Here is a 54,402-nt window from a genome sequence, read left to right as displayed (position 1 = left end):
CGGCTCGACGGGGCGCCGTCGCGGCAGGTCGTGCCGCTGCGCGTCGCGTGGCGGATGCCCGCCTTCGACCGCGGCCGCGCGCTCAAGTTCCGTCACCTGATCTTCGGCGACCCCCGCCATCCGGGGCCGCTGCGCGCGCGCGCCATCCTATGGCGCGACCGGCGGCGCGCGCAGATCCTCGTCGGCGAGGCCGCGACGCTCGATGCGCTGCGCGATCGCTTCTGTGCGCAGACCGGCGGCGGCGACGGCGCGAGCGCCGACAGCCCCGAATTCGCGGGCTTCGTCGCGCGGCAGGCGGCGCTCGCGCTCGACGTCGCCGAGCGCGGCATCAGGGGCAGCCGCTACAAGGTGCCGCGCTTCGTCGCCGACAGCCTGCGCACCAATCCCAAGTTCCGCGCCGCGCTCGCCGAGCTTGCGGGCCAGCTCGGCCGCCCCGTGGCCGATCTCTACCGCGAGGCGCGGCCGCTGATGAAGGAGGTGATCGCGCGGCCCTCGGCACTGTTCCTCGACCTGCGCGCCCGCCTCGACCGCATGATGTTCGGTGGCTACGAGCCCGAGATGGAGGTCGACGCGGCCGAGCTGGCGAAACTCCGCTCGGTCCTGCGCGAACATCCGACCTGCATCCTTTTCACCCACAAGACCTATATCGACGGCGCCACCCCCAGCCGCCTCACCTACGATAACGACATGCCGATGCTGCACCTGTTCGGCGGCGCGAACCTCGATTTCGCGATCATGGGCGAATTCTTCCGCCGTTCGGGGATGATCTTCATCCGCCGCAGCTTTCAGGACCAGCCGCTCTACAAGCTGGTGCTGCGCCACTATATCGCCTGGCTGCTCGCCAAGCGCTTTCCGCTGAGCTGGGCGTTCGAGGGAACGCGCTCGCGGCTCGGCAAGCTGGCGCCGCCCAAATATGGGCTGATGAAATATGTCCTCGATGCCGCGCACGCGACCGGGACCGGCGGCGTGCATTTCGTGCCCTTCGTCACCAGTTTCGACCTGATCCGGGACGTCGAGGAATATGCCGCCGAGCAGACCGGGCGGACCAAGAAGCCCGAATCGCTGAGCTGGTTCATTGGCTACATGAAGAGCCTCAAGGAGCCTTCGGGCCGTATCCGCCTGGACATCGGCGACCCGGTGGTGATCGAACAGGCGCCCGATGCCGACGACAAGCGCGCGCTCGAACGCATCGCCTTCGCGGTCGCGGTCGAAGCGAACCGGGTGACGCCGCTCACCGTCACCTCGCTGATGTGCCTGATCCTGCTCGGCCTCGCGCCGCGCGGCGCCACCGCCGCCGAACTGCTCGCCGCGATCGGCGCGGTCACCCGCTGGGCGCGCGAGCGCGACATCCGGCTCAGCCGCGAACTCGAAAGCGGCGACGACGCCGCGCTGTCGGCGACCATCGACACGCTCGTCGAAAGCGGCCTTCTGACCCGCTACGAAGCGGGGAGCGAGACCATCTATTCGATCGACCCCGCCAAGCATCCGATGGCGAGCTATTACCGCAACATCATCGCGCATCATTTCCTCGATCGTGCGATGATCGAGCTGGCGCTGTTCGAGCTTCGCGACGCCGACAAAGGCGATGTCACCGCGGCTTTCTGGGCAAAGATCGACCGCCTTCGCGATCTCTTCAAATTCGAATTCTTCTATCCGCCGCGCGACGAGCATCGCGCCGCGATCGAGGCCGAACTCGCGCGCATCGATCCCGTCTGGGACCGCCGCCTCGCGAGCGGCGACCGCGGCGTTGCGCAGCTTCTGCGTCGCTGTCAGCCCGTGGTCGGCCATGCGATATTGCTGCCCTTTGCCGAGGCCTATTCGGTCGTTGCCGACCTGCTCGCGCGTGCGAAGCCGGGGGAGCAGGTCGATGCGAAGGCGTTGCTCGATGCCGCGCTGGTCGAGGGGCGGCAGGCCTATCTGCTGCGCCGGATCAGCAGCGAGGCGGCGATCGGCAAGCTGCTTTTCGAGAACGGCCTGTCGCTGATGCGGCATATGGGGCTGGCGGAAACCGCGACCCCCGACGGTCTCGCCGCGCGGCGCGCGCTGCTTGGCGAACTGCGCGGGCTCGCCAATGTGATGGAATCGATGCGCCTGTCGACGACGGCGCTGGCGGACCGGTTGCCGGCGGCGGGCGATGCTTGACGCATCCGCCCCGTTTTCCGTCATCCCGGCGAAGGCCGGGATCTCACCCTCTCGTAACAACGCACCGGCGAGATCCCGGCCTTCGCCGGGATGACGGGTAAAGGATGGAGGAAGTGATGCTTAAGCAACTCAGCGCGCAGGATGCCCAGTTCCTCTACACGCAGACCGCGAACAATCTGACGCACATCATGGGGGTCTATATCTACGACCCTTCGACCGCGCCGGGCGGTTTCGTGCGCTTCAAGGACATCATCCGCCACGTCGAAAGCCGGGTGCACACCTCGCCGCTGTTCAAGCGCCGCCTCCACCGGCTGCCCTTCGATCTCGACCATCCCTATTGGGTCGAGGACGAGCATTTCGACATCGAGGCGCATATGAGCCACGCGCGCCTGCCCGAACCCGGCGACTGGCGGCAGTTCTGCATCGCGGTCGCGCGCTGGTTTTCGAAGCCGATGGACATGAACCGGCCGCTCTGGGACATCTACATCATCGAAGGACTCGACCGCATCCCCGGCATCCCGAAAGGCAGCTTCGCGATGCTCCACCGCGTCCACCACGCCGCGGTCGACGGCGCCTCGGGCGCGCACGCCTTCATCGCGATGAGCGACATCGACGCGAAGGGCACGCCCGCGATTGCCGAGCCGCCGCCGGTCGAGGACCTCGGCCGCGCGCCGTCGAGCGCCGAGACGATGACGCGCGCCTGGTCGGCGTCGATGCAGTCGCCGGTCAAGTTCATCAATGCGCTGATGAAGGTCTCGCCCGCGATCGTCGCTTCGGCGCGCAAGTCGATCGGCGAGGGCGGGATGACCGCCGGCGTCCCCGAAACGCGCTTCAACGTCCCCGTCGGTCCGCACAAGATGTTCGATGCGACGACGGTCGCGCTCGCCGACGTCGCCGAAATCCGCAAGAAAGTGCCGGGCGCGACGGTCAACGACGTCGTGCTCACCACCGTCGGCGGCGCGCTGCGCAAATATCTCGCGAAGCATAAGGAATTACCGAAGGAAAGCCTTGTCGCGGTCGCGCCGATCAACCTGCGCGGCAAGGAAAAAAGCGCGGGCAAGGCCTCGACCCCCGGCAATCAGGTCTCGGCGATGAGCGTGCCGATCCGCACCGACATCGCCGATCCGCTCGAACGGCTCGCGGCGGTGCGCGACTATACGGTCGAGGCGAAGGAGGCGAAGGCGGGGGTCAGCGCGCGGATCATGACCGACCTGTCGCAGCATATCCCGGGCGCGACGATGGCGGCGGTCGCGCGCATCCTGACCAGCGAGCGCTTCGCGGTGCGCGGCACCAACCTCTTCATCTCGAACGTGCCGGGGGCGCAGGTGCCGCTCTATCTCGCGGGCGCAAAACTGGTGCAGCAGCATGGCATGGCACCGCTCGCGAACAATATGGGGCTGTTCGTCGCCACCCCCAGCTACAACGGCCGCATCGCCTTTTCGATCATCTGCGAGCGCGCGATCATGCCCGACATCGCCTTTTTCAGGGAATGCATCGACGAAAGCTTCGCCGATCTGATGGCCGCGACGCCGAAGCCAGAAAAGGTGCCGGCGAAGCCGAAAGCCGCTACGGCAAAGCCGAAGGCGGCGCCCAAGACGGCGCCGAAGCCGACCGCGAAGAGCAGGGCCAAGGCAAAGCCTGCGCCGAAACCTGCCGCGAAAGTCAGGGCGAAACCGGTTGCCAAAGGCAACGCAACCGGCAAGAATCGGAAAAAATAAACCATCTTGCAGGATAACCGGATGATCTTCGCCCCGACGCTCAGCGCCGATGCCGAGCTTGCCAAAGCGCCCGACTATGCCGCCTGGGCCAAGGCCGCGCAGGCGCATGACGCCAAATCGGGGATGCAGGCGTGGCGCGATGCCGACGACAGCCAGCATTTCGATTACAAGGCGATCCGCGCCCGGCTCGAAAAGCTCCGCAAGCTGTCGGCGGCGAACGACGTCAAGGGACTGCTGTTCGTGCTCAACGAGGGCATTCACGGCAATATCGACGGCATGGGGCACGAACGCCTCTATCAGAAGGCGCGCTTCGGGACGAAGAAGCTGATCGAGGCCTATATTGCCGAAGTCGTTGCGGCGCTCGACAGGATCGCCGCATCGCGCGCGATCCCGCGCGAGGAAAAGCGCGACTTCTTCCGCCGCGCGCAGCATTGCTACGGCCGTTCGGCACTGTTGCTGTCGGGCTCGGGCAGCTTCCTCTTCTTCCACGTCGGCGTGGTCAAGGCGCTGTGGGACGAAGGCGTGCTGCCGAACATTCTCGCCGGATCGAGCGGCGGGTCGATCGTCGCGGCGATCGTCTGCACGCGCAAGAATGCCGACGTCGGCCCCTTCCTCGAAAGCCGGCGGCTCGCCAATCCCGCGCGCGATCCCGAGATGAAGCGCCTCGCCCCCGACGAGGTGCGCGGCCGCCTCGCCGACCTGATCCCCGACCTGACCTTTCAGGAAGCCTATGAGATTTCGGGCCGCCACCTCAACGTCTCGGTCGCGCCCGCCGAAAAGCATCAGAACGGCCGCCTGCTCAACGCGATCACCGCGCCCAACGTGCTGATCCGCGAGGCGGTGCTCGCCTCCTGCGCGGTGCCTGGCGTCTTTCCGCCGGTGATGCTGATGGCGCGCGACGAGGACGGCAACCGTGTTCCCTATCAGCCCGACCGGCGCTGGGTCGACGGGTCGGTAACGCACGACATCCCGACCAAGCGGCTCGAACGGCTGTACGGGGTCAACCATCACATCGTCAGCCAGGCGAACCCGCTCGCGCTGCCCTTTGCGACCGACACGCGCAAGCAGATGGCGCCGCTCGAGGCCATTCAACATGCGTCGATGGCGACCTTCAAGGCGTGGCTCAACGCGAACATGGTGATCTTTCAGAAGCCGCTTGAGATGGTGCCGCCGCTCAACAGCCTCGCGAACATGGCGCGCTCGGTGATCAATCAGGATTATACCGGCGACATCAATATCATCCGCCCGCCCAAATATTGGTCGCCGACGAAAATCCTCTCCGACCTCGCGCAGGAGGATATCGACGAGTTGATCGACACCGGCATGCGCACGGCCTGGCCGAAGGTCGAGATGGTGCGCACCCAGACCGCGATCAGCCGCGCGCTCGACGCGATTTTGGCGAAGATCGACAAGGCGGGCGACGACGGCCCCGGCCACCGCGCCTCGGCGCTGAAGCAGGCGGTCCGTTGAGCGCAGCCGCGGTGATGCTGCCGCCGGGCTCGGCCGGCGCGGGGGCGAAGCTGCACGTCACCCATTGGCTTCCCGAAGGGCTGCCGAAGGCGGTGGTGCTGCTCGCGCATGGCTATGCCGAACATGCCGGGCGCTATGCGCATGTCGCGAAGCGGCTGACCGATGCCGGCTATGCCGTTTACGCGGTCGACCATTGGGGGCACGGTCGGTCGGACGGCGAGGGCGGCTTCGTGCCGCGCTTCTCGGCCTTCACCGACGGCATGGCCGAGCTGCTGACCCTGGTCGAGGTGAATCATGCCGGTGCGCCGCGCCTGCTTCTCGGCCACAGCATGGGCGGGCTGATCGCGACTTTGTTCCTGATCGAGCGGCAGGATGCTTTCGTCACCGCCGCGCTCTCGGGGCCCGCCATCGTCCCCGGCGCACCGCCGTCGCGCTTCACCGTCTGGATCAGCCGCTTCCTCTCGCGCTTCTTCCCGCGCCTCGGCGTGTTGGCGCTCGACGCGAACGGCGTCAGCCGCGACCCCGCGGTGGTCGCCGCCTATCTTACCGACCCGCTGGTCTACACCGGCAAGATCGGCGCGCGGCTCGGCAAGGAGTTCATGGACGCGATGGCGGCCGCGCGGGCGGGGGCGTCGAAGATCACGCTCCCGATCCTGCTCCAGCACGGTGCCGTCGACAGCCTCGCCGCGCCCGAGGGCTCGCGCTATCTGTTCGATCATGTGTCGTCGCAGGAGAAACGGCTCGAAATCTATCCGGGCCTGTTCCACGAAATCTACAACGAGCCCGAGCGCGATGCGGTACTCGATGACCTGATCGGCTGGTTCGATGCGCATATCGCAGCTTGAAGTCAGCCCCAATCCCGTTCGTGTCGCGACTTCGCTCGACACGAGTGGTTTGAGAGGGAAATCCTGCACGTGATGAAATTCCTCCTCACTCTCATCGCCGCCCCGCTGATCGCGCTGGCGCTATTCTATTTCGTCTTCCCCGGCCGCCTCGTCGCGCTCGGCCGCTGGCTGCTCCGCAAGCGCGGCGGTACGGTGCAGAAGAGCGTCGTCGTCGATGGCCGCACTTGGCCCTTTCTGGAGGGCGGCGATCCCGCGAAACCGACCTTGCTCCTCGTCCACGGCTTTTCGGGCGACAAGGATAATTGGTCCTTTCTCGCGCCCTATGTGACGCGCGACTATCATGTCATCGCGCCCGACCTGCCGGGTTTCGGCGAGAATGAACGCAACCCCGACCTTGCCTACGACATCGCGGCGCAGACCGCGCGCCTCAAAGCCTTCGCCGATGCGCTCGGTCTCGTCCGGCCGCATATCGCCGGGAACAGCATGGGCGGCTGGATCGCGCTGCGCTATGCGATCGACTATCCCGATGCGCTCGCCAGCCTGATCCTGCTCGACAATGCCGGGGTCAACGGCGCCGAGGAAAGCGAGCTTCAGAAACAGGCCGCGAACGAGGATTACAACCCGCTCGTCCTCGCCGGGCTCGAGGATGCCGACCGGCTGGTGGCGATGGTCGTCCACAAACCGCCGCACATTCCGTCGCGGCTGAAGCCCGTGCTCTACGCCGATGCGCTCAAATACCGCGACCAGCTCGACGCGATCTTCTGGGTGATCGCGATCGAGGGCCGCGATCATCCGCTCAACGACCGGCTCGGCGAGGTCAAGGTGCCGACGCTCATCCTGTGGGGGCGTCATGATAAGCTGCTCGACGTGAGCTGCGTCCCGGTACTCGAAGCGGGGATCGCGGGCAGCCGGTCGCAGGTCTTCGAGCATGTCGGCCATGTCCCGATGATAGAGGATCCCAAGGCGACCTCCGACGCGATGAAGGATTTTCTTCGCCAATTATGATCCTCCCCATCGCTGCGCGACAGGGAGGACCGTCTTGCCAATCCCGCGTAACCCCGCCACTCTCCGGCAAAACAGCGGGAGAGACACATGCGCCTGAAGGTGGGGCTGCTCGGCGGGGGAAGCTGGGGAACGACGGTCGCGTCGGTGGTGTCGCGCAACGCGCCGATCACGCTCTGGGCGCGCGATGCCGAAACCGTCGAAAGCATCAATACAGGCCATGAGAACCGCAAATATCTCCCCGGCGTGAAGCTGCCCGCCGCGCTCCGCGCGACGAACGCCATGGCCGAGGTCGTCGCGGGCGCCGACGTGCTGGTGATGGGGGTGCCCTCGCACAGTTTTCGCGGTGTGCTCGAGGAAGCGCGCAATCACCTTCGCCCGTGGGTGCCGGTGATCAGCCTTACCAAGGGACTCGAGCTTTCTTCGGGCAAGCGGATGACCGAACTGATCGAGGAGATGCTGCCCGGCCACCCCGTCGGCGTGCTCACCGGGCCGAACCTCGCACGCGAGATCATGACCGGCCAGGCGGCGGCGAGCGTGCTGTCGATGGAGGACGAAATCGTCGTCCGCGCGCTCCAGCCGGTGTTCCATTCGGGGCTGTTCCGCGTCTACACCAACACCGACCTGCTCGGCTGCGAGCTTGGCGGGGTGCTCAAGAATATCATCGCGATCGCGGTCGGCATGGGCGACGGGCTGGGGGCGGGCGACAATACGCGCGCCGGGCTGATGACGCGCGGGCTGGCCGAGATCACGCGCCTGGGGGTGGCGATGGGCGGGCGGCCAGAGACCTTCGCCGGGCTCACCGGCATGGGCGACCTGATCGCGACCTGCACCAGCCCCTTGTCGCGCAATCGCCATGTCGGCGTCGAACTCGGCAAGGGGCGGCACATCGACGACATCATCGCGGGCATGAACATGGTCGCCGAGGGGGTGAAGAGCGCGCCGACGGTGATGGCGCTCGCGCGGCATCACGGGGTCGACATGCCGATCGCGCGCGACGTGTTCGACGTGACGCAGGGCAAGCGCGACGCGCGCGACGTGTTCCGCGGCCTGCTGAAATCGAGCGTCGGCGATGAGGCGCATCCGGGGTAGGGCGCCGATTCACCGCCAGCCGTGCGGAATCATCGTCGAGCCGGGAAGAAAAGGCCTCGCTCCTTCGTTCTTTTCCTGGCCACAGGGTCCACCAGGAGAAGAACGATGAAAAAATGGACGATTTTTGTAGCGCTTGCGGCTCTCCCCGCCAGCGCCGCGATGGCCGCGATCCCCTATGGCGCGATGCCGCCGGGGTTCGATCGCCCCGAAATCCGCACGGCGCCGATCGCCGGCGTCTACAACCAATATTGGTATAATTACAAAGCCGACATCCTCGAGGCCGAGAAGGAACTCGTCAGCGACCTTCGCCATGCCACCGACCGCGAAGACCGCTGGGACGCGTGGGACGAATGGTCGAACGAGGTCGTCGACGCCGACAAGGATTACACCAAGGAAATGCGCAAGAAGGGCTATCGCGTCGGCCGCGTAACGGTGGGCGGGTGATTAGCCGGGAGAAGGCGGGCGCCTTGAGCGTCTCGCCTTCTCCGCCTTCGTTCCAAATTCCGGCATTCCCGCGAAAGCGGGGATCCAGCTTTTCTTCGTGCCTTCGTGCGAGATTATTTGGACTCGCAGAAAGGCACGAAGAGGAAGAAAAGAAGACAGCGGGATTCCCGCTTTCGCGGGAATGACGAACTGGGTTTAAACCCCGCCCTCCGCCAGCAGCGCTTTCGCCTCATCGCCCTGCCAGTCGATCGCGCCGATGACGCGCCATAATTCCTTCCCGTCGGCGCCGTAGAAGATGCTCGTCGGCAGCGCCCCGGCGGCGGCGTCGAGCAGCTTGTTCTCCGGGTCGAGATAGGGTTGCAGCGCCTTCAGGCCCGCCTTCTGGAACCAGGGATCGACGACCGCCGCGCCCTGCAGGTCCTGTGCGACGGCGATCACTGTCATCGCCTTCCCCTGCCTGGCGGCGAGCGCGTCGAGGGTCGGCATCTCGGCGACGCAGGGCGCGCACCAGGTTGCCCAGAGATTGACGAGCAGCGGTTTGCCCCTGAACGCCGCGAGCGTCACCGGCGCGTCGTCGGGGCCTTTGAACGCTGCCGTGGGCGCCGCCTTGCCCGCCTGGCTGCGGTCGACGACATGCTGAAACGTCTCGACCCCGCGCGCATCCTTCGCTTCACCGCCCGAAATATTTGCTTGCGCGCCTGCCGCTTGCTCCCCGCCGGCCTTTTCCCTATCGCAGCCCGCGATCGTCGATCCGGCCAGCATCAGCGGCAGGATCATCAGCCTGATGTTTGGAATTCGGAAAATGGCGGATACTCCGGACAGTAACAGTATGTGGGGCGGCCGCTTCGGTGGCGGACCCGCGGCGATCATGCAAGAGATTAACGCCTCGATCCCCGTCGACAAGCGCCTGTGGGAAGAGGATATCGCCGCCAGCCGCGCCCATGCGGCGATGCTCGGCGCCGCCGGGATCATCAGCGTCGGCGACGCTGTCCTGATCGACAGCGGTCTGACCCAGATCGCCGGCGAATATAGGGCGAAAGGCGTTCCGGTCGATCTCGCGCTCGAAGACATCCACATGACCGTCGAATCGCGGTTGAAGCAGTTGATCGGTGACGCCGCAGGGCGGCTCCACACTGCGCGCTCGCGCAACGATCAGGTGGCGACCGATTTCCGCCTGTGGGTCCGCACCGCGTGCGAACGCATCGACGGCGGGCTGAAGGCGATCCAGACCGCGCTGCTCGCGCGCGCCGACGAGCATGCGGGCAGCATCATGCCCGGCTTCACCCATCTGCAAGTCGCGCAGCCGGTGACGCTCGGCCATCATCTGCTCGCCTATGTCGAGATGTTCCGCCGCGACCGCAGCCGCTTCGCCGACGCGCGCCGCCGCCTCAACGAATCGCCGCTCGGCGCCGCGGCGCTCGCGGGCACGGGCTTCCCGGTCGATCGTCATGCGACCGCTGCGGCGCTCGGCTTCGACCGCCCGATGGCGAACAGCATCGACGCCGTGTCCGACCGCGATTTCGCGCTCGAATTTTGCGCTGCCGCGTCGATCTCGGCAATCCATTTGTCGCGCCTTGCCGAGGAAATCGTGATCTGGGCGAGCCAGCCCTTCGGCTTCGTCAGCCTGCCCGACGCCTGGTCGACCGGCAGTTCGATCATGCCGCAAAAGCGCAACCCCGACGCCGCCGAACTGGTGCGCGGGCGCGCGGGCCTGCTGCTCGGTGCGTTCCAGCGGCTTGCGGTGATCGTGAAGGGCCTGCCGCTCACTTATTCGAAGGATCTGCAGGACGACAAGGAGACCGTCTTTGGCGCCTTCGACGCGCTTGCGCTGTCGCTCGCCGCGATGACCGGGATGGTCGAGACGCTGAGTTTCCGCACCGACCGGATGCGTGCGCTCGCCGCCTCGGGCTATTCGACCGCGACCGACCTCGCCGACTGGCTGGTGCGCGAGGCGGGGGTACCGTTCCGCGAGGCGCATCATATCGTCGGCGCCTGCGTGAAACGATCCGAGGAGCTTGGCGTTGAATTGTCGGCGCTGCCCGCCGAAGACGCCGCGGCGATCCACGCCGCGGTGACTCCCGACGCGCTCGCCGCGCTGACCGTCGAGGCGTCGGTCGCCAGCCGCCGCAGCTATGGCGGGACGGCGCCCGAGCGGGTAAGGGAAGCGATCGCCGCCGCCCGCGGCGCGCTGGAAGGAAGCGATTGATGGCGACGCGCCGCATCTTTATCGTCACGACATGCGCCGCCGCCGCGCTGCTCGGCGCGTGCGGCGCGAAAGAAGATCTGAAGCCCGCGGCGAACCAGCCCGCACCGACGATCCCCGTCGGCGCGACGCGCGCCCCGACCACGGAGGAGCTCACGACGCCTGACGCGCAGGCCAAGCCCGCGCGCAGCGACGAACTTCTCAAACGGTCCGAAAAACGCGAACCCGACGATTTCGACCTGCCGCCTCCGGGCTGACCACTGAGCCTTCCCTTTTTTCCGTTTGTGCTGAGCTTGTCGAAGCACCGTTCTTGCTTGAACGATGGAGAGAAGGACGGCCCTTCGACAAGCTCAGGGCGAACGGATCATAGAGACTAGGATCTGACCGTGGACCATTTTGAATACCGTGACGGCGTCCTCCACGCCGAAGACATTCCCCTGCCGCGCATCGCCGAGGAAATCGGCACCCCCGTCTATGTCTATTCGCGCGCGACGCTCGAACGCCATGCACAGGTGTTCCGCGACGCGCTGAAGGATGTGCCGAAGAAGCACATCGCCTTCGCGATCAAGTGCAACCCCAATCTCGGCGTGCTGCGCGTTCTCGCGCGGCAGGGCTATGGCGCCGATGTCGTGTCGGGCGGCGAGCTCGAACGCGCGCTCGCCTCGGGCATGGCGCCGCAGGACATTGTCTTCTCCGGGGTCGGCAAGACGCGCGCCGAGCTGGCGCAGGGCCTCGATCGCGGCATCGGCCAGTTCAATATCGAGCATGAGCCCGAAGGCGTCGCGCTTGCCGAGATCGCGCTGGCCAAGGAGATGACCGCGCCCGCGGTGCTGCGCGTCAATCCCGACGTCGATGCGGGAACGCACGCCAAGATCTCGACCGGCAAGGCCGAGAACAAGTTCGGCGTCGGCATCGATGTCGCGCCCGAAATCTTCGGGCGCCTTGCCGCGCTGCCGGGGCTTCAGATGCGCGGCATCGCGCTCCATATCGGCAGCCAGCTCACCAGCCTCGCACCGCTCGAAGCGGCGTTCGAGCGCGTCGGCCGCCTCGTCGCCGACTTGCGCGCCGCGGGGCACAGCATCACCCATGTCGATCTCGGCGGCGGGCTCGGCGTGCCCTACAGGCCCGACGACAATCCCCCGTCGCCCGCCGACTATGGCGCGATGGTCGCGCGCGTGACGAAGGATTGGGACGTCACCCTGATGTTCGAGCCCGGCCGCGTGATCGCGGGCAACACCGGCGTGCTGCTGACCGAAGTGCTGTGGGTCAAGCCCGGCGCGACCAACCCCTTCGTGATCGTCGACGCCGCGATGAACGACCTCGCGCGCCCGGCGCTCTACGATGCGTATCACGACTTCGTCGCAGTGCAGCCGACCGGTGAAAAGATGACCGCGTCGATCGTCGGCCCGGTGTGCGAGACCGGCGACACCTTCGCGCGCGACCGCGTGATCGACAAGGTGGAGTCGGGCGACCTCGCGGTGTTCCGCACCGCGGGCGCCTATGGCGCGACGATGGCCTCGACCTACAACAGCCGCAGCCTCGTCCCCGAGGTGCTCGTCGACGGCGACCGTTCCATCATCGTCGCAGACCGCATCGCCGCGGGCACGATCATGGCCGCCGAACGCGTGCCTGACTGGATCGATTAATCAGCCTCGTCATTGCTTCGCTTCGCTCGCAATGACGATGGTTTTCGCTTAGGCGTATTCCATGCACCAGCTCCCCATCTTCCTGAACCTCACCGGCCGCACGGTCGTGCTGGTGGGGGAGGGGGAGGCGGCCGACGCCAAGGCGCGGCTGATCGCGCGCGCCGGTGCGCGTATCGTCCCCGCGTGGGAGGAAGGCGCGAGCCTCGCCTTCGTCGCGCTCGACGAAGGCGCCGAAGCGGTCGCCGCCGACCTTCGCGCGCGCGGGCTGCTGGTCAATGTCGTCGACCGCCCAGACCTTTGCGATTTCACCACCCCCGCGATCGTCGACCGCGCGCCGGTGACCATCGCGATCGGCACCGGCGGCGCGTCGGCGGGGCTCGCCAAGGCGATCCGCCAGCGCATCGAGGCGTTGCTCCCCGCGCGCCTCGGCGCGCTCGCGGCCGCGCTCCACGCCGCGCGCGGCGCGATGAAGGCGCGCTGGCCCGCCGCCGCCGACCGCCGCCGCGCGATCGACGCCGCGCTCGCGCCGGGGCGCGCGCTCGATCCGCTGGACGGTGACGCTGCGGACAAATTGGCCGACTGGCTCGCGGGCGATGCCGCCATTCAGCCGTCGCGCCTCGAAACGATCCACCTCGCCGGCGCCGATCCCGACGATCTCACTCTGCGCGCCGCGCGCCTGTTGGGGGAAGCCGATCATGTCTTCCATCCCGCCGACATCCCCGCCGCGATCCTCGACCGCGCCCGCGCCGATGCGGTGCGCCACGTCGCCGATGCGCCGCCGACTGAGCCACCACCGGGCCTGTCGCTCTGGCTGTCCTCCTGAAAAGATTCACCGCGTCTCCACGTGAACCAAAATCTCTGCGCAAAGGCCGTGCCGCTGACGGCAGGCCGCCGTCCATCGCCGCTCACCCGCCGCCGCCCGATTACGATAAGTTAACTGGGCGCGGCCGGGCATCGCCCATAGCTCTTGTGCCGGCGGTTTTCCGCCGCTCAAGCACAGGAGGATGCATGTTGCCTGCCATCGATATCGACGCCGTTCCGCTGCTCGACACCGCGGTCGGGCTGTTCGGCACTTTCGCGGGGGAAAGCGTCAGCTCGGGGCCTTCGGTCTTCGAGATCGCCGTTACCGTCGCCATGATCATCTACAGCTGAACGTTCCGGGCGGGCAGCCGAAACCGCTGTCCGCCCTTCAACCGGCAATTCATTCCCATGACGGCTGCCGTTTCGCGCCACGATCATTTTCCCCGCCACGACGGCCCGCGCCGTGAGCGCATCCGCCGCGCGGCATCGCATCTCGATGCGCGCTGGCGGGACGAGGACGGGGCGTCCGGTGGGCTGCGCGCGGCGATGGCGGCGGTCGCGGGCGAGCCTCCAGCCGTCGCGCTTGCCGCGCTCATGCCCTGGCTGGCCGACCCCGGCTGGCTTGCCCGCCGGCTGGACGAAGCGGCCGCGCTGCTCGCTGCCGATCCCTTCGCCGTCCCGCCGCTACCCCCGGTCGGGGACGGCCTGCTTCTCGCGGAGCATGGACCGATCCAATTGACGCTCCGCATCCAGCGGTTCGAGTGGCGCGGGGAAGCACCGGCGATCGCGCGCTTCGTTCCGGGCGCCGCGGCTGTCCGCTTCCTCGCCACGGGCGGCGCGTCGATCCAGCGGCATCGTGTCGCAGTCAGCGCGGCCGAAGAGGCGGGCGTCTTCACCGCCGCAGCCGCAGCCCCTTGCCGGAGCGAGACGGCGCGCCCGCTCGTGACGGGCGAATGCCTGATATTCGACACGGCGCGCGAAAGCTTCACGCTCGCCGATGCGACCGGCGACATAATGTTCCTCGAACTCGCGGTGCAGCCGGCGTCGCCGCTGCCGGTGCGCGCCTATGATGTGGCGAGCGGCCGCCTCGTCCACCTGTCCTCGTCGCGCCGCGACGCCAGCTTCCGGCAGATGGGGCTCGCCCTGCTGCGCGCGTTCGGCCGCCGCGACGCCGCGCCCCTGTTCGCCGCCGAGATCGAAACCGGCGATTTCGCGGCGCGATGGGCGGCGATGCGCGAACTGATCGCGCTCGATCCGGCCGCGGCGCTGCCGCATCTCGCCCACATGGCGGCATCGGACCCCCATCCCGAAATCCGCCGCGCCGCCGCCGCGACGCTGGCGCTCTATTCACCCCCGCCCGCAGGCGGGAAGAGAGCAGGAGTCTCCCATGCCCCGCCCGATCGATCCGCCCGCCGCGCCCGAATATGACCTTGCCGAGGTTGCCGCGCGGCTCGACGAGAGCGGTGTCGATCTGGCGGACGAAGCCAGTCTCGCTCGCTGCGCCCGGCTTCTCGCCGGTCTGGCGCGCAATCGGGGCTTTCTCGCCGACCGCATCATCGCCGAACTCAAGGCCAGCTACGCCGATCAACTCGCGGCGAACCGCTATTCGGCGCAGGTCTTCCTTCTCCACCGCAGCCCGCGCGGCTTTTTCCTCCGTGCCAACCTGTGGCCTGCCGCGACCGACGCCGTCTACGCCGCGAGCGGCGGCGCCGCCTTCGCCTATGGCGTGCCGCACGACCATAATTTCTCGTTTCTGACCGCCGGCTATTGGGGTCCGGGCTATGTCAGCGACTATTACGACTATGACGCCGAGCGGGTCGACGGCTGCCTCGGCGAGCCGCTGAACCTGACCTTCGTCGAGCGTAGCGCGTTGAGCGAAGGCCGGATGATGCTCTATCGCGCCCACCGCGACATCCACAGCCAGCTCCCGCCCGAGCGCCTGTCGATCAGCCTCAACATCATGGACGAGGGCGACCATGTTCCGTGGCGCGATCAATATGTCGTTGATTTGGAGCATGGCACGATTGCAAAGCGCCCGACGCTGACCCCCGTCGAAATGTTGCTCCGCTGCGCCGTCCATCTGACCGACAACGGCAAGGACATCGCCGAACAGTTCGCGCGGACGCACCCGGTCCCGCGGGTGCGGGCGAATGCGATCGCGGCGCTGGCGGCGGTCGAGGAAGGGGCGGGAAGGGCGACGGTGCTCGAGCGGGGGCTGTGCGATGCGGACGCGCGGGTGCGCGATGATTGCGAACGGTGGCTGGCGATTTAGCGCCGTGATCGGCAATGGTTCGATGTTCGCCGCAAGCTTCAGAACTTCTTGAGATATCCGTCAGGACTTCAACGCCTCTCCCCCCTATCCGGCAGTCAGGATGTGAGGGGATGACGAATGGCGAATATCGAAACGAGAAACCGGCGCTTTTGCAAGATCGCGCTGCACGGCGAGGTCGTTCCGCATACAGCGAACCGTGGCCGCCTTGTCTCGCTGTTCCTGACCGCAGCCATGCTTGCCGGATGCGGTTCGCAATCGACCCGCGCCAGCGACAATGTCGATGCGGCGACAACGGCGAGCGGCGCGGCCGCGAATATCGCGACCGCGGCCGCCGCTGCGCCGGCCTCTACGGCTCTGCCGCCGGCTGCCGCTGCGGCATGGGAAAGCTTCGCGCGCGGCCAGTGCCGCGATCAAGGCGAGCGTTTCGGTGCCGTGCGCTTTGCGCCGCTCGCGGGGCACGCGGAATCCATCGAACTTGTGGAACGGCTTTTTGCGGGCGGCAAGGGCGGGTTCGTGTCCGCCGATTTCAATGCCGACGGCAAACCCGATTTCGTCGTCACCACGCCGGCACATGGCTGCGTCGCCAGCGGTCCCGCTTATGGCGATCAGGGGCCGCCGGTGGATTTCATCGTTTCCACGGCTGGCGGCTACAAGGCTTTCGATGGCTTCATGGGCTGGATGGCCCCCGCCATGATCGTGCGTCGCGGCGACCGGGACGTGCTCGACCTGCCCGGCGGCTTCAATGGTCGGTGCGGCATCGTCACCAAAGTGACGTGGGGTTGGACCGGGGGCGCCATCGATGTTGTCGAACGGCGCAATGATCACGGCCAGCTCGTGGATCGGGAAGGATGCGCGCAGCCCGCTGCGGGCGGCGGCGCAACCGCCGCCTCGCCCATCGAAGCGGGATTTTATTCTTCCCCCGCCACCTATGGCGACTGCGCCGAAGCGATTCGACAGCAATTTTTTTATTATTGGGATGGATCGCACATCGAAGCTTTGGGCGGCAACCGTTACCGCATAACTTTCCGCGGAATCGAAGAGGCGAAAGTTGTTTTCAATGAACAAATCGTCACGGTGAACAGCCGCACCAGTGTCACCGATGAATATGGTGCCCGCTGGACTCATTGTCCGGCGTCGCAGGTTTCCCGATCCGCCCGCCAAGAGCTGGAGTTGGAATGATCGGCGGTTCGCGGTTGCGCCGGGAACGGGCGTCACTCGTCTGCTGACAGCGCCGCAAACCCCTGCTAACGCGCCGCGCATGACCACGCCTTTGTCCCATATCCGCAATTTTTCGATCATCGCGCACATCGATCATGGCAAGTCGACGCTTGCCGACCGGCTGATCCAGTTCACGGGCGGGCTCACCGCTCGCGAGATGTCGGCGCAGGTGCTCGATAATATGGATATCGAGAAGGAACGCGGAATCACCATCAAGGCGCAGACGGTGCGCCTGAAATACACCGCGAAGGACGGCGAGACCTACGAGCTCAACCTGATGGACACGCCCGGCCACGTCGACTTCGCCTATGAAGTGTCGCGGTCGCTCGCGGCGTGCGAGGGCGCGCTGCTCGTCGTCGATGCGGCGCAGGGGGTCGAGGCGCAGACGCTCGCCAACGTCTATCAGTCGATCGAGCATGATCATGAGATCGTGCCGGTGATCAACAAGATCGACCTTCCCGCCGCCGACGTCGACAAGGTGAAGGCCGAGATCGAGGACATCATCGGCCTGCCCGCCGACGACGCGGTGCTCGCCAGCGCCAAATCGGGGATCGGCATCGAGGAAGCGCTCGAGGCGATCGTCGCGAAGATTCCGCCGCCGAAGGGCGATGCGTCGGCGCCGCTCGTCGCGATGCTCGTCGACAGCTGGTACGATCCCTATCTGGGCGTCGTGATCCTGGTCCGCGTCGTCGACGGGGTGCTCAGGAAGGGCCAGCAGATCAAGTTCATGCAGGCGGGCACCACCCACCTGATCGACCGCGTCGGCTGCTTCACGCCGAAGCGCGAGGAACTGACCGAGATCGGCCCCGGCGAGATCGGTTTCATCACTGCGCAGATCAAGGACGTCGCGCAGGCGCGCGTCGGCGATACGGTGACCGATGCCAAGAAGCCCGCGGCGGCGCCGCTCGCGGGGTTCAAGGAAGTCCAGCCGGTCGTCTTCTGCGGCCTGTTCCCGACCGACGCCAACGACTTCGAGAAATTGCGCGAGAGCATCCAGAAGCTCCGTCTCAACGACGCGTCGTTCAGTTTCGAGATGGAGACGAGCGCGGCACTCGGTTTCGGCTTCCGCTGCGGCTTCCTCGGCCTGTTGCATCTGGAGATCATCCAGGAGCGGCTGACCCGCGAATATGACCTCGATCTGATCACCACCGCGCCGTCGGTGGTCTACAAGCTCAAGCTCACCCGGTCGAAGGACGGCGGTCCGACCGAGATGGAACTCCACAACCCCGCCGACATGCCCGACCCGAACCGGATCGAGGAGATCGAGGAGCCGTGGATCGAGGCGGTGATCTATGTCCCCGACGAATATCTCGGTGCGATTCTCAAGCTCTGCCAGGATCGCCGCGGCGTGCAGAAGAACCTCACCTATGTCGGCGGCCGCGCGCAGATCACCTATGAATTGCCGCTCAACGAAGTGGTGTTCGATTTCTATGACCGACTGAAGAGCATCAGCCGCGGTTATGCCTCGTTCGACTATCACCAGATCGGGCATCGCCCCGGCGACCTCGTCAAGATGAGCATTCTCGTCAACAACGAGCCGGTCGATGCGCTGTCGATGATCGTTCATCGCGGCAGCGCCGAAGCCCGCGGTCGCGGGATGTGCGAGCGGCTCAAGGATCTGATCCCGCGCCACATGTTCAAGATTCCGATTCAGGCGGCGATCGGCGGCAAGGTGATCGCCCGCGAAACCATCGCCGCGCTTCGCAAGGATGTGACCGCCAAATGCTACGGCGGCGACGCGACCCGCAAGAAGAAGCTCCTCGAAAAGCAGAAAGAGGGCAAGAAGCGGATGCGCGAATATGGCAACGTCAACATTCCGCAGGAGGCGTTCATCGCCGCGCTGCGGATGGGCGACGACGCCTGATCAACGCGCGGCGGGTTTTCCCGTCGCCCGCCTACATTTCGATGACGATCTTCACCTTCGATGGGCTGGTGCCCGCAGCCTGAGCGATCTCGGAGCGCATCCGTGCCACCATCGCACCCAGATTCGCGCGGCTGGGCGAGGCTTCACCCAGAAGCTCGGCGATCGGCGCGCCGAGCAGCGCAGCCAGCGCCTGCAGCCGCGCCGCTTTGGGCCGCGAACGATTCTGTTCCCAATAGCAGACCGAAGCCTCGGTCACGCCGAGCTGTTGCGCGAGATCGGACTGGGTCCAGCACCGCGCCTTGCGGAGCCGCGAGAGCTTTTCGCCGAACGTCTCGAAAACCGGACTGACATTATCCCCGGCGAGACCCGCTTCGCCCGCGGGCACGGCTTCGACGGGCGTGATACCCGGCGTCGAAGGAGAAAGAGAGAAATTGCGCACGACCCGTTACCTTCATTAACCTAGATTAATTTTTCACCTAACGCCATTTAACGCCTTAAGTTCCCTTGCTCTTTCAACTTTTCCCATTGTCGGCTGCGTTGCGATTGCCAGCGGCGTGCCGCGCCATTAGCCTGTGGGAACCGGAGGAGGTGAGCGCGATGATCGAGGCACCGGCACGACCGATCGACCACATCGTCGTGCACAGCGCGCTCAACGACGGAACCCGCGTGTCGCTGCGCTGCATCACCCCCGCCGACGAAGAACGGCTTCGCACCGGGATCGCCACACTGTCCGCCGAATCGCGCTATCTGCGCTTCTTCTCGCCCGCCCCGATGCTCCCCGATGCGGTGATCAAGCGGCTCGTCGATGTCGATGGGCACGACCATATCGGCTGGGGCGCAATCTGCACCGATTGCGACGATTGGCCGGCGATCGGGGCGGTGCATGCGGTGCGCTATGCCGACGGACCCGCGGGCGAATTCTCGATTGCAGTGCTCGACGCCTTCCAGGGCAAGGGCCTCGCGCGAATGATGACGGCCGCGCTGCTGATCCAGTGCCTTGCCGAGGATCTGCTGACGCTCGAGATTCATATGCTGTCGGAGAATGCAGCGGCACGCCGACTGGTGAAATCGCTTGGCGCGGTGTGGACATCCGAAAGCGCGGGGGTTGCCGAATATGCGCTCGGAGTCGCGAACGGGATCGCGTCGCTGCGCGCCGACCCCGACGCACCGGGGGTCGAGGACGTGTTCCATGCGCTGACGCGATTGTGACCAGCAAAGCTTCGGCGGACGCAAAATGGAAAAGGCGCCGGAGCTCTGCTCCGGCGCCTTTCGTCTTATCGTCCGTTCGGGACGCGTTATTTGGTTTGCGGCTCGGGAGCCGGGGTCGTGGTGTCGGCGGACGGCGGGGTGACGCCCTTGTCGATCGCATCGGCCTTGGCTTCGCCGGCGTCCTCGACCGCGTCGGCTTTCGCTTCGGTCGCTTCCTTGGCCGGGCCTTCGGGCATGGCGTCGGCCTGCGCGTCGATGGCGTCCGACTGAGCCTCGGCCTGATCCTCGACCTGATCGGCCTGCTTGCTCTGGCAGGCGCCGAGCGCGAGCGCCGAAGCGGCGGTGAGGGCAATGATCGTCTTGCGCATATCGAATCTTCTCCAAAGTTGACTCCGGGGCTTAACGCCGGGTGAACGCCAGAGTTGCAAAGAAATTTTCAAATCTCTGGAATCGAACGGATTTCAGGCAAAAAAAGAGGGCGCCAGAAGCGCCCTCTTCCTACCATGTCGCACGGGATCGCGATCAGAAGCGCTGCTGGCGCTCGTAGAGATCGCGATAGTGCTGGATGCGGGTGACGCGCAGGCCCGGCATACCGCTGCGGTCGATCGACCGCTGCCAACCGGCGAACTCTTCGAGCGTCAGGCCATAGCGTTCGCACACTTCATCGACGGTCAGCAGACCGCCGTTGACCGCGGCCACGACCTCTGCCTTGCGGCGAACGACCCAGCGGGTGGTGTTCGCCGGCGGCAGCGTGTCGAGCGTCAGCGGTTCGCCGAGCGGACCGATGACCTGAGCGGGCCGGATTTTCTGATTCTCGATCATGTTCATTCCATATTGTCTTCGTCGTGGGGGATCGGCGAGGCCGACAACCAGGGTGCTACATGCAAGGGGTTCAACATCGACTGAAACCCTCTGGTAAACGGGCTGTTCACAGTTTCGGTCAGGACGTTCGCTCCATCGGACAGGTCGAGGAAACGAACGGGCCGCGCCGCCATTTGTTCCGTCGCGGCGGGCGCGGCGGCCAGAAAATGGCTGAGGGCGTTAACGCGTGCCGCGTGGCGTTCGCGACTCGCCCGCGCGCGCAGCATGCGAACCGTCGGCGAGGCCGCCTGGCGTGCCGTGGACACCGCGAGCAATATGTCGAATCCCGGCTCCGACAGGCGGGCCGCGCCGGCAAGCTGTGGCAGATCGGACGGGTCGACGTTCATTCCATCCGTCTAGCGGAGAGGGGCTAAGGTCCAGTAAATGCCCATTTCATGGCTTGTTAGCGAAGCTTAACCCCCGTCAATATCTTGACGCTTGCGGCGGAAAAGCTGGCATTTCGGGTGATCCATCCCTAGATGGCGCGAGCGATGATCGAGACGATTTCTCCCCCCGCCGGCGCTGTTCGCGCCGACTTTCAGCTTGCCGAGCCGCTGAAGGACCGGCGAGTCGTCGTCGCGATGTCGGGCGGTGTCGATTCGAGCGTGGTCGCCGCGCTCGCCGCGCGGTCGGGCGCCGAGGTGATCGGCGTGACGCTTCAGCTCTATGACCATGGCGCCAAAGCGAAGCGCGTCGGCGCCTGCTGCGCGGGGCAGGATATCCGCGATGCGCGCGCGGTCGCCGACCGGCTGGGCTTTGCGCACCATGTCCACGATCATGAAAGCCGATTCCGCGACACGGTGATCGACCAGTTCGCCGACGAATATCTGGCGGGCCGGACGCCGATTCCGTGCGTGCGCTGCAACATGGGGGTGAAGTTCACCGATTTGTTCCAGCTCGCGAAGGATCTGGGCGCCGACTGCCTGGCGACCGGCCATTATGTCCGCCGCGTGATGGGCTCCGCGGGCGCCGAGCTCCACCGCGCGGTCGATCCGGCGCGCGACCAGAGCTATTTCCTGTTCGCGACGACGCAGGAACAGCTCGACTTCCTGCGCTTCCCGCTCGGCGGCCTCGAAAAGAGCGTGGTGCGCGAGATCGCGCGCGACCTGGGCCTCGGCGTCGCGGGCAAGCCCGACAGCCAGGACATCTGCTTCGTTCCCGACGGCGATTATGCGACGCTGGTGAAAAAGCTGCGCCCCGAAGCCGACGATCAGGGCGAGATCGTCCATGTCGACGGCCGCATCCTCGGCGCGCATCGCGGTCTTATCCATTATACGGTCGGCCAACGGCGCGGGATCGAGATCGGCGGGCAGGCCGAACCGCTCTATGTCGTCCGCCTTGATGCCGAAAAGAAGCACGTTATCGTCGGGCCGCGCCGCGCGCTCGCGGTGTCGGGGGCGCGGCTCGGCGAGGCGAACTGGCTGGATGCGGTCGAGGGACGGTCGGTGCTCGCCAAGGTGCGCAGCATGGCAAAGCCGGTGCCCGCGCGCATCGAAGCCGACCGGCTGGTCTTCGCCTCCCCCGAATATGGCGTCGCGCCGGGGCAGGCGGCGGTGCTCTATGACGCCGCCGACGAAAGCCGCGTGCTTGGCGGCGGCTGGATCGAAGAAACCTTTCCCGCGGAATAGATTGCACTTTCCCTCCCGATGCCGCAGCCTGCGTGCAAAAGGGGAGACGAGTCATGGTCAACTGGGTCTTGCGCGGCGCCGTTCTGCTGTGGGCGCTGTTCTTTGCGATCGTCGGGCTGCGCGGGATTTTCGATCCGGCGAGCTTCACCGAATTGTTCGGCATCGTCGTCGAAGGCGCGGCCGCCAATACGGTGCGCGCCGACCTGTCGGCCTTTTTCCTCGTCGCGGCAGGCGGTGCGGCGGTGGGCGCGCTGGTGCCCGGCTGGTCGCGCGCGCTGCTGGTGCCGGCGGCGCTGTACGGCACCGCGCTCGTCGGCCGGCTGATCGGAGCCGGCAGCGGCGATCTCGTCAACGCCGGCATCGTCCAGGCGATGATCATCGAGGCGCTGTCGACCGGGCTGATGGTCGCAAGCTGGTGGATGCTGTCGCGGCCTGCACCGGTCGTGGCCGGGGCGTCCGCCGATACGGTGCATTGAAGCGGGCGTTGCCCGCAAACTTGTCTTTTTAACCATTATGTGAGTAACTGGCGCCGGGTCGCTTCTGTTTCCTTTGGGTGGGAGGGGAGCGTATGGCAGCCGAGGACAAGCGCGGCGGCGACAGGCGGGGGACGGACCGGCGGGTCGCCGACGACCCCGATTATAAAGGGCCGGAACGCCGCAAGGGCGACCGGCGTTCGGGCAAGGAGCGCCGCGAATCCGACAGGTCGTAGTGCGGTGGCCGGCCCCTGGCTGGAGATGAATCCGTGACCGGTCTGCCGCGCCTTTCGATCGACATCGTCTCCGACGTGATGTGCCCCTGGTGCATCGTCGGCTGGCTGAAGTTCGAGAAGGTGATGGCGCATTTCGCGGGGCGGCTGGACTTTCGCGTCCAGTGGCACCCCTTCGAGCTCAACCCCGATATGCCGCCTGAAGGCGAAGACGCCGCGAGCCATGTGATGCGCAAATATGGCATCAGCGCGGAACAGAGCCGCGCGAACAGCGGCAGGATGGCGGCGGTCGCGGCCGACCTGGGGTTCGCCTTCAATCGCGGACCCGGTTTCCGGATGCGCAACAGCTTCGACGCGCACCGCCTGCTGAGCTGGGCGGGGGCGCTCGAGGAGCCCGAGCAGGCCGCGGCGACGGGCGTACAGACCGCGCTCAAGCTGGCGCTGTTCCGTGCTCATTTCACCGACAATCGCGATGTGAGCGATCCCGCGGTGCTCGCCGATATCGCGGCGTCGGTGGGGCTCGACCAGGGCCGCGCGGCGGCTCTGCTCGCCGGTGACGACTATGGCGAAATGGTGCGTACCGAGGAGGCCTATTGGGCCGACCGGAACGTGACGGGGGTTCCGGCCTTCATTCTGGGCGGGCGGATGCTCGTCCCCGGTGCGCAGGATCCCGAGGTCTTCATTCGCGTGATCGAAACCAAGGTGCTGGCAGCCGCCGCCTGAAGGAACGGCAGCGCGGCTCCGCGCGTTTCCCGGTCGTCCCTCGAAAGGAGCCGGCCATGATCGACGATCCCCAGCGCAGCAGCGAAGCCCCCGAAGCGCGGAACCGCGAACAGGATGACGAGGAGGCGCAGGCGCAGACGGTCGCCGAAGCGGCGCGCCGCGCCCGCCCGCTGGGGGAGAGTCGCAAGGCCAAGGCGCAGGGCGAAACCGACGATGTCGAGGATCTGGTCGATCATATGCGCCAGATGGAGCGATCGGGCCGGATCGACATGGACGCCTATCGCGGCGAACGCAGCGACGACGATGAAGAAGACGAACTGGGCCCCGGCGGGGTCGACGACGACGAGCCGCGCGGGGCGCCCTGACCGGCGGCAGGCAGCGCATCGCGATCGATCGATAATGGCGCCCGAGCGGGTGCGATTGCGCCCGATCTCCGCCAAGGCGGAGGTGCTTCATTGGCATTTCCTTCAGCCTTCGATGGCAGAAGGCGGGCATGGCCCGTTCTTACCGTCCGCCTCCCCCACGTCCTGCGCGCAGGTCCCGATCCCGAAGCCGGAACCGCCGCGATCGCTTCGCGCTGTGGCTGACGCTCGTCGTCTGCGGCGGGTTCGCCGGCACTCTCGCGGCCTTGCAGGCCGGCTCCGTTCCGCGGGCGGCCGCCGAAATGGCTGTTCTTGCTGCCCCCTCCGCCCCTGCTCATGACGGCCTGTCGGCGCGCTTCGGCTTCTGCCGCACGGGCGGCGGACGGAACTGTGTCGTTGATGGCGACACCTTCTGGTTCGAGGGCGAGAAATATCGCATCGCCGACATCGACACCCCTGAAACCCATCCGCCGCGCTGCGCCGAGGAGGCGGCGCTCGGCAAGGCAGCAACCGAGCGGCTGCAGCGCTGGCTGAATGACGGTGCGTTCAGCCTGGAGAGCATCGACCGCGATACCGATCGCTATGGCCGCAAGCTGCGCGTCGTGACGCGCGGCGGTGCGAGCGTCGGCGATGCGCTGGTTGGCGCGGGACTTGCGCGGCGCTGGGAAGGTCATCGGCGCCCCTGGTGCTGATGCTCCGTCGAAGGCCGGCGCGGCTTTCGGGCGGCTCGTCGGAGGTGCTGGAGCCGACTCGCTTTCCGTGCGTATGATGGCCAAGGCTCCCGCTTTCGGGAGCGGCAAGGAGATTTGTCATGGCCGAGCATGATCACAGCGCGATCAAGGAACATATGAACGTCATCGGCGCCGACGGCGTCCACATCGGCACCGTCGATCATCTCGATGGCGAGCGGATCAAGATGACCAAGGCCGACAGCGGCGACGGCAAGCATCATTATCTGCCCGCCGGGCTCGTCGCGGCGGTCGAAGGCGACACGGTGCGCCTGTCGGCGAACGCGGCCAATGCGGTCGACCTGTTCGAGGAAGCTGAATAGCCGGACACAGATGGCCGGGGCCGCAATCCGGCGCCCCGGCACTCGAAACTGGCCCGTCCCACCACAGCGGGGCGGGCCGTTTTCGTTCGCCCTGACGCGAGGTCGCGCCGGGGGTCAGCGCATCTGGGCCGCCGCGCTGCCGTGGGCGTTGGCGCGGATTTCGGCCTTGGACAGCTTGGTCACCAGCGGGCCGGTGACGCTGTCGGCCTTGCTGTAGAGTGCGGCGAGCGGGATGTTGTAGAGCTTGCCGCCGTCGACGATCACCGCATTGTCGCCGTCGATACTCTGCACCGTGCCGATGTCGTTGCCCGCGGTGTCGGTCACCTGCGCGCCGGCGCGCACCTGTTCGCGCGCCGCGACGACCAGTTTCGTTTCGTCGATCGCACCATTCACCGTGCCGTCGACGCGATCGACGGTATCGCCGACCTGATCGGTGACGGCGCCCACGGTTCCGGCGACCGGACCGGGGCCCGCGCCGACGGTCGCATCGACCGTGCCGCCGACGCCCACCTGCGCGATCGCGGGGGCGGCAAGCGCCGCGGCACCCGCGGCGATGAGGGTGAGAGCCTTGCGCATCGAATATCTCCTCGGTTGCGGGCAGCCGTCAGCGGCGCCCTCCGCACCGAAAACCGGCGGGCGGCGGAGATGTTGCAAAAGCGGCGGCGAATCGCGGCTGCCGCGCGACGAGCGGCTGAGCGCGCGCCCGTCAATGCGCCTTTGCGGGCGCGGGCCTCGCGGCGATCAGCTTGGTCAGCGTCGCGATGCGGCGGCGCGCGGCGCTCCAGTCGCGTTCGGGATGCGCCCGGATCTGGCCCAGGAGGACATCGAGTTCCTTGCGGCGATCGCCTTCGGTCACGGCCTGCATGGTCTTTCTCCTTCGCGGCCAAGCATAGCATAGCCCGCCCGCGCCGTGCAGCCGCTCGCCGCGCGCACGGGGCGGCGCGTCGGGTCGGAGCCGCGATCGGTCCGCGGGCGGAGCGCGTTCGGCGAGCGGCGGACTGGCGCGGCGCCGCCGCCGTGCCTATCTATCGCGCGATGCAGCAGGGGGACCGGACCATTACCAAGAGACCCGTTATCGTGATCGCACGGTTGAAGGCGAAACCGCTGCTGGCGGGGCAAGTGGTTGCGGCGCTGATCTTCGTCGGGCTGGGGCTGGCGCAGGCGTGGCCGGTGCGCGGCGACGGGGCGGGGGCGATGCTGCGTGCGCTGCTGTTCGGCGATGCGGTGGCGACGGCGGCGCTGCTGGCGGCGGCCTATGCGTTCTGGACCTGTCTGCGGCTGTGGCGTCAGCGCGACTCCTATGTGTTCCACGACGGTGCGCGGCTCTATCGCGGCAGCACGCTGTCGTGGCCGCTGGCGGCGATCCGCGACGTGGTGAGCGAGCGCGACCGCTTGGGTATCCCGACGCTGCGGCTGGTCGTCGACGACGATAGCGAGGTCACGCGGCCGCTGGTGCCGCTGCCTCTGCTCGATGGCTCGGCCGAGGCGGTGCGCGGCGGCGTGCTGTTCGCGGCGGCGGGAATGCGCGGGGTGCCGAGCGGGGTGACGCTGAATTGAGGGGGCCGGGGCTGCTCTGGCAGTCCCAAAGTTCAGTAAAGTTCAGCCCAACGGACGTTCCGTATCGGCCGCATGGACCGCGCCTGCGGCTTCGTCCGCGTCGTCGCGATACCAGGGCGGCAGCTCTCCGTCGCACATATCGGCAACCTCCAGCGCCACCGCGAAATCGCCCGGGGGCATCAGCGCGGCGGGCGCGGCGGGCGGTTCGGGGTGCAGATGCACAAGGGCCTCGGCCACGCCGGAGGCTGCGGGGGCGGCGATGCGGTCGGGTCCGGCCCCGCGAAACCGGTCTGGGCCATAGGCGCGCAGCAGGAACATCAGCATTCGGTCGCTCTGGCGCAGGCGGCGGCCGACACGGTTGCCGTCGCGATCGAACACCGGCTCGTCGGTGCCGACCAGCGCGCGCTCGAAGGCGGCGTCGAGCAATTTCTTCGACGCCGCGTCGATCGCCGCGCCCCAAGCGCGGTCGAACGCCTCGGCGCCGGGCGAGCGGCGCAGGCGATAGGCGGAGGATTCGGACATGCCGACGCGCTGCGCGGCGGTGGCGACCGAGCCGGTATCGGCCAGCGCCTCGATAAAGGCGCGCTGCCTATCGGGCGACCAGCCGTCCTTGCGGCGCTTTTTCAGCACCGGCACCCAGTCATAGGCGGCGGGGTCATGGCCGTGGGCGTCGAGCGCGGTCGTGGCGGTGGGATCGGGCGAGGGGATGGGGGCGATGTGGCTCATCCGCCAGTTTGGAGCATAGCGGGAGAATGTAGGAAAGGGGGTTTTGAGGTTGGGGGTGCGAAATAGGATTGGGAGGCGTTGAGCGTGAAAGGCTTACCTTTCCTGCGTCGTCATCCCGGACTTGATCCGGGATCCATGCAGCGGCGGTAGGAATGGATCCCGGATCAAGTCCGGGATGACGAAGAGGGGGGAGGAGGTGTCACCTGCCCAACGGTGGCAGACCCAGTTCCTCCGCCAGATCGCGCCAACCGGGGTTCGTCTTCTCGATCAGTTCGATCTTCCACTTGCGCTGCCAATTCTTGATCTGCTTCTCGCGCGTAATCGCGACGTGCATCGTTCCCGCGAGTTCGAACCAGACCAGCGTTTTGACGCCATAGCGTTTGGTGAAGCCATCGAAGCTGCCGTCGCGGTGCTGGCAGATGCGCTGGATCAGGTGTGAGGTGACGCCGGTGTAGAGCGTGCCGTGCCGCGCGCTGGCCATGATATAGGCGCAGGGCTGAAAGTCGGCGTGCATGGGGTGAAGGCTAGGGCGGCGATGGACCCCCGATCAAGTCCGGGGTGACGAGATGTAGATCGAACCGGATGCTTCTCTTCGGATCGCCGAGCTAAGTCATGCTCCACTCGTCACGCCGGACTTGCTCTGGCATCCACGCGGCGTAGGACATTTGGGGATTTAGTAAGCTGTCACCGTAATCCCACCGTAATCCTAGTAAGCTGTCACCGTAATCCCACCGTAATCCGTCACCGTAATCCCGTCACCGTAATCCTAAATATCATTCCGTTGATCTCTTCTGCCGATTTATCTCAACCATTTTAGGAAGAGAAAATGCGTAAATCAGAAATGCTTCCGTAAATTTCTGTGCAGATGTGGCGTCATCCAGAGTCTCTGGTTCTTCGTCGTGTACGGCGTCGTTTCCGTCTATTCTTATTTCATGTGACCAGTCGCCCATGGATTGGGTCAGTGTTCCGCTTTCTACGAGTTTGTTTATTCTTGCGAAGAGGGTATCTTTCGAGTTTTGCGGATCAAGAATCTTCGTTGCGATATCTAGTGTTTTACGAAACATCGCGCCAGCAGCATCCCACCTCTTTTCGTACAAATTTCTCAAGCCTTGGTCGTAGAATCCGCCAATGTTTTCTGGAACTCCGTCAGGGATGTCAGATTTGAAACTCGGCCATACTGCTGAGATGATATAATTGTTCCCCGGGTACTCGACCCTATTCGCTATGAGATCAATATGTTGACTGTTCAGGGCTTGCGAATGGACGGTAATGCCTCGATTGCAGACGCCACATACGGCGAGAAATTGAGCGTTACGCGTGTCGCGTTCTTGCCACTGGAAGCGTATTGAAAATCCAGCGCCCTTGGTTCGGCAATGGGGGCAGTTATAGCAAAACTGAGTCTTCATGCTTCGCGGCCGTTTTCTCTATATTTGACGACTTCAAACCGAAAACCCGCCCGAGTTCCGCCGGTTCGACCCAGCCGCCAGCACCTTCTTCCCCGTCGGGGTCAGCGCCCATTTTGCGCCCTGCTGCGCGACCAGACCCAGCGTGACGAGTTCATCGCGCACGGGATCGCTGGGGAGTTGGGGGCGGCGGTTCGAGAGGCCCTCGAGGGTTGCGCGCTGCGGTTGGCTGAGGATCAGCAGTTTCTGTTTTTTCTTGTCGGTCATTCGGGTGGCCTTTTGACTCTGTTCCTGTGCGGGGTATGCAAGCGGTTCTGCCCTCCCCGCTGCGACTAGCGAACAAGTTCGCAAGTCTCGCTGCCCCTCCCGCTTGCGGGAGGGGGTTGAGTGCGCGTTTATTCCGCGGCGATGCCGGCAGCCTTGAACATGTCCTCGCCGTCGCTTTCGGCGTCGTTGACCGGCGCGGCGTCGTCGTTGCTCTTGGCCTTCTTGCGGCTGTCGAAGCTGGTCCACACCGTGTTCCAGTCGCCGCGCGTCGCGCCCTTGCTGTACTCGGTCGCGCGGGTTTCGAAGAAGTTGGCGTGCTCGACGCCGTTGAGCAGCGGGGCGAGCCAGGGGAGCGGATGTTCGTCGATCATGTAGATCGGCTGGAAACCGAGCTGCCCGAGGCGCCAGTCGGCGATGTAGCGGATGTAGCGCTTGATCTCTTTCGGCGTCATGCCGGGGACGGGGCCCTGTTCGAAGGCGAGGTCGATGAACGCATCCTCGAGCCGCACCGTCTTCTGGCAGGTGTCGATGATGTCTTCCTTCACCGCCTTGGTCAGGCAGTCGCGTTCCTTGGTGAAAGTGTGGAACAGCTTGATGATGCCTTCGCAGTGGAGGCTTTCGTCGCGGATCGACCAGCTGACGATCTGACCCATGCCCTTCATCTTGTTGAAGCGCGGGAAGTTCATCAGCATCGCGAAGCTGGCGAAGAGCTGCAAGCCTTCGGTGAAGCCGCCGAACATCGCGAGGGTGCGCGCGATATCCTCGTCGCTCTCGACCCCGAAAGTGCCCATATAGTCGTGCTTGGCGCGCATCTCGTCATATTCGAGGAACATGCCATATTCGCTCTCGGGCATGCCGATCGTGTCGAGCAGGTGGCTGTACGCCGCGATATGCACCGTTTCCATGTTGCTGAACGCGGTCAGCATCATCTTGATCTCGGTCGGCTTGAACACGCGGCCGTATTTTTCGTGGTAGCAATCCTGCACCTCGATATCGGCCTGGGTGAAGAAGCGGAAAATCTGGGTGAGCAGGTTGCGTTCATGGTCGCTGATCTTTTGCGCCCAGTCGCGGCAATCCTCGCCCAGCGGCACTTCCTCCGGCACCCAGTGGATCTGCTGCTGGCGCTTCCAGAACTCGAACGCCCAAGGATATTCGAAGGGTTTGTAGGTCTTGCGGGCTTCTAGCAGCGACATTGCGGGTTCCTCGGGTTCTGATCTTCTGTCGTCATCCCCGCGAAAGCGGGGACCCAGTGTTGCGTGACCCCGTCCTGGGTTCCCGCTTTCGCGGGAATGACAGGAAGGGGGAGTGCAGCCCTACTGGCAGGCCAGACACTCGTCGTAATCGGTGCTCTCGGCGCTGAGTTCGTATTTCGGCGCCTCGGCGGTGTTGTCGGCCTCGACCCCGCCCGCGAAGCCGGCGCGCTGCACCGATTTCGAGCGGAGATAGTAGAGCGATTTGATGCCGAGTTCCCACGCGCGATAGTGGAGCATGAGCAGATCCCATTTCTCGACGTCCGCCGGGATGAACAGGTTCAGCGACGCCGCCTGATCGATATAGGGGGTGCGGTCGGCGGCGAGTTCGAGCAGCCAGCGCTGGTCGATCTCGAAGCTGGTCTTGTAGCAATCCTTCTCGTCCTGGGTCAGGAAGTCGAGGTGCTGGACGCTGCCGCCGCGTTCGAGGATCGAGTTCCAGACCGCGTCGCTGTTCTTCGCCTTGTCGACGAGCAAAGCCTCGAGGTGCGGGTTGCGGATCGAGAAGCTGCCCGACAGCGTCTTGTGGGTGTAGATGTTCGCGGGGATCGGCTCGATGCAGGCGCTGGTGCCGCCGCAGATGATGCTGATCGACGCGGTCGGTGCGATCGCCATCTTGCAGCTAAAGCGCTCCATCACGCCCTGATCGGCGGCGTCGGGGCAGGGGCCGCGTTCCTTGGCGAGCAGCATCGACGCCTGATCGACCTGCGCGCGGATATGCTTGAAGACGCGCAGGTTCGACGACTTCGCCATCGCGCCCTCGAACGGCAGGCCGCGCGCCTGAAGGAAGCTGTGGAAGCCCATCACGCCGAGGCCGACCGAGCGTTCGCGGCTCGCGCTATATTTGGCGCGCGCCATTTCGGGCGGGGCGCGGTCGATATAGTCCTGCAGGACATTGTCGAGCATGCGCATCACGTCCTCGATGAAGCGCTTGTCGCCGTTCCACTCGTCCCAGGTTTCGAGGTTCAAGGACGAGAGGCAGCAGACCGCGGTGCGGTCGTTGCCGAGATGGTCGCGGCCGGTCGGCAGGGTGATTTCCGAGCAGAGGTTCGAGGTCGAGACCTTGAGCCCGAGGTCGCGATGATGCTTGGGCATCATGCGGTTCACCTGGTCGATGAAGATGATGTAGGGTTCGCCGGTGGCGAGCCGCGTTTCGACGAGCTTCTGGAACAGGCTGCGCGCGTCGACGGTGCCGCGGACGCTCTGATCCTTGGGGCTGCGCAGGTTGAATTCCTTGCCGTCGCGGACGGCCTCCATGAACTCGTCGGTGATCAGCACGCCGTGGTGGAGGTTCAGCGCCTTGCGGTTGAAGTCGCCCGAGGGCTTGCGGACCTCGAGGAACTCCTCGATCTCGGGGTGCGAGATGTCGAGATAGCAGGCGGCCGAGCCGCGGCGGAGCGAGCCCTGCGAAATCGCGAGGGTCAGGCTGTCCATCACCCGGACGAAGGGGATGATGCCGCTGGTCTTGCCATTGAGGCCGACGGGTTCGCCGATGCCGCGCACCGCGCCCCAATAGGTGCCGATGCCGCCGCCGCGGCTGGCGAGCCAGACATTCTCGTTCCAGGTGCCGACGATGCCTTCGAGGCTGTCGTCGACCGAGTTGAGGTAGCAGGAGATGGGCAGGCCGCGACCGGTTCCGCCGTTCGAGAGCACCGGGGTCGCGGGCATGAACCAGAGCTTCGAGATATAGTCGTAGAGGCGCTGGGCGTGGTCGGCGTCGTCGGCATAGGCCGAGGCGACGCGCGCAAAGAGATCCTGGTACGATTCGCCGGGGAGGAGGTAGCGGTCGCGCAACGTTTCCTTGCCGAAATCGGTGAGCAGCGCGTCGCGGCCGGCGTCGGTCGCGACGTCGAATCGGCGCGCGTGAACCTTGGGCTCGCCGCTGTCGTTCAGCTTGGTGGTCTCGGGGGTCGATTCGCCCCCCGATTCGCCCTTCGCCGGAGCGTCCGTCTTTGCCAGTTCCATCGTCGCCACGTCGCTCGTCTCCACCCGTTCCGTCTCGCGAAAATCCATCTAACTCGCCCTCATATTGCCTATGCGCCGCGGCGCATATGTTCCTGTCTTGTTCGACTCAGGGCGAAGCCCCGATCCTAGCATCTAAACGCGTCCCCGGGGGCACTTATTTTCGGCGCACAGAGAGTTTTCCCGTGCCCATGGCTCATGGGCGACGGAAATCCGCCACTTTCAGTCCGATACTATTTCTTGGGGTGCCCCCGTGGTCGACCCACCACCTATAGTGCCACGTCGGCGCGCCGATGCAAGACGGTAAATGACAGATTGAGGACTCAACTCGTCGATAATTTGATTCGGTTCACCGCTGGAAAAAGGCATTCCACGGCCCCAACCGCGCTTTTCCTAGGGGCTTGGGCCGTTGCGGCGCGAAAGGATAAAATGCGGCGTCGGTCGCAACGCCGATCCCGGCCGCGGGGGGCAGTGGAAGGTTGCAAAACGCCATGTGAAGATGGCGGGCTTCGGGGGTGGCGGTGCTATCCTTCACCGTCATTCCCGACCTTCGACAGGCTCGGGACAGACTTGATCCGGGATCTATTTTCTCAGCGCTGGATGAATGGATCCCGGATCAAGTCCGGGATGACGAGAGTCTGAAAGTCGCGCGCAGCATCTCTTACCTTCGTCATTCCCGCGAAAGCGGGAACCCAGTGAGGAGTCAGCCGACGCGCGCTCTGGGTTCCCGCCTTCGCGGGAATGACGAAAGTTAGGAAGGGGCGGCCTCCCGCCCCAATGCGGTCCTCGGTCGGGTTTGTATCCTCGAATCGGCAAAGAAAAAGGGCCCCGGACACGTCCGGAGCCCTTTTCTGATTTTGTGTCCAGGTTAGGCCGAGCCGCCACCGCTACCGGTGCCGCCGCCACCCAGGAACTTCCAGAACCAACCCATGTCAGATCTCCTGTTGGCACTGCCCACGAGGAACAGTTAACGGAGCATATACCTTAATAGACAAGGTAAATCGAGTCTTAACTATAATCCCGCACGGACGATTGCTGCCAATCTGGCAGTCAGGCGGTGCGGCTGTGGGGGGAAGCGGAGAGGCTATTCACCAATTCGGTAAATAGCTGGGGTTTTCCAAGCAGATATCCTTGACCGACATCGCAGCCCAACTGGCCCAGAAGCGCGAGCGTCGGCGCGTCCTCGATGCCTTCGGCGACCGCGACGGCGCCCAGACGGTGCGCCAGATCGATCGTCGACTTGACGACTTCGAGGTTCCGCTGCGAATCGCGCATCGTCATCACGAATCGCTTGTCGATCTTGATTTCGTCGGCTTCGATCTCGGTCAGATATTCGAGATTCGACTGGCCGGTACCATAATCGTCGATCGACAGGCGGATGCCGGCGCGGCGGAGCTGTGCGAGCGTTTGCTTCGCCTGACGACTGTTTTCGATCTGCGCGGTTTCGGTGATCTCGATCGTCAATTTCTCGGCAGGCAAGTGATGCGCGGTCAGCATCACGCGGATCGTCCCCACGAGGTCGCTGTGGTCGAGCAGGGTTGCCGATAGGTTGACCGACATATGGATATCAAGCCCGCGCTGGTGAAGGTCGGCCGCCGAGCGGATCGCCTGATCCATCACGAACAGCGTGAGGCGATAGATGTCCTGGCTCCTTTCGGCCTGGACGATGAATTCGTCGGGTGGGATCGGGCCGCGCGTCGGGTGCGTCCAGCGCGCAAGCGCCTCGACCCCGACGAGCTCCTTGGTCGCGATCGCATATTGCGGCTGGAAAGCGACCCAGATGTCGCCGCCCGACAGGGCATCCTCGAGCTGCGAATGGAAGGACAATTGCCAGCCGGCATCGTCCTTTTGCCGCGGCGTATATTTGGTCCACAGCGAGCGGGTGCGGATCGACTTTTCGGCGGCGACGAGCGCGGCGGCCAGGCGCTGGGCGTTCGAGCCCTCGAACTCGTCGTTGACGCCGAAGGCGATGGCGACGTCGACGCGAAGCTCGCCGATCGTCAGCGGCGCGTTGAACAGCGCGGCAAGGCCCGCGAGCTGCCCCTCGATCTGGCTGTGCTGATAATAGGGAACGAGCCAGGCGAAGGTGCCGTCGAGGTCATGATGCAGCACCGTGCCCTGCGAGGCGAGCTGGAGGCGGCGGGTGACCTGCTCGACGAGCTTGCCGATGCCGTCGCCGGGAATGAAGGCGGCGAGATCTTCGAAATTGACGACCTTGGCGGCGATGACCGTCGCGCTGCCGAAGGGGGCCTGACTGCGCAAAGCCTCGAAATTGGGAAGGCCCGAGATGGGGTTTTCGCGCTGTGCGGAGTCGCGGCGGCGCGTGCGCGAGACATTAGCGCCGATGACCATGAGGTAGAAGAAACCCGCGCCCACCGAGATGGTGACGAGTTGCGACGAAAGTATCGCCTTTGCGACGATGAGCGCCGCCGCTACGCCGAGGCCGACGAAGCTGAAGCGACGGCTGCGGCCCGCGAGCAGCAGCGGCATTGTCATGAGGACGGCGAAGCCGAGCGCCGGCGACCAGCTGAGATTGACGGGATTGCCACGGCGCAGCGTCTCACCCGCGATGAGATGAATATAGGCCCCCGGCACCAGATCATGGCCCGGGAGATAATGGCCGTCGGAGAGTCGCGAGGCCGTGGGCGCGAAGATCACGTCCTTGCCGGCGAGTTCGCGTGCGCCCACTTTCCCGCGGATCACGTCGATTGCGCTATATTGCTTGATGCTGTCTGTGCGGTAGGAAAAGTCGATCCGGAAGACGCTCGGCCGGTCGCCCGACTTGTTGGCGAGCACTGCGGCGAAGCTCGGCAATAGACGTCCCTCGGCATCGTACATCAGCGGTACGTCCCAGACCTGCCAGATCTGATATTCCCACGCGAGGCTTGCCTGGGCAGCCTGCTTGCCGAACGACGGGTCGGGAAAGATGGTAACGACTCGATCGGACCCGGGCACCGAGCGCGTCGGGACGCCGAGTACGGCGCGTTTGCCCATCGCGCGTACTGCGGCGGTGATGCTTTTGAGGCCGCCATAATCGTCGGGCCGCTGATAATCGAAATCGATGAACAGCCGTTTCGCGTGCGCCCGGTCGATCGCGCGGATCAGCGCGGCATGGTCGCGCCGCGAGAATTCGCCGCCGCGTGAGGCACCAAGCGTGCGGTCGTCGACGCCGACGACGACGATGTCGCCCGAAACGTTGCGATAGGCGAACTGGCTGGTGAGGCTGGCGATCAGCCGATCGGGCAGTTCGCCCGCGCCGCTGATGCCCACGATGATGCTGAGCAGAAGCGACAGCGCAAGCGTACGCCAGCTGACGATCATCTTCTGTCCGAGCTTGGGCACGCAGGTCTCCGGCAATTGCCGGATGCATCTATCCCGACTTGGTTATCATTGCGTTAATCATGGCCCCGATCCTGCCCCCTCGCATTGTGCGAGAGGGCAAGGATTTCCGCTGTCTTCAGGCGATCGCCGGCAGCGGCGCGAGCGCCGCGTCGCCGGCGAGCGCCGAGGCGGCGAGACCGACGGCCGCCGGGACGATCTGTTCGAGGTAGAAGCGGGTCGAGGCGATTTTCGCTTCAAGGAAGACGGTGTCGCCTTCGCCCGCGTCGAGCGCGGTCTTCGCCGCCCGATGCTGGGTCGCCATCAGCCAGCCGCAGGTCGCGGTCGCGAGCATGGTGAGATAGGGATAGCTGCCCGCGAGCCGGTCGGGCGTCGAGGCCTGTTCGAGCCAGTCGGTGACGTGGCGGCAGGTCTCGGCAAGCTCGGCGAGCTGCGGGAAATCGGGGGCGCCGTGCGCGATGTCGTCGATCAGCGCACGCACCCCGTCGCCGCCCGCGAGGCCGAGCTTGCGCCCGACGAGGTCGGCGGCCTGGATGCCGTTGGTGCCTTCGTAGATCGGGGCGATGCGCGCGTCGCGATAATGCTGTGCGGCGCCGGTTTCCTCGATGAAGCCCATGCCGCCGTGGACCTGGACGCCGAGGCTTGCCACCTCGCAGCCGATGTCGGTCGCGTGCGCCTTGGCGAGCGGAATGAGGACGTCGGCGCGCAGCTTCGCCGCCTCGTCCCCGAGCTTGCCGAAATCGGTCTGCGCCGACGCATAATAGATCAGCGCACGCGCGGCCTCGGTCTGTGCGCGCATCCGCCACAGCATTCGCTTGACGTCGGGATGATGCTCGATCGTCACGGGGGCGCGGTCGGCCGAACCCGCGAGCGACGACTGGACGCGCTCGGCGGCATAGCGCTGCGCCTGCTGGGTCGCGCGCTCGGCGATCTGGACGCCCTGGCAGCCGACCATCAGCCGGGCGTTGTTCATCATCACGAACATCGCCTTCATGCCGCCCATCTCGTCGCCGACGATCTCGCCGAGGCAATCCTCGCCCTCGCCATAAACCATCACCGCGGTCGGCGAGCCGTGGATGCCGAGCTTGTGTTCGATCGAGGCACAATGGACGCCGTTGCTGATCGTCGGATTGCCATCGGCGTCGAGGCGGTATTTGGGGACGAGGAAGAGCGAGATGCCGCGCGTCCCCTCGGGCGCGCCGGGGGTACGGGCGAGGACAAGGTGGACGATATTGTCGGTGAGATCGTGCTCGCCGAAGGTGATGAAGATCTTCTGGCCCTTGATCTTGTAGAGTCCGGCGTGCTCGCCTTCGGTGATCTTTTCGGCGGTCGAGCGGAGCGCGCCGACGTCGCTGCCCGCGCTCGGCTCGGTGAGGTTCATCGTGCCGTTCCACGCGCCGGTGATCAGCTTGGGGAGCCAGGTCCGGCGCTGTTCCTCGGTGCCATAGGCCATTAGCGCGTGGATCGCGCCGGGGGTCAGGATGTTGCAGAGGGTGAAGCCCATGTCGGCGGTGCCCAGCGCCTCGATCACCACGGTCGCGAGGGTGAAGGGCAGGTCCTGTCCGCCATATTCGGACGGGCCGTCGAGGCTGCCCCAGCCCGCCTCGACGAACTGCCGGTAAGCCTCCTTGAAGCCTGGGGGCATGGTGACCTTGCCGTCCTGCCATTTGGGGTTCTGCGTGTCGCCGACACGGTTGAGCGGGGCGTAGACCTCCGCCGCGAAGTCGCCGATTCCGGTAACGATCGCCTCGACCATGTCGGGGGTCGCGGCGGCATATTTCTCGTGGGTCGCCATCGCGTCGATGCGCGCAATGTGATCGAGGACGAAAAGCTGTTCGGTGGTGGGCGGCGTGTAGGTCATGGGGTGCCGACTTTCCTGGTGATTCCGTTGCAGGCGGCGCTATAGCGCGGCATGGCCGAGGGTCAAACGAACGAACCCGCCGGGACCGAAATCCGTCCCTATGGCGCCGACGCGATTTCGCGCGCGGCGGCCTGCATCGCGCGCGGGCTGCCGGTCGCGGTGCCGACCGAGACGGTCTATGGCCTTGCCGCCGATGCGCGCGACTCGGCGGCGGTCGCACGCATCTATGCCGCAAAGGGGCGGCCCGATTTCAACCCGCTGATCGTCCATGTGCCGTCGCTGGCGGCGGCCGAGAAGCTGGGCGTGTTCGGCGAAACGGAGCGGGCTCTGGCCGGGGCCTTCTGGCCGGGGCCGCTGACGCTGGTCGTGCCGCGCACCCACGATTGCCCGGTGGCGAACATCGCGACCGCGGGGCTGGGCACGATCGCGCTGCGCGTGCCGGGGCACCGCGCGATGCAGGCGCTGCTCGAAGCGACCGGCGCGCCGCTCGCCGCGCCGAGCGCCAATGCGAGCGGGCGGATCAGCCCGACCAGGGCGGAGCATGTGCTCGCAAGCCTCGACGGGCGGATCGCGCTGGTGATCGACGACGGCGCGACGACCGCCGGGGTCGAATCGACGATCGCGCGGGTGGCGGACGGCGCGGTGCAGATATTGCGGCCGGGGCCGGTCACTGCGGCGATGCTGGCGGAGGCTTCGGGGCTGGCGGTGACGGGCCGCGCGGGCGCCGACGTCGTCGCGCCGGGGATGCTCGCGAGCCATTATGCGCCGGGCAAGCCGGTGCGGCTCAATGCCGCCGGGTTCGAGGCCGACGAGTTCGGGATCGGGTTCGGCGGGCTCGCGGGCGACTATCAGCTCAGCGCGGATGGCGATGCGGTCGAGGCGGCGGCGCGGCTTTTCGATGCGTTGCACGCGGGCGCGGCGAGCGCGAAACCGCGAATCGCGGTTGCGGCGATCCCCGACGCGGGGCTGGGCGCGGCGATCAACGACCGGCTCGCGCGCGCGGCGGTGTGAAAATATCTCACACAAAGACACAAAGAGGTCAGCTTTTCCGCTCGTGCCGATCTGGCACCCGCGCGTAGCGTCTTATCGAATATCGCCTGCGGCGATCGGATGCGTCCGCGACGGTGCGCGCCCTCTTTGTGTCTTTGTGTGAGATAAATAGGGACTGTCCCTATTTTTTGGATCAGGCCGCCGCCGGTTCCACCGGGTCGCCGTGCGGGGTTTTGCGGGCGACGATCAGGCAGGCGGCGACGATCAGCAGCGCGCCGGCGATCGTCGGCCAGGTGACCGGCTCGTTGTAGAAGACCCAGCCGAAGGTCATCGCCCAGAGGAAGCCGGTATATTCGGTGGTCGCGAGAATCTGCGCCTCGGCGCGGGCGTAGGCCCAGCTCAGGAGCAGCAGCGAGATCGTCGCCAAGGTCGCGGCGCCGAGAATAGGCGGGGCATGGCTTGTGTCGGGCACCACGGCGAACCACGGCGCGCCGAGCGCAAGGAACAGGGTGACGAACAGATTCTGGAAGAAGGCGATCTCCATCGGCCCCGCCATCTTCGCCTGCCGCCGCGCGAGGATGAGGTTGTAGGCGTAGAAGACCGCCGACAGGAACACCGCGCCGACCGCCCATAAGGCTTCGGGCGCATAGTCGCCGCCGCCGAGTTTGCCCGCGACGATGACGATCACGCCGATCAGCCCGAGCATCGAAGCGGCGATCGAGCGCGGACCGATCTTCTCGCCGAGGAAGATCGCCGCCATGTAGAGCGTCAGCAGCGGCGCGACAAAGGCGAGCGCAATGGCTTCGGCCATCGGCAGCCGCGCGAGCGCCCAGAAGAAGGTGATCGCCATCCCCGCGACGAACAGCGCGCGCCACGCGTGGATGCGCATCGTCGGCGCGTCGGGCATCGCGGGGCGCATCGCGAAATAGAGCGCCCCGCTGAGCAGTGCGCCCGCGCCGGTGCGCCAGAACACGGCGTTATAGGCGCCGATGCCGATCGACAGCCCCTTCATCAGCACGTCCATCGCCGAATAGGTCGCGATCCCCGCGCAGGCTACGAGAAAGGGGATCAGCGGGGACGGCGAATCGGGGCGCATGGGTGGGGCTGTAGGGCGTGATCGGTTTTTAATGAAGCTGCCGTGTGTCCCCGCGAAGGCGGGGACCCAGAGTTACACAGCGTGTGCCCTGTCCTTGACGCTCTGGGTCCCCGCCTTCGCGGGGACACACATATTATTCGATCCCGCTGCTCTGCCGGACGAAGCCACCGCGCGTCGGCGGTTTCAGTAAACGATCATCTCGGAAGCATCGTCGTCGCTTTGCCAAATATGGCCGCATTCGAAGGCGCTTTCTTCCGAATGGAGGATCAGGCACTGCCCGTCGTCGAATAGGAGCGCGAGGCGGAACGGTTCGACGTCGATCGAGGCGATGGTTCGGGCGATCAGGCGATGGAGAAGGAGAGGCGGACCCGTGTGGGCCGCGCAATCGTAGCGGCAGGATTGTCCGCTCTTCGTCACATGATCGACGTCATGGTCGATATGGATGCCGCCGCCGTTCCAGAAATGAAGCTGGACCGAATTGGGATCCAGACAAACCTGCCCCAACTGTTTTCCGATCAGGAAATGCAGGTCGGGGGCAGGAGGAAAGCTCCGCATTATTCGCCGATCCCGTCGGTCCGCCGGATGAAGTCGGCGACGTCGCTGTGCATCTCGCCGAGCAGCGCGGGGTTCACATAGACCATGTGGCCCGAGCTATAATATTTATAGGCGATGTTTGCCTGGAGCTCCTTCGGGACGGGAAGGTGCCTCAGTTCGTACTTCCCGGCGAAATAGGGGGTCGAGACGTCGAAATAGCCGCCGGTGACGAGCAGCTTCATCTTCGGATTCTGCTTCATCGCGACCGCGAGGTCGGGGAGGACGTTGGGGAGCGCGATCAGCGCGCGGTCGGCGCCGGGCGGGCGGTGCTTGTAGTCCCAGCTCGAATAGACATCGAGCCCGCCCTCATAATGCGTCCCCGCGCCATAGCCGAGCGTGCCGCGCACATAGTCGTTGAAGGCGGCCGTATACGCCGCGCCGATCGCGCTGCCCTGCGGGTCGTTCGACGCGACCTTGCTCAACGGATCGAGCGTCGCGCCGGTGAAGCGGGTGTCGAGCGTGCCCGTCGTCAGCCCCTTGTCGGCGAGCAGTTCCTTTTGCAGCGCGCCATATTCGATGCGGAGGTTGGTCCTCAGCAGATAGTCGACGGAGAGGCCGGTGAAGGCGTGGAGCTTCGTCGCGACCGCCTGCCGCTCGGCATCGGAGAGGTCGTTGCCCTTCATCAGCGCGAGCGTGTAGTCGCCGGTTGCGAAGGTCTCGGCCTCGGCGAGCCAGGAGGCGAGGTCGCGGCCCGCACCGGCGCGCTTGTGATACCAGGCGGTCGCGGCATAGGTCGGGAGCGACACCACATAGGGGAGGTCGACGCCCGGATTAAGCTGCGGATCGTCGGGGATCAGATCCCAGTTCAATATGTCGGAAAGCAGGATGACGCCATTGAGGTCGATGTCCTGTTTCTGCAGCGCGAGCGTCATTCCCGCCGCGCGCATCGTCCCATAGCTTTCGCCATAAAGATATTTGGGCGATTTCCAGCGGCCGTATTTCGACAGGAAATCGCGGACGAAGATCGTGAAGGCGTGGATATCCTGATCGACGCCGAACCACGCCTTCGCCTTGTCCTTGCCCGCGACGCGGCTGAAGCCGGTGCCGGGGGCGTCGACGAAGACGAGGTCGCTGACGTCGAGCAGGCTCTGGTCGTTGGCGACGGTGCGATAGGGGGCGCTGCCGTGTGCCAGATCGGGCGTTTCGACGCGCACCGGGCCATAGGCGCCCATGTGGAGCCAGAGCGTCGGCGAACCGGGGCCGCCGTTGAAGAGGAAGGTGACGGGGCGGCTGTCGGCGGGCGCGCCCTCTTTGAAATAGGCGGTGTAGAACATCGAGGCTTCGGAATTGGGGACGTCCTCGGCGGCGTCCTTGTCGCGTTTGCGCTCGATCGGGACGGTATCGTCCCAGCCCTTCGGGTGGATGACCAGCGTGCCCGCGACCGCGCGATAGGGAATGGCGACGCCGCCGACGGTCACCGAGCCGCGACTCTCGACCTCGGTGGCTGCGAACATCGGTTCGTCGGGGACGGGCTTTTCGGTCGCGGGGCGCGCTTCCTTCGACTGCGCGGTGGCGCAGCCGGCGAGAGCGAAGGCGAGCGTGGCGGCGGTGATGAATTTCATGCGATCGATCTCATCTTCATTGAATCGTCATTGCGAGCGGAGCGAAGCAATCCAGGGCGGCTTATGCCCGCTCTGGATTGCCACGCGGCTTCGCCGCTCGCAATGACGGGGCCTTTCAAAAGCGCGCCTGCCCGGCGCCGTCGATGTTGAGTTTCTGTCCCGAGCAATAGGGGTTAGCGTCCGACACGAACCAGAGCACCGCCGCGGCGACATCGTCGGGGGTGGAAACGCGGCCGAACGGGAATCGCGCGTCGAGATCGTGGATGTCGCCGCCGGTAATCGCGCGCGCGAGGCGTTCGCCCATGTCGCTGACGGTCAGCGACGGCGCGACGATGTTGACGCGGACGCCGTTTCGGACCTCCTCCTTGGCGAGCGTCAGCGCCAGCGCCTCGCCCGCTGCCTTCGCCATATTATAGGGCGCGCCGTTCGCGGCGTGGCCGAGCGTCGCGACGCTCGAGATGACGATGATGTCGCTGCGATCATGCTGGCGAAGCTGCGGCAGCGCGAGGCGCGACAGGCGGTGCGCGCCGACCGCGTGGATCGCGAGCAATTTCTCGACCTCGGCGGCGTCGGTGTCGGCGACGGCCTTGCCGCGGCTGGCGACGCCCGCATTATTGATCAGGATCGACAGCGGGCCGAAGTCGGCCGCGAGCGCGGCGATCATCGCGGCGGAGGCGTCCTCGTCGGCGACCGATGCCTGATAGGCCTTGGCCTTGCGGCCGAGCGCGGTGATGGCGGCGACGGTTTCGGCGGCGGCCTCGCCATCGCGGGTGTAATTGACCGCGACGTCGGCGCCTGCCCCGGCGAGCGCAAGCGCGATGCCGCGGCCGATGCCGCGCGATGCGCCGGTGACCAGCGCGGTGCGGCCCGTGAGATTCAAATCGGTCATTGCTCTTCCTCTTCCATCAGTTCGGCATAGATTTCATCGTCGCTGCGGCTCGCGGCATTGCGCCATTTGGGCGCCGTCTTGCGATTGAGGACATGGCCACCGGTGTCGAGGATCGCGACCGTCGGGGTGCCCTTGATACGGAAATGAAAGCGCTTCGGCACCTCGGGGTGCCGGACGAGTCCGGCGTGCGGCATCCCGATGTCGGCGAAGATGATGTCGTAGCGGGCGCGCACCGGCGCGAAGCGGGCGGTCATGATCAGGTTCGCGAGCCAGGCGCTGTCGTGACAGCTGTTGGTGCCCATGACGAGCAGGACATGCTTGCCTGAGCCTTCGGCCGCGGCGAGCGCGGCGTCGATCGCCTGCATGGCATCCGCGTCGGGATCGAAGGCGTCGGTCCTGTAGGGTTCGGCGACGCCGGCCATCGGGCGGGCTTCGCCTGCCGGAGCGGCGGCGGGCAGAAGCAGGAAGGCGGCAAGCGGGAACGCGATGAGGCGGGTCATGGCGGTACGATAGGTTTTGCATGACGTTTCCGTCAACGTCAGTTAGCTTCGCGCCCATGAGCTGGAAGAAAGAGATCGATGAACTCGCCGCGCGGCGCGCGATGGCCGAGAAGATGGGCGGGGCGGAGAAGGTCGCGCGCCAGCATGGGCGCGGCAAGATGGACGCGCGGGCGCGACTCGACGCGATCGTCGATCCGGGGAGCTTTCGCGAGATCGGCAAGATCGCCGGGCGGGGGAGCTATGGCGCCGACGGCGCGCTGGAAGATCTTGCCGCGAGCAATTTCATCTTCGGTCGCGCGAATGTCGACGGGCGGCCGGTCGTGGCCTCGGCCGACGATTTCACCGTGCGCGGCGGCGCGGCCGATGCGGCATTGCACCGCAAATTCATCCAGTGCGAGGCGATGGCACACGAATATCGCCTGCCGCTGATCCGCATGATCGACGGCACCGGCGGCGGCGGGTCGGTCAAGACGCTCGAGGATATGGGTTATACCTATATTCCGCATGTGCCGGGGTGGCATGAGATCATCGCCAATCTCGACACCGTGCCGGTCGTCGCGCTGGCGCTCGGGCCGACCGCGGGGCTGGGCGCGGCGCGCGTCGTCGCGAGCCATTACAGCATCATGGTGCGCGGGCTGTCGCAATTGTTCGCGGCGGGGCCGGCGGTCGCAGCGGCGATCGGCGACACGCTCGACCGCGAGGAACTGGGCGGGACCGACGTCCATACGCGCAACGGCGTCGTCGACGACGAGGTGGCGAGCGAGGCCGAGGCTTTCGCGGCGGCGCGGCGTTTTCTGTCCTATCTGCCGTCGTCGATCCACGACCGGGCGGCGCGGACGACGTGCAGCGATCCGGTGGGGCGCCGCGAGGAGGCCCTGCTGTCGATCGTGCCGCGCGAGGCGAAGCAGGTTTATTCGATGCGGCGGATTGCGAATGCCGTGTTCGATTCCGGCAGTTTCTTCGAGATGGGGTCGCGCTGGGGGCGCGCGGCGATCACCGCCTTTGCGCGGCTCGATGGGTATCCGGTCGCGGTGCTCGCGAGCGATCCCTCTTTTTTGGGCGGATCGTGGGATGCGAAGACGAGCGAAAAGGCCGAGCGCTTCGTCAAGCTGGCCGACCAGTTCCGGCTTCCGATCGTCCATCTCGTCGACAACCCCGGCTTCATGATCGGCGGCGAGGCCGAGCGGACGGGGACGATCCGTTACGGCGTGCAGGCGATGAACGCCATTTATCGCGCGACGGTGCCGCTGGCGTCGGTGGTGGTACGGCGCGCCTACGGAATCGCGGGGAGCGCGATGTCGAACGCCGAGCGGTTCCAATATCGCTTCGCCTGGCCTTCGGGCGACTGGGGCAGCCTGCCGATCGAAGGCGGGGTCGAGGTTGCCTACAAGAGCGAACTCGAAGCCGCCGAAGACCCGGCGGCGCATCTGGAGGCGATCAGGGAGCGGCTCAATCGCGTGCGCTCGCCGTTCCGCACGGCGGAGAAATTCGGGGTCGAGGATATTATCGACCCGCGGGATACGCGGCCGCTGCTCTGCGAGTTTGCGGAGCTGGCGTGGCGGGTGCTGGGATAAAAGCCGCTCCTCCCCCTTGATGGGGGAGGCAGCGAGACTTGCGAACTTGTTCGCTAGTCGCAGCGGAGGGGGTTTGGTTTCGGCCTGAAGTGGCGGTGCGGGGATGCACCGTCACCTCCACCATCCAACTTCGCCTAATCGCTTCGCGATAAGGCTTCGTATCCTTCCCCCTTCAAGGGGGAAGGGAGAAGGGTGTCAATCCTCCACATTTCCCCGATACCGCCGGCTGCCGCGCAGCATGGCGCCGCTGGCCATCTCGACATCAAAATCGCCGCTTTTCAGCGTGACGACGCGGCGCACCGCGTCGCGGCGGACGAGGCGGCTGCGGTGGATGCGGACGAAACCGGCGGCGGCGAGCTCGCTTTCGATCGCGGTCAGCGTCGCGCGGTGAAGCAACGTCTGGCCGCGCCACGTGATTTCCACATAATTGGCGGCGGCGGCGACATGCTCGATCTCATCGACCGGCAGATGGTGGGTGACCGCGCCGTCGCCGACCGCGAGCGTTGACCGGCCCCCACCGAGTGGTCCGCTGGGATTGTTAGTGCATTGACGCGTCCATCGCCAGTGTTGGCCGCAGGTGGAGCGAAGCGGAACCGGCGGGCGACACTGGCGATGGAACGGCCTCCGGCGCCGGTGGTCGATATCCCAGCGAGCTGTGCGGCCGGACGGTGTTGTAATGCCGCCGCCAAGCCTCGATCAGGATCCGGGCCTCCGCGAGCGAGTAGAAGATCTCGCCGTTGAGCAGCTCATCGCGCAGGGATCCGTTGAAGCTTTCACAATAGCCATTCTCCCATGGCGATCCGGGCGTGATATACAGCGTCTTCACGCCGATCTGGGCGAGCCATTGCTGCACCGCCGTCGCGATAAACTCCGGGCCGTTGTCCGACCGGATATGCGCCGGCGGCCCACGCGTGACGAACAGCTCGGCCAGTGCCGCGAGCACGTCGTCGCTCTTGAGCTTACGCGCCACCGGCAACGCCAGGCACTCCCGGCTCGCCTCGTCGATGATCGACAGGATCCGGTATTTGCGACCATCGTGCGTCCGGCCCTCGACGAAGTCGTAGGACCAGACATGGCCGGGATATTCTGGCCGCAGCCGGATGCACGATCCGTCGTTCAGCCACAGACGCCCGCGCTTCGGCTGCCTTTGTGGCACCTTCAGCCCTTCGCGGCGCCAGATACGCTCAACCCGCTTGCGGTTCACATGCCACCCCGCATCGCGTAGCAACGCCGTCACCCGGCGATAGCCATAACGACCATATTGCCGGGCCAGTGCGATGATATCCTCAGTGAGGGCCGCTTCGTCATCCGCCCCGCGTGGCGCCTTGCGCTGCGTCGATCGGTGCTGCCCGAGCACGCGGCACAGCCGCCGCTCGGACACCGGCATCATCATTCTGATGTGGTCGATACAGCGCCTGCGGCGTGCGGGGCTCAGAAGTTTCCCCGGGCAGCCTCCTGCAGGATCAGCTTGTCCAGCGTCAGGTCCGAGATCGCACGACGAAGCCGCGCATTCTCCTTCTCCAGATCCTTCATCCGACGCGCCTGATCGGTCTTCAGGCCGCCATATTCCTTGCGCCACCGATAATAGGTCTGCTCGCTGATCGCGATCCGACGACACGCCTCGGCGGTCGTAGCGCCCTGCGCAAGCACAACCTCCGCCTCACGTAGCTTGCCGATAATCTCTTCCGGGCGATGCTTCTTGCTCGGCATTCTATATCTCCTTCGTCGTCCAAAATATCATCAATTTTGGACCACTCAGAAGGGGGCAGATCAGCGTCGCTGGCCGCGGCGCTGCGGCGGGCGGCGCGGCGTAGCGCGCGACGAGCCACTGGACGAGGAAGAGGATGAAGACGAGCTCGGCATAGGCCGAGATGTCCTTGCGCAATTCATAGAGGATCGGCGAGCCGTCGGGCGCGGTGAAATGATAGGTGAGCCCCATCAGCCGCCAGAGCGCGGCGCGGAACGCGGCCATCAGCGCGATATGGCCGAGCGACACCGGGATCGCGAGCAGCGCGTGGATGGCGACCGCCCACGGCAGGGCGACGCGCGGCGGGCGGATGCGGCGCACCGCGAACCAGCAGGGGATCATCACCACCGCCCAGGCGATCAGGCTGCTGCCCTCCAGCATCCACGCGATCGTCGGCGGCACGATCACGCCCGCGCCCTCGCGGTCGGCGATGTAGGAATAGACGTTGGCCGCGATGCGGATGAGCCCGAAGAGGAAGACCGCGCTCAGCAGCAGCGCGGTGAGCGCGCGGGCGCTGAGCCCGCCAGTGGGGCCACTCGTCCCGGCTGCGCCGCCGTTCATCCCTCGGGCCTCTTCGTCCGTCACACCGGCTCCGCTTCTCGTCCCGCCGGGATCGCCCGCCGGCCGCTTTCCCGATTAGCGGCAGCGGCACGAACCGGCAAAGGAGTTTCGCCGCGATGGACATGAAGCGACATTATGGAATGGACTGGCTCAGGATCGGCGCCTTCGCGCTGCTGATCCTCTATCATATCGGCATGTTTTTCGTGCCCTGGGGATGGCACGTCAAAACGCCGCAGCCGATGGACTGGGTGGAAATTCCGATGCTGGCGACGAACAGCTGGCGGCTGCCGTTGCTCTTTCTCGTCTCGGGCTATGCGAGCGCGGCACTGTTCGCGAAACTCGGCGCGCCGGGCGCTTTCCTGCGCTCGCGCGCCGCGCGGCTGCTGATCCCGCTCGCCTTTGGCATGATCGTGGTGATCCCGGTGCAGCCGTGGATCGAACTGACGACGCAGCATGGCTATGCGGCGAGTTTCCTGCATTTTTGGGCCCATGATTATTTCCGCTTCGGCACGCTCGACGGGATCGTGCTGCCGACGTGGCAGCATCTGTGGTTCGTCGTCTATCTCTTCGTCTATACGCTGCTCGCGGTCGCGGTTCTGGCGGCAGTGCCCGAAAAGGCGCGGAGCCGGGTCGCCGACGGCGCCGCACGGCTGCTCGGCGGTTGGGGGATGCTGGCGGTGCCGCTCGCGGCGTGGCTTGCGATCCTGCTTGCCTTTCCCGGCTATCGCGAAACCCATGCGCTGGTCGACGACGGGCCGAGCCATCTCCACTATCTGCTGCCCTTCGCGATCGGCTGGCTGCTGCGCGTGCGCCCGGCGCTGTTCGATGCGGTCGCGCGCTACTGGCCCGCCGCGGCGGTGGCGGCACTCGCGGCCTATGCCTATGTCGCCTGGGCGGTGGCAAGCGCGCCGGGCCAGGGACCGCCCGCGGGGGTCGTCACGCCCGTCATGGTTCTGCGGCTGGTTCAGGGCTGGGCGGCGATCGTCGCGCTGGTCGGGATCGCCGACCGTTTCTGGAACCGCGACCACCGGTGGCGCGCGATGCTCGCCGAGGCGGTGTTCCCCTTTTACATCATCCATCAGACGATCATCGTTCTGGTGGGATATGGACTGCTGCTCGCGGGCGTGGCGGCGCTGCCGTCCTTTGCGGTGCTGCTCGCGGCGACCGTGATCGGATGCTGGCTTTTCTATGCGATCGGGCGCAGCATCGGCTGGCTGCGGCCGCTGATCGGACTGCAGAAACGATAGGAGGCGGTCATGGCGGCGGTGAAAGCGATCATGGCGATCGTCGGGGTCGCGGCGATCCTGATGGGCGGCCTGTGGATGCTGCAGGGGCTGGACATCGTGCACTGGCCCGAAAGCAGCTTCATGCTCGGCGACCGGGTGTGGACGCGCAATGGGGCAGTGCTGGCGATCGTCGGCGGGTTGCTCGTCTGGTTTGCGCGCAAGCGATGATCGACTACAAATGTAGTTGATCCGTATTATAGATGTTATACACCTTCGCCAATCCGGGGCTGGATTGGAGATTGAGATGATTCGTCCTTCGCGACTTCTGCCGGGCCTGCTGGCCGCGGCCGTCATGATGGCCGGGCCGTCGGTTGCGTCGCCGGCGGCGCCCGCGTCACTCCCACCCGAGGCCGAAGCCGAGGTCGGCGGCGACGTCATCGCCGAAAAATATGCCGCATTGCTCGATCGCGATTATGTCTATCCCGAAACCGGCAAGCGTTTTGCCGCAGCGCTGCGTGCGGGGATCGAGGCCGGACGCTACAGGGCGCTGTCGGGCGAAGCGCTCGGCGCGGCGATCGACGCCGATGTGCGCGCGGTGGCCGAGGACGGCCATTTGCGGCTGAAGGTTCCCGAGAGCGCGGCGCCCACCGGACCGGGCGTCGCGGTTCCCGCGCCCCGCCCGCAAAAGCCGCCGGTCGAGCAGCCCGGCTGGATTGCGCCCGGCATCGCTTTCGTGCGCTTCAATGTCTTTCCCGACGACCCCGCGGTGACCGCCGAGGCGGCGAAGTTCATGGCCGACCATGCCGAGGCGAAGGCGATCATCTTCGACATCCGCACCCACAATGGCGGCGGGATCGAGCAGATGGACGCCATTTTTCCCTGGCTGTTCGCGAAGCCGACGCGGCTCGTCACGATGGCGACGCGCGCGTCGGTCGACGAGGCGGGCGACGGGCCGCTCGGGGGCGACCGCTCGCTGCGAATCGTGAAGGGCGAACCGGGCATGGTGACGCGCGAGCATTGGGCGACTCCGAACGGCGACGAGCGGCTGCAAAAGACGAAGATCTATGTGCTGACGTCGGGCGCGAGCGCGTCGGCGGCCGAGCATTTCGCGCTGGCGATGAAGCATACGCATCGCGGCGTGCTGATCGGCGCGCCGACCGCGGGGGCCAATCATTTCGGGCGCGGCGAGGAACTCGGCGGCGGCTATGCGGCGTTCATTCCGGTCGGGCGCACCTATGATCCGGGCACCGGCAAGGATTGGGAAGGCGTCGGCGTGCAGCCCGACATCGCGGTGCCGCCTGCCGAGGCGCTGGTGCGCGCGCTGACCGAACTCGGCATCGCGCCCGCCGAGGCGAAGAGGCTGTCGGACGCGCATATGCCCAAATGGCCGATGGAACGGCGGAGGCTGCGGATGGTGAAACCCGGCTAGGTCGGTATGATCAGTGAGATGCGAGTGCCGCCAGCGCGTCACCGTCGACGCGCATGACGGTCCATTCGTCCATCATCCGCGCACCGAGGCTTTTGTAGAAGCCGATCGACGGTGTGTTCCAGTCGAGCACCGACCATTCGAGCCGCGCGCAATCGCGTTCGATGCACAGCTTCGCGAGATGCGCGAGCAGCGCCTTGCCGAGTCCCGATCCGCGCGCCGCGGGGCGGACGAACAAATCTTCCAGATAGAGGCCGGGACGTCCCTCGAAGGTCGAGAAATTGTGGAAGAAGAGCGCGAAGCCCTGTGCCTGTCCGTCGATCTCGCCGATCGCGACCTCGGCATAGGGACGCGGCCCGAAAAGTTTTTCGCCGAGCGTCGCCTCGTCGAACCGCACCTCGTGCGCGAGCTTTTCATAATCGGCGAGGTCGCGGATGAACTGCGCGATCAGCGGCAGGTCGGCGGGCGTGGCGGGGCGGATGGAGAGGGTCATGGACGCGCTTTGTCCAGTCGGATGTGCGCTGTCAAATGCGCTTTCGAATCCGCAGGATCGCAAGCGCGACGATGACGAGCGCGGGCTGACCGATCACGCCGGGCGCGTCGGCCCAGAAGGTCGCGGGGCCGCAGATGCCCGCCGCCACTTCATAGATGTGGAGCGCGCCGTGCAAGGCAAGCCAGAGCCCGCCGACGACCGCGGCACGCCAGCGGACGACGGGGTTTGCGGTCGCATAGAGCAGGATCAGGCCCGACCCCAGATAGGCGAGGCCGATGTCGCGGATGAAATGCGCGTTCGGCGGGCCGGTCGTGACGACGGTGGGGATGAAGACATACCAGTCGAGCGGGCGGACGAGCATGAAGGCGCCGTTGGCGATCGTCGTGATCGCGGCGACAAGCAGCAGGAATTGGACGAGGCGATCGATAGCGTCGGGCTTGGCGGTCATGGCGGGGGCTCCTGCACGAGGGTGCGAGGCTAGGGTCAGGACCCATTAAATGCGCGCTCGAGGTTTGAAGCGATTTTGCTCAGGGCGAGGAGGCAAGGCGTAGGAATATGTCGATATTTCAAGACTTGCCGACGAAGCCATGGGCAAAATCGATCAAATCCCGCAGGGACGCCGAAATGGCTTCGATCTTGGGTCTGCGCAGCCTTGCGGGTAGCGATGCTACCCGCTGCGACTGCCCAAACCCAATATCTTAGCCATTTCGACGCCTCGAACGTGCATTTAATGGGTCCTGACCCTAGACGCCGCTGATGGGGATGTAAAAGACGGTGTTGTGCAGCGACGGGTGTCAGGGCTGAAAACGGCCGACAAGCGGCACTTTGCGTCTCATCTTCTCGTCATTCCCGCTTTCGCCGGGATGACGTTCAGGTGTCCTGTCAGCCCTTGAGCGCCGCCTCGATCCGTGCCGCTGCGGCGTCGTAGACGCGGGTCTTCAGCCCCGCCGTGACGCTTTCGGGCGCGCGGTCGGGGTGGCCGCCGGCGAAGGGCGGGGCGGGATCGTATTCGATCGCGAGCTGGATCGCCTGCGCGACCGCGTCGCCATGCAGCCGGGCGATCAGGGTCAGTGCGAAATCGAGGCCCGAGGTCACGCCGCCACTGGTGACGAGCCTGCCATCCTCGACGACGCGCGCCGCCACCGGCTCCGCGCCGACCAGCGGCAGCAGATGCGTATAGGCCCAATGCGTCGTCGCACGCTTGCCCGCGAGCAGCCCGGCGTGGCCGAGCAGGAAGGCGCCGGTGCAGACGCTCGTCACCCACTGTGCCCCCGCCGCTTGCCGCGCGACGAAATCGATCGTCGCGGCGTCGCCCAGCGCTTCGGTCACGCCATGGCCGCCGGGGACGCAGAGGATGTCGGCCTGCGGCGCGCTTGCAAAATCATGCGTCGGCAGGATCGCGAAACCGCTGTCGGTCGCGATCGGGTCGAGCGTCGCGGCGGCGCCGACCAGGCGTGCACCGGGCATCCGGCTGAGCGCCTGCGCGGGCGCGGTGAAATCGAGCTGGGTGATGCCGGGGAACAGCAGGAAGACGACGGTGGTCTGGGCAGCGGTTTGGGGAGTGGCGGTCATGCGGATGCTCCTTGCGTCGGCGGCGGATCACCCAGGCGCGCGGCTTTTCCAGCCATGCGGCCGAACCCCGTTCCCCGATGGATACCCATCTTCAGCGCCAGTTGCGGGGCTCCGGCAATCTAGCGGCCCCTTGGCGGCTGCGAAAGCCGCTATTTGCCGGTTTTGCCGCCGTCCGCGCTTTTCTGGTCCGCTGTCCCGTCGCGGCTTTCGAGCATCGCCGCGGCATCGTCGAGCGCCTTGGCTTCGCTGACGGTCACGCCGCCGGGGCCGGGTTCGTTGTCGGTGCGGCTGCATCCCGTTGCCGCAGCCAGCGCCAGCGCGAGCAGCGCCGCGGGCCAAGGGGTTCGCATCGTTCGGCTCCCACGAAAAAGGGCTCCATCCGCGGATGGAGCCCTTCGATACCAGCCCGAAGGCGAAGCTTCGACTTATTTCTTGTCGTTGGCTTCGGCCTTCTTGGTTTCCTCGGCGATCTTGTCGCCCGCCTTGGCGGCGGCGTCGCCCGCGGCGTTCACCGTGCCTTCGACGGCGTTGCCGGCATCCTTGGCGGCGCCTTCGACGGCGGCCCCGGCATCCTTCGCCGCATCGGCGGTCGCGTCGGCGGCGTCGGCCGCACCCTGAGCGGCGGCATCACCCGCGGCGGCGGCATCGTCGGCGGCCGACGAAGCGGCGTCGGCGGCGGCGTCCTGGGTCTTGTCCGAGCAGGCGGTCAGGCTGAAGGCCGCGGCGGCCATTGAGGCGATGATGATCTTGCGCATGAAATTTCCTTTCAAATCCAATGGCCCGGCGGCCATTGGGGAAAAAGTTTAATCGCGGATCGGCCGCTTGGCAACCGCGCAGCACAGCGACCGCAAGGGAGTATCCCCGCAAAGGAAAGGGGCCGCCGGCGCGTGCCGACGACCCCTGCATTCCTCCGGCCAGAAGCCGAAAAGGCGCTTACTTCTTGGCAGCGTCGACGGCGGCCTTCGCCTGGTCGGTCGCTTCCTTGGCGGCGCCGGCGGCTTCGGCAGCCTTGTCCGTCGCAGCGGCGGTGTCGCCGGCAGCGGCAGCGGCGCCAGCGTCGGTCGCGGCGTCCTTCGCGGTCGCGGCAGCGTCGGCGGCGCCTTCGGCAGCCTGCATCGCGCCATCGGCCGCGCCTTCGACGGTGTCGGTCGCCGGGGTTTCGGTGGTGGTGGCGGCGTTGTCGGCGGCCTTGTCACCGCAAGCGGCCAGGCCCAGCGAGGCAGCGGCGACGAGCGACAGAGTGATCAACTTCTTCATGTGGGAATACCCCTCTCGATTGAACTGATCGACCGGCATGGGAACCCAATCGATCCCGTGAACTTGCCAATCGGCGGCAGAAATACCGCCTCGCCAAGGGGGGTGCAACGCTCTTTTTGCAATTTCGCCCGCCTTTTGTCGCAAATCGACCCGCGTCTCATAAAATCGGAGGGGAGGCGCGTGCCTCGGTTGACCGGATATAAAGAAAGCTTTATATCCCATTTCATGGCCGAGCTGCTCGACATTTTTCGCGCCCTTGCGGACCCGACGCGCCTGCGCGTCGTGGCGCTGCTGCGCGAAATGGAACTCGCGATCGGCGAACTCGCCGCCGTGCTCGACCAGAGCCAGCCGCGCGTTTCGCGCCATGTCCGCATCCTTGCCGAGGCCGGGATCGTCGAACGGCGGCGCGAGGGGAGCTGGGTCTTTCTGCGGATCGCGACCGACGGGCCGGTGTCGGGCATCGTCACCCAGGCGGGGGCGTGGCCCTTTTCGGAAGGCGAGGCGCTGGTCATCGCCAACGACGCGCGCCGCCTTGCCGCGGTGCGTGCCGAGCGCGCGGCGGCGGCCGAACGCTATTTCGCCGACCATGCTGCCGAATGGGACGCGATCCGCTCGCGCCATATCGCCGAAAGCGAGGTCGAGGCCGCGATGCTGGCGATGATGGGCGGTCGCGGGCTCGGCCATCTGCTCGACATCGGCACCGGGACCGGCCGCATGGCCGAAATCTTCGCCCCCGCCGCGCACCGCGTCACCGCGCTCGACCGCAGCCCCGAGATGCTCCGCCTCGCGCGCGCCAAGCTTGCCGGGCAGGCGGCGCCGATCGATCTGGTGCAGGGCGATTTCCTCAATCTGCCGCTTGCCGACGCGAGCATCGACAGCATCGTCATCCATCAGGCGCTGCATTTCGCGCACGAACCCGACCGGGTGATCGCCGAGGCGGGGCGGGTGCTGCGCGGCGGCGGGCATCTGCTGATCGTCGATTTCGCGCCGCACGCCGACGAGGAATTGCGCACGCTCGCGGCGCACGCGCGCCTCGGCTTTTCCGATGCCCAGATCGGCGGCTGGTTCGCGGCGGCGGGGCTGGCGCTCGAAAATACGCAGACGCTCGAAGGCGGCGATCTTGCGGTCAAGCTGTGGCTCGGCCGCCGCGCCGGCGACGATAGGCAAGCTCCCCTTTCCAACGACGACAAAAGGCTCGCGGCATGACATCGACCCTCAACTCGCTCGCCGAGGCGCGCCGCGCCGCCGCGACTCCGCTCTTCGCCGATCTCGCGGGTGACATCGGCGTCAGCT

General features: G+C 66.1%; 62 protein-coding genes (2 of these 62 cut by a window edge). 32 read left to right on the top strand and 30 right to left on the bottom strand.

Annotation, left to right across the window (positions count from 1 at the left end):
• The 7 genes from NP825_RS13805 to NP825_RS13775 form a co-directional block, all read left to right on the top strand.
• Positions 1 to 2,142, top strand: the 3' portion of a protein-coding gene (locus NP825_RS13805; RefSeq protein ID WP_257544451.1) for a glycerol-3-phosphate 1-O-acyltransferase. 201 nt of this gene lie to the left of the window's left edge; the window shows 2,142 of its 2,343 coding nt (coding positions 202–2,343); its start codon lies beyond the left edge, outside the window; it ends in the stop codon at positions 2,140 to 2,142.
• A 116-nt stretch (positions 2,143 to 2,258) separates the two neighbouring features.
• Positions 2,259 to 3,860, top strand: a complete 1,602-nt coding sequence (locus NP825_RS13800) for a wax ester/triacylglycerol synthase family O-acyltransferase (protein ID WP_257544449.1) — start codon at positions 2,259 to 2,261, stop codon at positions 3,858 to 3,860.
• 21 nt (positions 3,861 to 3,881) lie between these two features.
• Entirely contained in the window at positions 3,882 to 5,330 is a 1,449-nt protein-coding gene (locus NP825_RS13795) for a DUF3336 domain-containing protein (RefSeq protein ID WP_257544447.1), read from the top strand.
• On the top strand, positions 5,327 to 6,175 hold the full coding sequence (locus NP825_RS13790) for an alpha/beta hydrolase (RefSeq protein ID WP_257544444.1): 849 nt from the start codon (positions 5,327 to 5,329) through the stop codon (positions 6,173 to 6,175). Before NP825_RS13795 ends, NP825_RS13790 begins: the two co-directional genes overlap by 4 nt.
• 72 nt (positions 6,176 to 6,247) lie before the next feature.
• Positions 6,248 to 7,180, top strand: coding sequence for an alpha/beta fold hydrolase (locus NP825_RS13785; protein WP_257544442.1), 933 nt, complete (start codon positions 6,248 to 6,250; stop codon positions 7,178 to 7,180).
• Positions 7,181 to 7,267: 87 nt separating this feature from the next.
• Positions 7,268 to 8,269: an NAD(P)H-dependent glycerol-3-phosphate dehydrogenase gene (locus NP825_RS13780; protein WP_257544440.1), complete on the top strand. Its 1,002-nt coding sequence runs from the start codon at positions 7,268 to 7,270 to the stop codon at positions 8,267 to 8,269.
• Positions 8,270 to 8,374: 105 nt separating this feature from the next.
• The gene (locus NP825_RS13775) at positions 8,375 to 8,713 is read left to right on the top strand and encodes a hypothetical protein (RefSeq protein WP_257544438.1); all 339 of its coding nucleotides are present in this window, start codon (positions 8,375 to 8,377) and stop codon (positions 8,711 to 8,713) included.
• 195 nt (positions 8,714 to 8,908) lie between these two features.
• Here the strand turns inward: NP825_RS13775 and NP825_RS13770 are convergent, their stop codons facing one another.
• On the bottom strand, positions 8,909 to 9,490 hold the full coding sequence (locus NP825_RS13770) for a TlpA disulfide reductase family protein (protein WP_257544435.1): 582 nt from the start codon (positions 9,488 to 9,490) through the stop codon (positions 8,909 to 8,911).
• Positions 9,491 to 9,542: 52 nt separating this feature from the next.
• Here NP825_RS13770 and argH point away from each other — a divergent pair, with 52 nt between their 5' ends.
• The 7 genes from argH (at position 9,543) to NP825_RS13735 (ending at position 15,635) form a co-directional block, all read left to right on the top strand.
• The gene (gene argH, locus NP825_RS13765) at positions 9,543 to 10,919 is read left to right on the top strand and encodes an argininosuccinate lyase (protein ID WP_257551466.1); all 1,377 of its coding nucleotides are present in this window, start codon (positions 9,543 to 9,545) and stop codon (positions 10,917 to 10,919) included.
• Positions 10,919 to 11,173 carry a hypothetical protein gene (locus NP825_RS13760; RefSeq protein ID WP_257544433.1) on the top strand — a complete coding sequence of 85 codons (255 nt, stop codon included), beginning with the start codon at positions 10,919 to 10,921 and terminating at the stop codon, positions 11,171 to 11,173. Before argH ends, NP825_RS13760 begins: the two co-directional genes overlap by 1 nt.
• Positions 11,174 to 11,302: 129 nt before the next feature.
• Complete coding sequence (lysA, locus tag NP825_RS13755) at positions 11,303 to 12,562, top strand: diaminopimelate decarboxylase (protein WP_257544431.1); 1,260 nt, start codon at positions 11,303 to 11,305, stop codon at positions 12,560 to 12,562.
• Positions 12,563 to 12,623: 61 nt separating this feature from the next.
• Positions 12,624 to 13,385 (top strand): bifunctional precorrin-2 dehydrogenase/sirohydrochlorin ferrochelatase, encoded by a 762-nt coding sequence (locus NP825_RS13750; protein ID WP_257544429.1) that lies wholly within the window; start codon positions 12,624 to 12,626, stop codon positions 13,383 to 13,385.
• A 185-nt stretch (positions 13,386 to 13,570) separates the two neighbouring features.
• The gene (locus tag NP825_RS13745) at positions 13,571 to 13,714 is read left to right on the top strand and encodes a hypothetical protein (protein ID WP_257544426.1); all 144 of its coding nucleotides are present in this window, start codon (positions 13,571 to 13,573) and stop codon (positions 13,712 to 13,714) included.
• A 57-nt stretch (positions 13,715 to 13,771) separates the two neighbouring features.
• The gene (locus NP825_RS13740) at positions 13,772 to 14,791 is read left to right on the top strand and encodes a HEAT repeat domain-containing protein (protein WP_257544424.1); all 1,020 of its coding nucleotides are present in this window, start codon (positions 13,772 to 13,774) and stop codon (positions 14,789 to 14,791) included.
• Complete coding sequence (locus NP825_RS13735) at positions 14,751 to 15,635, top strand: transposase (protein ID WP_257544422.1); 885 nt, start codon at positions 14,751 to 14,753, stop codon at positions 15,633 to 15,635. Before NP825_RS13740 ends, NP825_RS13735 begins: the two co-directional genes overlap by 41 nt.
• Positions 15,636 to 15,719: 84 nt before the next feature.
• Here the strand turns inward: NP825_RS13735 and NP825_RS13730 are convergent, their stop codons facing one another.
• A complete protein-coding gene (locus tag NP825_RS13730) occupies positions 15,720 to 16,208 on the bottom strand; it encodes a hypothetical protein (RefSeq protein ID WP_257544420.1) in 489 nt (162 codons plus the stop codon).
• On the opposite strand from NP825_RS13730, the gene NP825_RS13725 reads away from it, so the two are divergent.
• Positions 16,149 to 16,814 (top strand): hypothetical protein, encoded by a 666-nt coding sequence (locus NP825_RS13725; RefSeq protein ID WP_257544417.1) that lies wholly within the window; start codon positions 16,149 to 16,151, stop codon positions 16,812 to 16,814. The two genes, NP825_RS13730 and NP825_RS13725, sit on opposite strands and share 60 nt — an antisense overlap.
• Before the next feature lie 79 nt (positions 16,815 to 16,893).
• Positions 16,894 to 18,717, top strand: coding sequence for a translation elongation factor 4 (gene lepA / locus NP825_RS13720; RefSeq protein WP_257544415.1), 1,824 nt, complete (start codon positions 16,894 to 16,896; stop codon positions 18,715 to 18,717).
• Between the two features lie 31 nt (positions 18,718 to 18,748).
• Here the strand turns inward: lepA and NP825_RS13715 are convergent, their stop codons facing one another.
• Complete coding sequence (locus NP825_RS13715; protein ID WP_257544413.1) at positions 18,749 to 19,156, bottom strand: helix-turn-helix transcriptional regulator; 408 nt, start codon at positions 19,154 to 19,156, stop codon at positions 18,749 to 18,751.
• A 158-nt stretch (positions 19,157 to 19,314) separates the two neighbouring features.
• On the opposite strand from NP825_RS13715, the gene NP825_RS13710 reads away from it, so the two are divergent.
• The gene (locus NP825_RS13710) at positions 19,315 to 19,926 is read left to right on the top strand and encodes a GNAT family N-acetyltransferase (protein ID WP_257544411.1); all 612 of its coding nucleotides are present in this window, start codon (positions 19,315 to 19,317) and stop codon (positions 19,924 to 19,926) included.
• 86 nt (positions 19,927 to 20,012) lie between these two features.
• Here the strand turns inward: NP825_RS13710 and NP825_RS13705 are convergent, their stop codons facing one another.
• From NP825_RS13705 to NP825_RS13695, 3 genes are all read right to left on the bottom strand, one after another.
• Positions 20,013 to 20,294: a hypothetical protein gene (locus NP825_RS13705; protein WP_257544409.1), complete on the bottom strand. Its 282-nt coding sequence runs from the start codon at positions 20,292 to 20,294 to the stop codon at positions 20,013 to 20,015.
• 154 nt (positions 20,295 to 20,448) lie between these two features.
• Positions 20,449 to 20,748, bottom strand: a complete 300-nt coding sequence (locus NP825_RS13700) for a DUF1153 domain-containing protein (RefSeq protein WP_242770829.1) — start codon at positions 20,746 to 20,748, stop codon at positions 20,449 to 20,451.
• Positions 20,749 to 20,750: 2 nt separating this feature from the next.
• The gene (locus NP825_RS13695; RefSeq protein ID WP_257544404.1) at positions 20,751 to 21,134 is read right to left on the bottom strand and encodes a hypothetical protein; all 384 of its coding nucleotides are present in this window, start codon (positions 21,132 to 21,134) and stop codon (positions 20,751 to 20,753) included.
• A 144-nt stretch (positions 21,135 to 21,278) separates the two neighbouring features.
• Here NP825_RS13695 and mnmA point away from each other — a divergent pair, with 144 nt between their 5' ends.
• The 7 genes from mnmA (at position 21,279) to NP825_RS13660 (ending at position 25,257) form a co-directional block, all read left to right on the top strand.
• Complete coding sequence (mnmA, locus tag NP825_RS13690) at positions 21,279 to 22,415, top strand: tRNA 2-thiouridine(34) synthase MnmA (RefSeq protein WP_257544402.1); 1,137 nt, start codon at positions 21,279 to 21,281, stop codon at positions 22,413 to 22,415.
• Positions 22,416 to 22,468: 53 nt separating this feature from the next.
• Positions 22,469 to 22,891 carry a hypothetical protein gene (locus tag NP825_RS13685; RefSeq protein WP_257544400.1) on the top strand — a complete coding sequence of 141 codons (423 nt, stop codon included), beginning with the start codon at positions 22,469 to 22,471 and terminating at the stop codon, positions 22,889 to 22,891.
• A gap of 92 nt (positions 22,892 to 22,983) precedes the next feature.
• Positions 22,984 to 23,124 carry a hypothetical protein gene (locus NP825_RS13680; RefSeq protein ID WP_257544398.1) on the top strand — a complete coding sequence of 47 codons (141 nt, stop codon included), beginning with the start codon at positions 22,984 to 22,986 and terminating at the stop codon, positions 23,122 to 23,124.
• Positions 23,125 to 23,157: 33 nt separating this feature from the next.
• Positions 23,158 to 23,844: a DsbA family oxidoreductase gene (locus NP825_RS13675; RefSeq protein WP_257544394.1), complete on the top strand. Its 687-nt coding sequence runs from the start codon at positions 23,158 to 23,160 to the stop codon at positions 23,842 to 23,844.
• Between the two features lie 56 nt (positions 23,845 to 23,900).
• A complete protein-coding gene (locus tag NP825_RS13670; protein ID WP_257544392.1) occupies positions 23,901 to 24,209 on the top strand; it encodes a hypothetical protein in 309 nt (102 codons plus the stop codon).
• 299 nt (positions 24,210 to 24,508) lie between these two features.
• Positions 24,509 to 24,898: a thermonuclease family protein gene (locus tag NP825_RS13665; protein WP_257544390.1), complete on the top strand. Its 390-nt coding sequence runs from the start codon at positions 24,509 to 24,511 to the stop codon at positions 24,896 to 24,898.
• A gap of 119 nt (positions 24,899 to 25,017) precedes the next feature.
• The gene (locus tag NP825_RS13660) at positions 25,018 to 25,257 is read left to right on the top strand and encodes a DUF2171 domain-containing protein (protein ID WP_257544388.1); all 240 of its coding nucleotides are present in this window, start codon (positions 25,018 to 25,020) and stop codon (positions 25,255 to 25,257) included.
• Positions 25,258 to 25,371: 114 nt separating this feature from the next.
• Here the strand turns inward: NP825_RS13660 and NP825_RS13655 are convergent, their stop codons facing one another.
• On the bottom strand, positions 25,372 to 25,833 hold the full coding sequence (locus NP825_RS13655) for a hypothetical protein (RefSeq protein ID WP_257544386.1): 462 nt from the start codon (positions 25,831 to 25,833) through the stop codon (positions 25,372 to 25,374).
• A gap of 130 nt (positions 25,834 to 25,963) precedes the next feature.
• The gene (locus tag NP825_RS13650; protein WP_257544384.1) at positions 25,964 to 26,122 is read right to left on the bottom strand and encodes a hypothetical protein; all 159 of its coding nucleotides are present in this window, start codon (positions 26,120 to 26,122) and stop codon (positions 25,964 to 25,966) included.
• Between the two features lie 212 nt (positions 26,123 to 26,334).
• Between NP825_RS13650 and NP825_RS13645 the strand changes: the two genes are divergently transcribed.
• Entirely contained in the window at positions 26,335 to 26,814 is a 480-nt protein-coding gene (locus NP825_RS13645; protein WP_257544382.1) for a hypothetical protein, read from the top strand.
• 42 nt (positions 26,815 to 26,856) lie between these two features.
• Here NP825_RS13645 and NP825_RS13640 read toward each other — a convergent pair whose 3' ends face one another.
• The 8 genes from NP825_RS13640 to NP825_RS13605 form a co-directional block, all read right to left on the bottom strand.
• Complete coding sequence (locus NP825_RS13640) at positions 26,857 to 27,540, bottom strand: hypothetical protein (RefSeq protein ID WP_257544380.1); 684 nt, start codon at positions 27,538 to 27,540, stop codon at positions 26,857 to 26,859.
• 199 nt (positions 27,541 to 27,739) lie between these two features.
• The gene (locus tag NP825_RS13635; protein WP_257544378.1) at positions 27,740 to 28,054 is read right to left on the bottom strand and encodes a GIY-YIG nuclease family protein; all 315 of its coding nucleotides are present in this window, start codon (positions 28,052 to 28,054) and stop codon (positions 27,740 to 27,742) included.
• 259 nt (positions 28,055 to 28,313) lie between these two features.
• Entirely contained in the window at positions 28,314 to 28,946 is a 633-nt protein-coding gene (locus tag NP825_RS13630; protein WP_257544376.1) for a DUF4145 domain-containing protein, read from the bottom strand.
• 33 nt (positions 28,947 to 28,979) lie between these two features.
• The gene (locus NP825_RS13625) at positions 28,980 to 29,210 is read right to left on the bottom strand and encodes a hypothetical protein (protein ID WP_257544374.1); all 231 of its coding nucleotides are present in this window, start codon (positions 29,208 to 29,210) and stop codon (positions 28,980 to 28,982) included.
• 128 nt (positions 29,211 to 29,338) lie between these two features.
• Positions 29,339 to 30,403: a ribonucleotide-diphosphate reductase subunit beta gene (locus NP825_RS13620; protein ID WP_257544371.1), complete on the bottom strand. Its 1,065-nt coding sequence runs from the start codon at positions 30,401 to 30,403 to the stop codon at positions 29,339 to 29,341.
• A gap of 120 nt (positions 30,404 to 30,523) precedes the next feature.
• Positions 30,524 to 32,473, bottom strand: coding sequence for a ribonucleoside-diphosphate reductase subunit alpha (locus tag NP825_RS13615; RefSeq protein ID WP_257544369.1), 1,950 nt, complete (start codon positions 32,471 to 32,473; stop codon positions 30,524 to 30,526).
• A 999-nt stretch (positions 32,474 to 33,472) separates the two neighbouring features.
• The gene (locus tag NP825_RS13610) at positions 33,473 to 35,764 is read right to left on the bottom strand and encodes an EAL domain-containing protein (protein WP_257544367.1); all 2,292 of its coding nucleotides are present in this window, start codon (positions 35,762 to 35,764) and stop codon (positions 33,473 to 33,475) included.
• Positions 35,765 to 35,879: 115 nt separating this feature from the next.
• Complete coding sequence (locus NP825_RS13605) at positions 35,880 to 37,622, bottom strand: acyl-CoA dehydrogenase (protein WP_257544365.1); 1,743 nt, start codon at positions 37,620 to 37,622, stop codon at positions 35,880 to 35,882.
• A gap of 51 nt (positions 37,623 to 37,673) precedes the next feature.
• Between NP825_RS13605 and NP825_RS13600 the strand changes: the two genes are divergently transcribed.
• Positions 37,674 to 38,633, top strand: a complete 960-nt coding sequence (locus NP825_RS13600; RefSeq protein ID WP_257544363.1) for an L-threonylcarbamoyladenylate synthase — start codon at positions 37,674 to 37,676, stop codon at positions 38,631 to 38,633.
• Between the two features lie 172 nt (positions 38,634 to 38,805).
• Here NP825_RS13600 and NP825_RS13595 read toward each other — a convergent pair whose 3' ends face one another.
• From NP825_RS13595 to NP825_RS13575, 5 genes are all read right to left on the bottom strand, one after another.
• Positions 38,806 to 39,708, bottom strand: coding sequence for a DMT family transporter (locus NP825_RS13595; RefSeq protein WP_257544361.1), 903 nt, complete (start codon positions 39,706 to 39,708; stop codon positions 38,806 to 38,808).
• Between the two features lie 183 nt (positions 39,709 to 39,891).
• Positions 39,892 to 40,263 (bottom strand): hypothetical protein, encoded by a 372-nt coding sequence (locus tag NP825_RS13590; RefSeq protein ID WP_257544359.1) that lies wholly within the window; start codon positions 40,261 to 40,263, stop codon positions 39,892 to 39,894.
• A complete protein-coding gene (locus NP825_RS13585) occupies positions 40,263 to 41,864 on the bottom strand; it encodes a S10 family peptidase (RefSeq protein WP_257544357.1) in 1,602 nt (533 codons plus the stop codon). The genes NP825_RS13590 and NP825_RS13585 overlap by 1 nt, the downstream gene beginning before the upstream one ends.
• Positions 41,865 to 41,979: 115 nt before the next feature.
• On the bottom strand, positions 41,980 to 42,753 hold the full coding sequence (locus tag NP825_RS13580) for an SDR family NAD(P)-dependent oxidoreductase (protein WP_257544355.1): 774 nt from the start codon (positions 42,751 to 42,753) through the stop codon (positions 41,980 to 41,982).
• Positions 42,750 to 43,253 (bottom strand): thioredoxin family protein, encoded by a 504-nt coding sequence (locus NP825_RS13575; RefSeq protein WP_257544352.1) that lies wholly within the window; start codon positions 43,251 to 43,253, stop codon positions 42,750 to 42,752. The genes NP825_RS13580 and NP825_RS13575 overlap by 4 nt, the downstream gene beginning before the upstream one ends.
• A gap of 56 nt (positions 43,254 to 43,309) precedes the next feature.
• On the opposite strand from NP825_RS13575, the gene NP825_RS13570 reads away from it, so the two are divergent.
• Positions 43,310 to 44,827 (top strand): acyl-CoA carboxylase subunit beta, encoded by a 1,518-nt coding sequence (locus NP825_RS13570; RefSeq protein WP_257544349.1) that lies wholly within the window; start codon positions 43,310 to 43,312, stop codon positions 44,825 to 44,827.
• 195 nt (positions 44,828 to 45,022) lie between these two features.
• On the opposite strand, the gene NP825_RS13565 is transcribed toward NP825_RS13570, so the two are convergent.
• From NP825_RS13565 to NP825_RS13555, 3 genes are all read right to left on the bottom strand, one after another.
• The gene (locus tag NP825_RS13565; protein WP_257551433.1) at positions 45,023 to 45,295 is read right to left on the bottom strand and encodes a LytTR family DNA-binding domain-containing protein; all 273 of its coding nucleotides are present in this window, start codon (positions 45,293 to 45,295) and stop codon (positions 45,023 to 45,025) included.
• A gap of 70 nt (positions 45,296 to 45,365) precedes the next feature.
• A protein-coding gene (locus NP825_RS13560; RefSeq protein ID WP_095387322.1) for an IS3 family transposase occupies positions 45,366 to 46,537 on the bottom strand; the annotation gives its coding sequence in 2 pieces (ribosomal slippage) (positions 45,366 to 46,273 and positions 46,273 to 46,537; 1,173 coding nt in all).
• Between the two features lies 1 nt (position 46,538).
• Positions 46,539 to 47,135 carry a hypothetical protein gene (locus NP825_RS13555; RefSeq protein WP_257544342.1) on the bottom strand — a complete coding sequence of 199 codons (597 nt, stop codon included), beginning with the start codon at positions 47,133 to 47,135 and terminating at the stop codon, positions 46,539 to 46,541.
• Between the two features lie 122 nt (positions 47,136 to 47,257).
• Here NP825_RS13555 and NP825_RS13550 point away from each other — a divergent pair, with 122 nt between their 5' ends.
• The 3 genes from NP825_RS13550 (at position 47,258) to NP825_RS13540 (ending at position 49,790) form a co-directional block, all read left to right on the top strand.
• Positions 47,258 to 48,382, top strand: coding sequence for an acyltransferase family protein (locus NP825_RS13550; protein WP_257551430.1), 1,125 nt, complete (start codon positions 47,258 to 47,260; stop codon positions 48,380 to 48,382).
• Positions 48,383 to 48,391: 9 nt separating this feature from the next.
• The gene (locus NP825_RS13545) at positions 48,392 to 48,589 is read left to right on the top strand and encodes a hypothetical protein (protein ID WP_257544340.1); all 198 of its coding nucleotides are present in this window, start codon (positions 48,392 to 48,394) and stop codon (positions 48,587 to 48,589) included.
• A gap of 76 nt (positions 48,590 to 48,665) precedes the next feature.
• Complete coding sequence (locus tag NP825_RS13540) at positions 48,666 to 49,790, top strand: S41 family peptidase (RefSeq protein WP_257544338.1); 1,125 nt, start codon at positions 48,666 to 48,668, stop codon at positions 49,788 to 49,790.
• Between the two features lie 10 nt (positions 49,791 to 49,800).
• Here NP825_RS13540 and NP825_RS13535 read toward each other — a convergent pair whose 3' ends face one another.
• The 6 genes from NP825_RS13535 to NP825_RS13510 form a co-directional block, all read right to left on the bottom strand.
• Positions 49,801 to 50,280 (bottom strand): GNAT family N-acetyltransferase, encoded by a 480-nt coding sequence (locus tag NP825_RS13535; RefSeq protein WP_257544336.1) that lies wholly within the window; start codon positions 50,278 to 50,280, stop codon positions 49,801 to 49,803.
• A 31-nt stretch (positions 50,281 to 50,311) separates the two neighbouring features.
• Positions 50,312 to 50,728: a hypothetical protein gene (locus NP825_RS13530; RefSeq protein WP_257544334.1), complete on the bottom strand. Its 417-nt coding sequence runs from the start codon at positions 50,726 to 50,728 to the stop codon at positions 50,312 to 50,314.
• A gap of 434 nt (positions 50,729 to 51,162) precedes the next feature.
• Positions 51,163 to 51,852 (bottom strand): DJ-1/PfpI family protein, encoded by a 690-nt coding sequence (locus tag NP825_RS13525; RefSeq protein WP_257544332.1) that lies wholly within the window; start codon positions 51,850 to 51,852, stop codon positions 51,163 to 51,165.
• Between the two features lie 149 nt (positions 51,853 to 52,001).
• Positions 52,002 to 52,202 carry a hypothetical protein gene (locus NP825_RS13520; protein ID WP_257544330.1) on the bottom strand — a complete coding sequence of 67 codons (201 nt, stop codon included), beginning with the start codon at positions 52,200 to 52,202 and terminating at the stop codon, positions 52,002 to 52,004.
• A gap of 75 nt (positions 52,203 to 52,277) precedes the next feature.
• On the bottom strand, positions 52,278 to 52,607 hold the full coding sequence (locus NP825_RS13515; RefSeq protein ID WP_257544328.1) for an entericidin EcnAB: 330 nt from the start codon (positions 52,605 to 52,607) through the stop codon (positions 52,278 to 52,280).
• Between the two features lie 178 nt (positions 52,608 to 52,785).
• Entirely contained in the window at positions 52,786 to 53,109 is a 324-nt protein-coding gene (locus NP825_RS13510) for a hypothetical protein (RefSeq protein ID WP_257544326.1), read from the bottom strand.
• Positions 53,110 to 53,334: 225 nt separating this feature from the next.
• On the opposite strand from NP825_RS13510, the gene NP825_RS13505 reads away from it, so the two are divergent.
• Together NP825_RS13505 and metF are read left to right on the top strand one after the other, a co-directional pair.
• The gene (locus tag NP825_RS13505; protein ID WP_257544323.1) at positions 53,335 to 54,315 is read left to right on the top strand and encodes a metalloregulator ArsR/SmtB family transcription factor; all 981 of its coding nucleotides are present in this window, start codon (positions 53,335 to 53,337) and stop codon (positions 54,313 to 54,315) included.
• Positions 54,312 to 54,402 carry the beginning of a methylenetetrahydrofolate reductase gene (metF, locus tag NP825_RS13500; protein ID WP_257544321.1) on the top strand. Its footprint extends 854 nt past the window's final position, so the window shows 91 of its 945 coding nt (coding positions 1–91); its start codon is at positions 54,312 to 54,314; its stop codon lies beyond the right edge, outside the window. The genes NP825_RS13505 and metF overlap by 4 nt, the downstream gene beginning before the upstream one ends.

Source organism: Sphingopyxis sp. DBS4, from assembly GCF_024628865.1.
Taxonomy (GTDB): Bacteria; Pseudomonadota; Alphaproteobacteria; order Sphingomonadales; family Sphingomonadaceae; genus Sphingopyxis.
Note: the sequence above shows the minus strand (reverse complement) of the source record. Positions and strands in the feature narration are given on the sequence as shown.

Coding starts and splice junctions, on each gene's coding strand:
- NP825_RS13670 (WP_257544392.1), top strand. CDS start 23,901: ATGATCGACGATCCCCAGCGCAGCAGCGAAGCCCCCGAAGCGCGGAAC.
- NP825_RS13775 (WP_257544438.1), top strand. CDS start 8,375: ATGAAAAAATGGACGATTTTTGTAGCGCTTGCGGCTCTCCCCGCCAGC.
- NP825_RS13785 (WP_257544442.1), top strand. CDS start 6,248: ATGAAATTCCTCCTCACTCTCATCGCCGCCCCGCTGATCGCGCTGGCG.
- NP825_RS13735 (WP_257544422.1), top strand. CDS start 14,751: ATGCCCCGCCCGATCGATCCGCCCGCCGCGCCCGAATATGACCTTGCC.
- NP825_RS13575 (WP_257544352.1), bottom strand. CDS start 43,253: ATGACCCGCCTCATCGCGTTCCCGCTTGCCGCCTTCCTGCTTCTGCCC.
- NP825_RS13635 (WP_257544378.1), bottom strand. CDS start 28,054: ATGCACGCCGACTTTCAGCCCTGCGCCTATATCATGGCCAGCGCGCGG.
- NP825_RS13705 (WP_257544409.1), bottom strand. CDS start 20,294: ATGCGCAAGACGATCATTGCCCTCACCGCCGCTTCGGCGCTCGCGCTC.
- NP825_RS13800 (WP_257544449.1), top strand. CDS start 2,259: ATGCTTAAGCAACTCAGCGCGCAGGATGCCCAGTTCCTCTACACGCAG.
- NP825_RS13650 (WP_257544384.1), bottom strand. CDS start 26,122: ATGCAGGCCGTGACCGAAGGCGATCGCCGCAAGGAACTCGATGTCCTC.
- NP825_RS13680 (WP_257544398.1), top strand. CDS start 22,984: ATGGCAGCCGAGGACAAGCGCGGCGGCGACAGGCGGGGGACGGACCGG.
- NP825_RS13600 (WP_257544363.1), top strand. CDS start 37,674: ATGGCCGAGGGTCAAACGAACGAACCCGCCGGGACCGAAATCCGTCCC.
- NP825_RS13520 (WP_257544330.1), bottom strand. CDS start 52,202: ATGCGAACCCCTTGGCCCGCGGCGCTGCTCGCGCTGGCGCTGGCTGCG.
- NP825_RS13515 (WP_257544328.1), bottom strand. CDS start 52,607: ATGCGCAAGATCATCATCGCCTCAATGGCCGCCGCGGCCTTCAGCCTG.
- NP825_RS13745 (WP_257544426.1), top strand. CDS start 13,571: ATGTTGCCTGCCATCGATATCGACGCCGTTCCGCTGCTCGACACCGCG.
- NP825_RS13660 (WP_257544388.1), top strand. CDS start 25,018: ATGGCCGAGCATGATCACAGCGCGATCAAGGAACATATGAACGTCATC.
- NP825_RS13570 (WP_257544349.1), top strand. CDS start 43,310: ATGAGCTGGAAGAAAGAGATCGATGAACTCGCCGCGCGGCGCGCGATG.
- NP825_RS13685 (WP_257544400.1), top strand. CDS start 22,469: ATGGTCAACTGGGTCTTGCGCGGCGCCGTTCTGCTGTGGGCGCTGTTC.
- NP825_RS13545 (WP_257544340.1), top strand. CDS start 48,392: ATGGCGGCGGTGAAAGCGATCATGGCGATCGTCGGGGTCGCGGCGATC.
- NP825_RS13700 (WP_242770829.1), bottom strand. CDS start 20,748: ATGATCGAGAATCAGAAAATCCGGCCCGCTCAGGTCATCGGTCCGCTC.
- mnmA (WP_257544402.1), top strand. CDS start 21,279: ATGATCGAGACGATTTCTCCCCCCGCCGGCGCTGTTCGCGCCGACTTT.
- NP825_RS13730 (WP_257544420.1), bottom strand. CDS start 16,208: ATGTGCCGGCGTGGTGACGACGAAATCGGGTTTGCCGTCGGCATTGAA.
- NP825_RS13615 (WP_257544369.1), bottom strand. CDS start 32,473: ATGGATTTTCGCGAGACGGAACGGGTGGAGACGAGCGACGTGGCGACG.
- NP825_RS13580 (WP_257544355.1), bottom strand. CDS start 42,753: ATGACCGATTTGAATCTCACGGGCCGCACCGCGCTGGTCACCGGCGCA.
- NP825_RS13760 (WP_257544433.1), top strand. CDS start 10,919: ATGGCGACGCGCCGCATCTTTATCGTCACGACATGCGCCGCCGCCGCG.
- NP825_RS13535 (WP_257544336.1), bottom strand. CDS start 50,280: ATGACCCTCTCCATCCGCCCCGCCACGCCCGCCGACCTGCCGCTGATC.
- NP825_RS13625 (WP_257544374.1), bottom strand. CDS start 29,210: ATGACCGACAAGAAAAAACAGAAACTGCTGATCCTCAGCCAACCGCAG.
- NP825_RS13780 (WP_257544440.1), top strand. CDS start 7,268: ATGCGCCTGAAGGTGGGGCTGCTCGGCGGGGGAAGCTGGGGAACGACG.
- NP825_RS13605 (WP_257544365.1), bottom strand. CDS start 37,622: ATGACCTACACGCCGCCCACCACCGAACAGCTTTTCGTCCTCGATCAC.
- NP825_RS13665 (WP_257544390.1), top strand. CDS start 24,509: ATGGCTGTTCTTGCTGCCCCCTCCGCCCCTGCTCATGACGGCCTGTCG.
- NP825_RS13630 (WP_257544376.1), bottom strand. CDS start 28,946: ATGAAGACTCAGTTTTGCTATAACTGCCCCCATTGCCGAACCAAGGGC.
- argH (WP_257551466.1), top strand. CDS start 9,543: ATGTGGGGCGGCCGCTTCGGTGGCGGACCCGCGGCGATCATGCAAGAG.
- NP825_RS13585 (WP_257544357.1), bottom strand. CDS start 41,864: ATGAAATTCATCACCGCCGCCACGCTCGCCTTCGCTCTCGCCGGCTGC.
- NP825_RS13540 (WP_257544338.1), top strand. CDS start 48,666: ATGATTCGTCCTTCGCGACTTCTGCCGGGCCTGCTGGCCGCGGCCGTC.
- NP825_RS13510 (WP_257544326.1), bottom strand. CDS start 53,109: ATGAAGAAGTTGATCACTCTGTCGCTCGTCGCCGCTGCCTCGCTGGGC.
- NP825_RS13595 (WP_257544361.1), bottom strand. CDS start 39,708: ATGCGCCCCGATTCGCCGTCCCCGCTGATCCCCTTTCTCGTAGCCTGC.
- NP825_RS13655 (WP_257544386.1), bottom strand. CDS start 25,833: ATGCGCAAGGCTCTCACCCTCATCGCCGCGGGTGCCGCGGCGCTTGCC.
- NP825_RS13530 (WP_257544334.1), bottom strand. CDS start 50,728: ATGACCGCCAAGCCCGACGCTATCGATCGCCTCGTCCAATTCCTGCTG.
- NP825_RS13740 (WP_257544424.1), top strand. CDS start 13,772: ATGACGGCTGCCGTTTCGCGCCACGATCATTTTCCCCGCCACGACGGC.
- NP825_RS13795 (WP_257544447.1), top strand. CDS start 3,882: ATGATCTTCGCCCCGACGCTCAGCGCCGATGCCGAGCTTGCCAAAGCG.
- NP825_RS13620 (WP_257544371.1), bottom strand. CDS start 30,403: ATGTCGCTGCTAGAAGCCCGCAAGACCTACAAACCCTTCGAATATCCT.
- NP825_RS13555 (WP_257544342.1), bottom strand. CDS start 47,135: ATGAACGGCGGCGCAGCCGGGACGAGTGGCCCCACTGGCGGGCTCAGC.
- NP825_RS13640 (WP_257544380.1), bottom strand. CDS start 27,540: ATGAGCCACATCGCCCCCATCCCCTCGCCCGATCCCACCGCCACGACC.
- NP825_RS13505 (WP_257544323.1), top strand. CDS start 53,335: ATGGCCGAGCTGCTCGACATTTTTCGCGCCCTTGCGGACCCGACGCGC.
- NP825_RS13590 (WP_257544359.1), bottom strand. CDS start 40,263: ATGCGGAGCTTTCCTCCTGCCCCCGACCTGCATTTCCTGATCGGAAAA.
- lepA (WP_257544415.1), top strand. CDS start 16,894: ATGACCACGCCTTTGTCCCATATCCGCAATTTTTCGATCATCGCGCAC.
- NP825_RS13770 (WP_257544435.1), bottom strand. CDS start 9,490: ATGATCCTGCCGCTGATGCTGGCCGGATCGACGATCGCGGGCTGCGAT.
- NP825_RS13695 (WP_257544404.1), bottom strand. CDS start 21,134: ATGAACGTCGACCCGTCCGATCTGCCACAGCTTGCCGGCGCGGCCCGC.
- NP825_RS13750 (WP_257544429.1), top strand. CDS start 12,624: ATGCACCAGCTCCCCATCTTCCTGAACCTCACCGGCCGCACGGTCGTG.
- NP825_RS13550 (WP_257551430.1), top strand. CDS start 47,258: ATGAAGCGACATTATGGAATGGACTGGCTCAGGATCGGCGCCTTCGCG.
- NP825_RS13525 (WP_257544332.1), bottom strand. CDS start 51,852: ATGACCGCCACTCCCCAAACCGCTGCCCAGACCACCGTCGTCTTCCTG.
- NP825_RS13710 (WP_257544411.1), top strand. CDS start 19,315: ATGATCGAGGCACCGGCACGACCGATCGACCACATCGTCGTGCACAGC.